Below are 46529 nucleotides of genomic sequence, written 5' to 3'. Positions count from 1 at the left end.
TGTCGAAAACTGCATAACTCTTTGTTTACCAAGGAGTTTTCCGTTTCGACTGCGCCGGAAGTGGGGCGAATTATAGACTTCCAGAATCTGCCGTCAACACCTATCTTCACATTTCTGTCATATAGGTCAAAAAAGCCCGAAAACACGAAGGCCGAGCCCCAAGGGGCTCGGCCTTCTGCCCTTCTACTTACAAGCTAGGGAATGCGAATTGCGACGCTTCATGGCTCGCACGCTGCGGCCAGCGCTGGGTAATGGCCTTGCGACGGGTATAGAAGCGCACGCCATCCGGGCCATACGCATGCAGATCGCCAAACAGCGAACGCTTCCAGCCACCGAAGCTGTGATAAGCCACCGGCACCGGCAACGGCACGTTGACGCCGACCATGCCGACTTCGATCTCATCACAGAACAACCGCGCCGCTTCCCCATCACGGGTGAAGATGCAGGTGCCGTTGCCATATTCGTGATCGTTGATCAGTTGCATCGCCTCTTCCAGGCTGTTGACCCGAACCACACACAACACTGGCCCGAAGATCTCTTCTTTATAGATGCGCATCTCTGGCGTGACGTTGTCGAACAGGCAGCCACCCAGGAAGAAACCTTCCTCATGACCGGCCACGCTCAATCCACGACCATCAACCACCAGGGACGCGCCCGAAGAAACGCCGTCTTCTATATAGCCACTGACTTTATCGCGAGCCTGACCGGAAACCAGTGGCCCCATGTCCAGCCCACAAGAAGTACCCGCACCGATTTTCAGCGCCTTGATTTGCGGTACCAACTTGGCCACCAACGCATCCGCCACCTGGTCGCCCACACACACGGCCACCGAGATCGCCATGCAACGCTCGCCGCAAGAACCGTAAGCCGCGCCCATCAGTGCGCTCACCGCGTTGTCCAGATCCGCATCCGGCATCAGCACCGCATGGTTCTTCGCGCCGCCCAGTGCCTGGACGCGTTTGCCGCGCTTGGTGCCTTCGGCGTAGATGTATTCGGCAATCGGCGTCGAGCCAACGAAGCTCAGCGCTTTGACTTCCGGCGCTTCGATCAGCGCGTCCACCGCCGCCTTGTCGCCATGCACCACACTCAGCACACCTTTAGGCAGGCCGGCTTCGATCAATAGTTGAGCGATCAACAGCGTCGAGCTTGGATCACGCTCGGACGGTTTGAGGATGAAGCAGTTACCGCAGACGATCGCCAGTGGATACATCCACAGCGGAACCATGGCCGGGAAGTTGAACGGAGTAATACCCGCCACCACGCCCAACGGCTGGAAGTCCGACCAGGCATCGATGTTCGGACCGACGTTACGGCTGTACTCGCCCTTGAGGATTTCCGGCGCTGCGCAGGCGAACTCAACGTTCTCGATTCCGCGCTTCAGTTCACCGGCAGCATCTTCCAGGGTCTTGCCATGCTCTTCACTGATCAACTGGGCGATACGCGCTTCGTTCTGCTCCAGCAGTTGCTTGAAGCGGAACATCACCTGAGCACGTTTGGCCGGCGGCGTGTTACGCCAGGCCGGGAACGCAGCCTTGGCCGAGTCGATGGCTTTCTGAATGGTTTCGCGGCTGGCCAAAGGCAGCTTGTGGATGGCCTGGCCGGTGGACGGGTTGAACACGTCGGCCGTGCGACCGTCTTCGGTCACCAGTTCGCCATTGATCAAATGCGGGATAAGGCTCATGCGGGGCTCCTGAAAATTTGTCCACGAGACGCCCTTCAAGGGGCGCCTCTATATAGAAGGGAAAATCAGTCGATTTTGTTCAGCACTTCGCCGACCGCGTCGAACAGACGATCAAGGTCTTGCGGCTTGCTGTTGAAGGTTGGGCCGAACTGCAGGGTGTCGCCGCCGAAGCGCACGTAGAACCCGGCTTTCCACAGAGCCATGCCCGCTTCGAACGGACGCACAATGGCGTCGCCATCACGCGGTGCGATCTGGATCGCGCCCGCCAGACCGTAGTTACGAATATCGATAATGTTTTTCGAGCCCTTCAGGCCGTGCAGCGCATTTTCGAAATGTGGCGCGACTTCAGCCACGTTCTGCACCAGGTTTTCCTTTTGCAGCAGGTCGAGTGCAGCCAGGCCAGCGGCGCAAGCCACCGGGTGCGCGGAGTAGGTGTAACCGTGCGGGAATTCCACCGCGTACTCTGGCGTCGCCTGGTTCATGAAGGTCTGGTAGATCTCGGAGCTGGCAATCACCGCACCCATCGGAATCGCGCCGTTGGTGACTTGCTTGGCGATGCACATCAGGTCCGGGGTCACACCGAAGCTGTCGGCGCCGAACATCGAACCGGTACGGCCGAAACCGGTGATCACTTCGTCGAACACCAGCAGGATGTTGTGTTGATCGCAGATCTCGCGCAGACGCTTCAGATAACCCTGCGGCGGAACCAGCACGCCAGCGGAACCGGCCATTGGCTCGACGAATACGGCGGCGATGTTCGAAGCGTCATGCAGCTCGATCAGCTTGAGCAGTTCATCGGCCAAGGCGATACCGCCCTCCGTCGGCATACCACGGGAATAGGCATTGCTCGCCAGCAAGGTGTGCGGCAGGTGATCGACGTCCATCATCGCCTGACCGAACATTTTGCGGTTGCCGTTCACGCCACCGAGGCTGGTGCCGGCGATGTTCACACCGTGATAGCCACGGGCACGACCGATCATTTTGGTCTTGGTGGCCTGGCCTTTCAGACGCCAGTAAGCACGCACCATCTTCACCGCCGTGTCAGCGCACTCGGAGCCCGAGTCAGTGAAGAACACGTGATTCAGATTGCCCGGCGTCAGATCGGTGATTTTCTCGGCCAGTTGAAACGACAACGGATGGCCGTACTGGAAGCCTGGCGAGTAATCGAGGGTGCCCAACTGTTTGGCAACCGCTTCCTGGATTTCCTTGCGAGTGTGCCCGGCGCCGCAGGTCCACAGACCCGACAGCGAATCGTAGACCTTGCGCCCTTTATCGTCCGTCAACCAACTGCCCTCAGCAGCAACGATCAGTCGTGGATCGCGCTGGAAATTACGGTTGGCGGTGTAGGGCATCCAGTGGGCATCGAGCTTGAGCTGGCTGGCCAAAGGAGATCGGGCGTTTTCGGGCAAGTTCATGGGCAAAACCTCGCAGGGCAATAAGCGGCATAGAGATCAAAAGCGTTCTTGCAGCTAAATTGCCACGAGGATAAAGTCGGTGAAATCCAACTCTTCTAACGTTCAGTCAGCCATCCACTAAACTTTGAGTAATTAAAGCATGAGCAGCCGTCGCCCCGATCCGCTGGCGCAAGTCAGTGACTTTGATATCCGCCTGCTTCGGATCTTTCGCAGTGTGGTGGAGTGCGGAGGCTTTTCTGCGGCAGAGTCGGTATTGGGGATCGGCCGCTCGGCCATCAGCCAGCAGATGAGCGATCTGGAACAGCGCCTCGGTCTGCGTTTATGCCAACGCGGTCGCGCCGGATTTTCCCTGACCGAGGAAGGTCGCGAGGTCTATCAATCGGCCTTGCAGCTATTAAGTGCGCTGGAAAGTTTTCGCACTGAGGTCAACGGCCTGCACCAACACTTGCGCGGCGAATTGACCATAGGCCTGACCGACAACCTGGTCACCCTGCCCCACATGCGCATCACCCATGCGCTGGCACAGCTGAAGGAACGCGGGCCGGACGTGCAGATTCAGATCCGCATGATCGCGCCAAATGAAGTTGAACAAGGGGTGCTCGACGGTCGATTGCATGTCGGCGTGGTGCCGCAGGCCAGCGCGCTGTCGGGGCTGGAATATCAGCCGCTTTATAGCGAACGCTCGCTGCTGTATTGCGCAGTCGGTCATCCGTTGTTTTATGTCGACGATAAACAACTGGATGACGAGCGCCTCAATAGCCAGGACGCCATCGCGCCGACTTTCCGTTTGCCCGCGGAAATCCAGGCCCATTACCAGGCGCTCAATTGCACCGCCAGTGCCTCGGACCGTGAGGGCATGGCCTTCCTGATCCTGACCGGACGCTTCATCGGCTACCTGCCGGACCATTACGCCAGCCTCTGGGTGCAGCAAGGTCGATTGCGGGCGCTGAAACCCAACGTGCGCTTTTATGACCTGAGCCTCGCATCGGTCACGCGCAAGGGCCGGCGCCCACATTTGGTGCTGGAAAGCTTCCTCGAAAGCCTGGCCGCGACACGTTGAAAGTGGCGAAAGCCTGCAGGAGCGAAGCTTGCTCGCGAAGGCTGTGTGTCAGCTGCATTAATGTCGACTGACACATCGCTTTTGCGAGCAAGCACTGCGCCTACAGGAATTGTGGTGTTCAGGTTTTATTGCGTCAGGACTTGTCTGGAGCTTGTGGGTGCGCTATCAACGCAGTGGCTACACCCATCCACTTGTCCGGAAGTGCCTATGACCTTTGAAGTCCCCGCTCACGGCGGCAAACCCGCCAGCCGCATTCGTCAGAAGAACGAAGAGACCATCATCAAAGCCGCCGAAGACGAATTTGCCCGTCACGGTTTCAAAGGCACCAGCATGAACACCATCGCCTTGAATGCCGGGTTGCCCAAGGCGAACCTGCATTATTACTTCACCAACAAACTCGGTTTGTACGTGGCGGTGTTGAGCAACATCCTTGAGTTATGGGATAGCACCTTTAATACCTTGACTGCCGAGGATGATCCGGCCGAAGCGCTGACGCGTTATATCCGCGCCAAAATGGAATTCTCCCGTCGCCAGCCGCAAGCCTCGCGGATCTTCGCCATGGAAGTGATCAGTGGCGGCGAATGCCTGACCGAGTATTTCAATCAGGACTATCGCGCCTGGTTCCAGGGCCGGGCGGCGGTGTTCCAGGCGTGGATCGACGCCGGCAAGATGGACCCGGTCGACCCGGTAAACCTGATCTTCCTGCTGTGGGGCAGTACCCAGCATTACGCCGACTTCGCCACCCAGATCTGCCGTGTCAGCGGCCGCACCAAGCTGACCAAGCAAGACATGGAAGACGCCGGCAACAACCTGATCCGCATCATCCTCAAGGGCTGCGGCCTCACGCCAGCTATCTAAGACACTTATGCCTTTTACCCTCAGCGGTTTTTGCGAATACCGCGAAGAGATTCGCAAAAGCCGTTTCATCACGTTCGCCACGTCGATCGCAAGCCCTGCCGACGCCCAGGCGTTCATCGATCAGCACAGCGACTTGAATGCCTCGCACAACTGCTGGGCCTGGAAGCTCGGCGACCAATACCGCAGCAATGATGATGGCGAACCGGGCGGCACCGCAGGACGACCGATTCTGGCGGCCATCGAAGCGCAGGATTGCGATCAGGTCGCAGTGCTGGTGATTCGCTGGTATGGCGGCATTCAATTGGGCACCGGCGGCCTCGCCCGGGCCTATGGCGGTGGCGCCAACAAGTGCCTGCAAGGCGCGGCGAAAGTCGAGCTGATCAGTCGGATGCCGGTGAGCTGTACCTGTGCCTTTGGTGAGTTGGCGCTGGTGAAACTGCGCGTCGCTGAATCGGGAGGTTTGGTGGTGGAAGAAACCTTCACCGCCAACGGCGTGGACCTGCAATTGGCGATCGGCAAAGAGCACATCACGACCCTGCAAACTCAGCTCGCCGACCTGAGTCGCGGGCGCATTGTGTTGCAGCACTGATCGCACCAACACCGTTCACCGCCCTTTTATCGAGCCTGTTCAGATGCCCACATCTGCTGTGCACCCGGCTGTGGATAACCTGAGCACATCCTGCTGTAACCCTTCTGTCATGCGGCTTTGCGGGCTTTGCTCATTTTTCGTCCAACTTTCCATACAAACCACTAATTTCACGAAAAAACAAACAGTTAGCGTCGGTTATCACCTTTAGAAGATAGCCGCACAGTGCTTATGCCCGTGCTTTCGGCTTGCGCACAAATACTGTGGAACAACCTGTGGATAACCCGTTCATGACTGGCTCTGCCCTATATCCGGCATAGGTTGCGGTGTGTTGCTCGTTTTTTGATCAATACCCGACGGGCAAAAGCAGAGCCTGATCAAGCACTTTGCCCCTAAGTAGTGCTTGATCGACGATCAAAAGATGGCGAGGCCGCGCCCTCAATGCCTTTGCCAGCAAGGATTTTCGGTTTTCCTGACTCAATGGCCAGGAAATTGCTTTATCCACAGGCATAACTCCTATCGACCCGAGCCTGTCATGCCCAACCCCGTGCCGATCCCCGATCAAACGCCTCGACTGCAACTGCGCAAAATCAGCAAACGTTACCCCGGCTGCCTGGCCAACGACGCCATCGACCTGAGCATTGCTCCCGGTGAAATCCACGCCCTGCTCGGCGAAAACGGTGCGGGCAAAAGTACGTTGATGAAGATCATCTATGGCGTCACACACGCCGATTCCGGGGAAATGATCTGGCAGGGCGGGCGCGTGAACATGCGCAATCCGGCGCAGGCTCGCGCACTGGGGATCGGCATGGTGTTCCAGCACTTCTCGCTGTTCGAAACCCTCAGCGTGGCGCAGAACATTGCCCTGGCAATGGGTGCGGCGTCCGGCACGCCGAAGCAGCTTGAGCCAAAAATTCGTGAAGTCTCCCGACGCTACGGCATGGCGCTGGAACCGGAGCGCCTTGTCCATAGCCTGTCGATCGGCGAGCGGCAACGGGTGGAAATCGTTCGTTGCTTGATGCAGGACATCCGCCTGCTGATTCTCGATGAGCCGACTTCCGTGCTTACGCCGCAGGAGGCTGACGACCTCTTCATCACCCTGCGCCGGCTCGCGGCCGAGGGTTGCAGCATTCTGTTCATCAGCCACAAGCTCGGTGAAGTGCGCGCGTTATGTCACAGCGCTACGGTGCTGCGCGGCGGTCGGGTGGCCGGGCATTGCGTGCCGTCCGAGTGTTCGGATCAGCAATTGGCGAGGTTGATGGTGGGGGAAGCCGCCGAGCTGATTACCGATTATCCGAAGGTGATCGGCGGTGACTCGTTTTTGAATGTGAGCGGATTGTCGTGGCACAACCCGGACCCGTTCGGCTGCTCCCTGACGGACATTGGCCTCGAAGTGCGCAGCGGCGAGATCGTCGGAATCGCCGGTGTTGCAGGCAATGGTCAGGATGAATTGCTGGCCCTGCTCAGCGGTGAAGAACGGTTGAGCCGAAACGATAACGGGACGATCCGTTTCGGCGGGCAGCCGGTCGCCGATTTGCGGCCCGATGCGCGACGCCACCTCGGCCTCGCGTTCGTTCCCGCCGAGCGTTTGGGCCACGGTGCGGTGCCCGAACTGAGCCTCGCCAACAACGCCCTGCTCACCGCGTTTCAACAAGGTTTGGTCAGCAACGGCCTCATTCAGCGCGCCAAGGTCGAAGCCTTGGCGGCAGAAATCATCCGCCGCTTTGGCGTGAAAACACCCGATACCCAAGCGCCGGCCCGCAGTCTGTCCGGTGGCAATTTGCAGAAATTCATCCTCGGCCGCGAGATCCTTCAGCAACCGAAATTGCTGGTGGCCGCGCACCCGACCTGGGGCGTGGACGTCGGCGCCGCCGCCACCATTCACCGAGCGTTGATTGCCTTGCGCGATGCCGGTGCGGCGATCCTGGTGATCAGCGAAGACCTCGACGAATTGTTCCAGATCAGCGACCGGCTCGGTGCCTTGTGCAGCGGACGCCTGTCGCCGCTCAGGGCCACGGTCGACACGCGCCTGATCGATGTCGGCGGCTGGATGGCCGGCCAGTTCGACGCCCCTCAAACACTCGCATCCGCAACGGTTTAACGGAGTTTCACATGCTGCTTTCTCTCGAACCCCGTGGCCAGCAATCGCGCCTGATGCTGTGGTGCTCGCCGTTGCTGGCCGCGGCCCTGACTTTGGGCTGCGGCTCGCTGTTGTTTATTGCGTTGGGTCATGACCCGCTGCTCACGCTGCACACCCTGCTGATTGCGCCGGTCAGCGACTTGTATGGTGTCTCCGAACTGTTGGTCAAAGCCTTGCCTATTTTGCTCTGCGCGCTGGGGCTGGCCGTGGCGTATCAGGCGCGGATCTGGAACATCGGCGCCGAAGGCCAATTGCTGCTCGGCGCCCTGGCCGGCAGTGCGCTGGCGGTGAATATCATCGATATGCAAAGTCGCTGGGCGCTGGTGCTGATCCTGCTGGTCGGCACGTTGGCCGGTGCCGCGTGGGGCGGGCTGACGGCGTGGTTGCGCACGCGTTTCAATGCCAACGAAATCCTCACCAGCATCATGCTCAATTACATCGCGCTGAACCTGCTGCTGTTCTGCGTGCATGGGCCGTTGAAGGACCCGGCCGGGTTCAACTTTCCGGAGTCGGCGATGTTCGGCGATGCCAGCCGTTTGCCGCTGTTGATGGAAGACGGTCGGGTTCACGCCGGGGTGTATTTCGCCCTGCTCGCGTTGGTGGCGGTCTGGGTTTTGCTGCAAAAAAGCTTTGTCGGTTTCCAGATAAAAGTGCTCGGGCTGGACAAGCGCGCGGCGGGTTTCGTCGGGTTTCGCGAGAAGCGGCTGATCTGGCTGGCGCTGTTGATCAGCGGCGGATTGGCAGGGCTGGCCGGAGTGAGCGAAGTCACCGGGCCGATCGGCCAACTGGTGCCGCAGGTCTCGCCGGGTTATGGCTATGCCGCTATCACGGTGGCGTTTCTAGGGCGGCTCAACCCCATCGGCATTCTGTTTTCCAGCCTGCTGATGGCGTTGCTGTACATCGGCGGCGAGAGCGCGCAGATGAGCATGAACCTGCCGCAAGCCATCACCCAGTTGTTCCAGGGAATGATGCTGTTTTTCCTGTTGGCCAGTGACGTGCTGATTCTTTACCGACCGCGTTTGAACCTGCGCTGGACTCGCCGCACACAAGCCACCGCTGCACACGCCGGAGCGCTGTGATGGATATCGACCTGCTGAGCAATATTTTCTACGCCATGGTCCGTTGCGGCACGCCGTTGCTGTTGGTGGCCCTGGGCGAATTGATCTGTGAGAAAAGCGGCGTCCTGAATCTGGGTCAGGAAGGCATGATGCTGTTTGGCGCAGTGATCGGTTTTATCGTCGCCCTGAACAGCGGCAACCTGTGGCTTGGCGTGTTGCTGGCGATGCTCGCCGGGATGCTGTTGTCGTCGCTGTTTGCGCTGGTGGCGCTGGTGTTCAATGCCAATCAGGTGGCCACCGGATTGGCGCTGACGATTTTCGGCGTGGGCCTGTCGACGTTTGTCGGCGCGGCGTGGGTCGGTAAACCACTGGCCGGTTTTGAGCCGGTGGCGATTCCTTACCTGAGTGAAATACCTTTGATCGGGCGAATGCTGTTCGCGCAGGATTTGCTGGTGTATCTGTCGTTCGCGTTGTTTGCGCTGGTAGCGTGGGTGATTCTGAAAAGTCGCGTCGGGCTGATCATACAAGCGGTCGGGGAAAGCCCGGAGGCGGCCAGTGCCATGGGCTTGCCGGTGTTGGGTGTGCGTGCACTGGCGGTGCTGTTTGGCGGCGCGATGGCCGGTTTGGCGGGGGCTTATTTGTCCCTGGCCTATACGCCGATGTGGGCGGAAAACATGAGTGCCGGCCGTGGCTGGATTGCCTTGGCGCTGGTGGTGTTTGCCAGTTGGCGAGTGTGGCGATTGCTGCTGGGGGCGTACCTGTTCGGGCTCGCGAGCATCCTGCACCTGGTGGCGCAGGGGTTGGGGCTGGCGATTCCGTCGAGCCTGTTGGCGATGTTGCCGTATGTCGCGACGATTGTGGTGTTGGTGCTGTTGTCGCGGGACGCGGTGCGCACACGGTTGTATGCGCCGGTGTCGTTGGGGCAGCCGTGGCAGGCGGGGCATTAAGGTTGACCCGGCCGGCCTCTTCGCGGGCAAGTCTCGCGCCTACAGGTTTTGCGCAATCGGTGAAATCGGCACTGGACCTGTAGGAGCGAGCGGCGCGGCGATCCGACTTGCCCGCGAAGGCTGTCGAACCGGCAACACTTGAGCCACGCCCCACGCCAATTCAAAGACCAGAAAAATCACCAACAGCGAACTGGCGCCATGGACCAAGGCATAAAGCTGCCAAGCCGAAAACAGAAACCGCCCCACCGCGTCATACCGCCCAAACACCTGCTGCGGATCACGAATCCGCAGCACCGCCCAGACACACACAATCGACCCCAGCAGATTCGCCATCAACATGTGCATCGGCTCGAACGGCGGCATATCGCCCGGCAAATCGAACGCCTGACTCACACTCAACAACACCCCGTGCAACGCGGCAAAACTCCACGGCGTGATAAACGCTGCCGTCACGATCAAGTCATACCAGGCGCTGCCCCGCACCACCCGGCGATATTGCGTTGAAGTCCACATCGGCCTTGCTCCATAAATTCAGGGAGCAACAAGGCTAAAGCCTGGAGTATGCTCCAAGGTCAAGCCCCTCTTGAGACGTCATGATGCGCATCGGTGAATTAGCCCAGGCCAGCGCCGTCAGCCGCGACACGCTGCGCTTCTACGAGCAGCGCGGACTGATCGCCGCACAACGCAGTGCCAACGGCTATCGCGACTACCCGCCAGACATGGTGCAACTGGTGTTGTACATCAAGACAGCTCAACGGTTGGGCTTTACCCTCGGCGAGATCGGCAACAGCGTTGCCACGATATGGCAATCGCCGGATCCTGACAGCGCCGTCACGCAGTTGCTGCAAGACAAACTCAAGCTGATTGAAACCCGTATGGACGAACTCGGTGCATTGCGCCACGAGTTGCAACAACGGCTCGGTCAGCGTTGTCCACTGAGCCCATGATCCTCATTTATCAAGGAAGCCACTCATGTCCAAGGCAAAAACCGCACTCATCATCGGTGCCTCCCGGGGCCTGGGCCTCGGCCTGGTGAAAACCCTGCTGGCCGACGGCTGGCAAGTCACCGCCACCGTGCGCAACCCGCAGAACGCCGAGGCGCTGCAGGCGTTGGGCAAGGTGCGGATCGAGAAGCTCGACATGGACGATCAGCAGGCGGTCATCGCCCTGAGCCAACAGCTCAAGGGTGAAGTGTTCGATTTGCTATTCGTGAATGCCGGGGTCAAGGGGCCGGACGTTCAGACGCCGGGCGGCGCGACGTTGGCCGAGGTCGGTCAATTGTTTTTCACCAACGCCGTGGCGCCGATCAACCTGGCACAACGTTTTGCCGGGCAGATTCGCCCGGAGACCGGCGTGCTGGCGTTCATGAGCTCGGTGCTGGGCAGCGTGACCATGCCGGACGCGCCGGAGCTGGCGTTGTACAAGGCCAGTAAAGCGGCGCTGAATTCCATGACCAACAGCTTCGTTACGCAACTGGGCGAGCAGAAACTCACCGTGCTGTCGTTGCATCCGGGTTGGGTGAAGACCGACATGGGCGGTGAAGGCGCCGATATCGACGTGGAAACCAGTACGCGCGGGTTGGTCGATCAGGTGAATGCGTACACCGGCAAGGGTGGACATCACTTCGTGAACTACAGAGGCGAAACCATTCCCTGGTAAACACCACCCTCGCGCCTACAGGATTTCATTCCACATAAGGTTTGCGTCGTCTGGTCGGGCAGGACTTGCCGGCCAGGCGGTTTTGTTTGAAACTCCGCACCTCGTCCCCGCGGCGACCCTGGATCAGCAGACAGGGTAATCACTGAGCTGGCTAACCTGAACCCCACTTTCAGAGGAGCCGGCTAACATGCCTGCGACCCGTACCTGGCTAAAAAATCCCCTCGCCATTTTCACTGCCAATGACCTCGATGCCCGTGGCGGCCTGGTGGTGCAAGACGGCGTGATCGTCGAAGTGCTCGCCGCTGGCCAGCAACCGTCCGCGCCCTGCGGACACGTCTTCGATGCCCGCGAGCATGTGATCCTGCCGGGACTGATCAACACCCATCACCACTTCTATCAAACCCTGACCCGCGCCTGGGCGCCGGTGGTCAATCAGCCGTTGTTCCCGTGGCTGAAAACCCTCTACCCGGTCTGGGCCCGCCTCACCCCTGAAAAACTCGCCCTCGCCACGAAAGTCGCGCTGGCTGAGTTGCTGCTGTCCGGCTGCACCACCGCCGCCGATCACCACTACCTGTTCCCGGAAGGCCTGGAAAACGCGATCGACGTGCAAGTCGAAAGCGTTCGCGAACTGGGCATGCGCGCCATGCTGACGCGCGGGTCCATGAGCCTGGGTGAAAAGGACGGCGGCCTGCCACCGCAGCAGACCGTGCAGGAAGGCGAAGTGATCCTCGCGGACAGCCAGCGCTTGATCGCCGAGTACCACGAGCGTGGTGATGGTGCGCAAATCCAGATCGCCCTGGCGCCGTGTTCGCCGTTTTCGGTGACACCGGAAATCATGTCCGCCAGCGCCGAACTGGCAAACAAACTCGACGTGCGTCTGCACACGCACCTGGCCGAAACCCTCGACGAAGAAGACTTCTGCCTGCAACGCTTCGGCCTGCGAACCGTGGATTATCTGGACAGCGTCGGCTGGCTCGGGCCACGCACCTGGCTCGCGCACGGCATCCACTTCAACCCGGACGAAATCGCCCGCCTCGGCGCCGCCGGCACCGGGATTTGCCATTGCCCGAGTTCGAACATGCGCCTGGCCTCCGGCATTTGCCCGACCCTGGACCTGACCGCTGCCGGTGCGTTGCTCGGCCTGGGCGTGGATGGATCGGCGTCCAACGATGCGTCGAACATGATGCTCGAAACCCGTCAGGCGCTTTACATTCAGCGGCTACGTTATGGCGCGCAGAAGATCACCCCGGAACTGGTTCTGGGGTGGGCAACCAAGGGTTCGGCGAGTTTGTTGGGGCGTTCCGATATCGGCGAACTGGCGGTGGGCAAGCAGGCGGATCTGGCGTTGTTCAAGCTCGATGAACTGCGCTTCTCCGGCAGTCATGATCCGGTGTCGGCGTTGCTGCTGTGCGGTGCCGATCGCGCGGATCGGGTGATGATTGGTGGCAAATGGCGGGTGATTGACGGGCAGGTTGAAGGGCTGGATCTCAAAGGCCTGATCGCCGATCACAGCCAGGCGGCCCGGCAGCTAATCGCCGGCGTCTGATACAACACAAATCAAACTGTAGGAGTGAGCCTGCTCGCGATAGCGGTGTGTCAGACACCCTCAATGTCGACTGACACACCGCTATCGCGAGCAGGCTCACTCCTACAGGGGATTTGTGGTGTGTTCAGAGGCCCAGCAGCGACAACATGATGAACGTCGCAAACAACACAAAATGGGTCATGCCTTCGATGGCATTGGTTTCGCCGTCGTTGAGGTTGATTGCGCTGACGATCAGGGTGAGGAAGATCATCACCGTCTGCACCGGGGTCATCGCCATCTGAAACGGCTGGCCAGTGTAGAGCGCCATCGCTTCCATCACCGGCACCGTCAGGATCACCGTCGACAATGACGCGCCCATGGCGATGTTGACCACCGATTGCATGCGGTTGGCCAAGGCCGCGCGCAATGCCGTCAGAATCTCCGGCGCCGCGGAAATGGCCGCCACCAGAATCGCCGTAATCACCGGCGGAGCACCCGTGCCTTCCAGGCCCAGGTCGAGGGTCTTGGACATCACTTCGGCCAAGGCGCCGATCACCACAACGCCGAACACCAACGTGCCGATACTCAGCGCCAGATTGACCGGTTCAGGTTCCTCCTCCGGGACTTTCCTGCGGCGTTTTTCCGGGTAGCTGTAGCTGAAGAAGTAACTGTGCGGCCCGACCTGCATACGCAGGAACAGGGTGTAGAGCACGACCATCGCGCCAATCGTGAACGCCGAATACAGCTTCCAGTTAGCTTCGGGAATGAACTCCGGCACCACCATGGAAACGCCCATTGCGGTGAGGATCATCACGCTGTAACTGCGGGCCGAGTCGTCGTTGTACGACTGCTCACCGTGCTTGATCCCACCCATCAACGCGGCCAGGCCGAGGATGCCGTTGATGTCGAGCATCACCGCCGAGTAAATCGTGTCGCGCACCAGGGTTGGCGAGGCTTCGTTACTCATCATGATCGCCAGGATCACCACTTCCACCAGCACCGCGGCCAGGGTCAGGATCATGGTGCCGTAAGGGTCGCCGACTTTTTCCGCGAGCAGTTCGGCGTGATGGGCGACACGCATGGAGGCGACGACGATGAAGGCAATCAGCACCAGGCCAGCGGTCAGCGCGATGGGCTGGCCGCTGTGCAGCATCCAGTGTTCCAGTGGATAAGCGACGAGCGCGGCAATCACGGCCAGCAACAGAAACTTTTCTTGCTTGAGGAGTGTGAGCATTGCGGGCCTTTTGTGCCGAGTGAAGCGATCAGGGTGATGAGCTACTGACTGCGGGGCGGCGCTAACGTTTCGTTACACCTTAGCGCACCAGTGGATGGCAGCAGGTTTGACACGTGCACTTTTATTGGCCTTGGGGGCTCTTCGCGGGCAAGCCTCGCTCCTACAGGTTGGCGTCGCTCTTGTAGGAGCGAGGCTTGCCCGCGAAGGCCATTACACGGTTTCGGCGTTTTTGTTGTCCTGTTGGTCAGCAATTTGCATTGCCTCTGCCCACCTCACAACAACATGGAGTTCGAATTCATGCACAAACGTCCGTTGAAGAAGCTGCTTTGCGCCGTTGCCGCGGCTATTGGTCTGAGCGCGAGCCTGACCGCCAGCGCCGCCGACCCGCTGAAAGTCGGCTTCGTCTATATCGGCCCGATTGGTGACCACGGCTGGACGTATCAGCATGAACAGGGGCGCAAGGCGCTGGCCGAGAAGTTCGGCAATCAGATCACCACCAACTATGTGGAGAACGTCGCCGAAGGTGCCGACGCCGAGCGAGTGATCCGCAACATGGCCAAGGACAACTACGACCTGATCTTCACCACGTCGTTCGGCTACATGAACCCGACCCTGAAAGTCGCCAAGCAGTTTCCCAAGGTGACCTTCGAACACGCCACCGGCTACAAGCAGGACAAGAACCTGGGCACCTACCTGGCGCGCACGTATGAAGGTCGCTACGTCGGCGGTTTCCTCGCGGCGAAGATGACCAAGACCAAGAAGATCGGCTACGTCGCGTCCTTCCCTATCCCTGAGGTGATCCGCGATATCAACGCTATTCAACTGGCCCTGAACAAATACAACCCAGGCACCGAGATCAAGGTGGTATGGGTCAACTCGTGGTTCGATCCGGGCAAGGAAGCCGACGCCGCCAACGCACTGATCGACCAGGGCGTCGACGTGGTGTTCCAGCACACCGACAGCCCGGCACCGATTCAGGCAGCCGAACGCCGCGGCGTGTATGCCGTGGGCTACGCTTCGGACATGGCGCACTTCGGGCCGAAAGCGGTGCTGACGTCGATCGTCAACGACTGGGGGCCGCATTACATTCAAGCGACCCAAAGCGTGCTCGACCACACCTGGAAATCGCAGGATTACTGGGGCGGTTTGAAAGAAGGCACAGTTGAACTGCCGATCAGCGACCTGGTGCCAGCGGCGGTGAAAACCGAGGCCGAGCAGATCATTGCGGACATCAAGAGCGGCGCCTTCCACCCGTTCACCGGGCCGATCAAGGATCAGGCCGGCACCGAAAAAATCCCGACGGGCGCGACGGCAAGCAATGCGGAACTGGCGTCGATGAACTACTACGTTGAAGGGATGAAGGCCGATATTCCGAAGTAGCTCCCCAACCCAACACAAAACCTTGTAGCAGTGAGCCTGCTCGCGATGGCGGAGTGTCAGACGCTATCAATGTCGACTGACACGCCGCGATCGCGAGCAGGCTCACTCCTACAATGAATTTTCAGCGTCCTTGAGAATTGCGCATGAACCAACTTCCGATCATCGACATCGCCCCGCTCTATAGCGAAGACCAACACGCTTGGAAGTCCGTTGCCGAAAAGATCGACCGCGCCTGCCGCGACTGGGGCTTTTTCTACATCAAGGGGCATCCGATCTCCGCGTCACGCATCCACGCTGTGCTCGACCATGCCCAACGCTTCTTCGCCTTGCCCACCGCCGAAAAGCTCAAGATCGACATCACCCAGACTCGCCACCATCGCGGCTACGGTGCCATCGCCACCGAGCAACTCGACCCGAGCAAACCCAGCGACCTGAAAGAAACCTTCGACATGGGCCTGCACCTGCCGGCCGACCACCCGCAAGTACTGGCGGAAAAACCGCTGCGCGGTCCCAACCGCCATCCCTCGATGCCCGGCTGGGAAGTGCTGATGGAACAGCATTACATCGACATGCAGGCCCTCGCCCAAACCCTGCTGCGTGCCATGACCCTGGCGCTGAACATCGAGCGCGACTTCTTCGACACGCGCTTCAATGAACCGGTCAGCGTGCTGCGGATGATCCATTATCCGCCGCGACATACCGCCAGCTCCGAGGAGCAGCAAGGCGCCGGCGCCCACACCGATTACGGCTGCATTACCCTGCTGTACCAGGACGCCGCCGGTGGCCTGCAAGTGCGCAACGTCAAAGGCGAATGGATCGATGCGCCGCCGATCGAAGGCACGTTCGTGGTCAACCTCGGCGACATGATGGCCCGCTGGAGCAATGACCGTTACCTGTCGACGCCGCACCGGGTGATCAGCCCGCTGGGCGTCGATCGTTACTCGATGCCATTCTTCGCCGAACCACACCCCGATACGCCCATTGAATGCCTGCCCGGTTGCCAGGACGAATCGCACCCGGCGAAGTACCCGGCCACTACCTGCGCTGAATTCCTTCTCTCGCGCTTCGCCGAGACCTACGCCTATCGACGGGAACAGGCCGTGGTGTGATGAACCGGCTGGTCAGGTTTTGCTAATTGTTTCTACGGGCATCTGTAGAATGCTCGCCATCTGCACCTGATGAGAAAAGACTATGTACGACTGGCTGAACGCCCTGCCCAAGGCAGAACTGCACCTGCACCTCGAGGGTTCGCTGGAGCCCGAGTTGCTGTTCGCCCTGGCCGAACGCAACAAGATCGCCCTGCCCTGGAGCGATGTAGAAACCCTGCGCAAGGCGTATGCCTTCAACAACCTGCAAGAGTTTCTCGACCTGTATTATCAGGGCGCCGACGTGTTGCGCACCTCGCAGGATTTCTACGACCTGACCTGGGCCTACCTGTTGCGTTGCAAGGCGCAGAACGTGATTCACACCGAACCGTTCTTCGACCCGCAAACCCACACCGACCGTGGCATCCCGTTTGAAGTGGTGCTCAACGGCATCGCGGCGGCGCTCAAGGATGGCGAGCAGCAACTGGGCATCACCAGCGGTTTGATCCTGAGCTTCCTGCGCCACCTGAGTGAAGACGAAGCGCAGAAAACCCTCGACCAGGCGCTGCCGTTTCGTGAAGCGTTTGTGGCCGTGGGCCTGGACAGCTCGGAGATGGGCCACCCGCCGAGCAAGTTCCAGCGTGTGTTTGATCGTGCCCGCCACGAAGGCTTCCTGACCGTCGCCCACGCCGGTGAAGAAGGCCCGCCTGAGTACATCTGGGAAGCCATCGACCTGCTGAAAATCCAGCGCATCGACCATGGCGTGCGCGCCATCGAAGACGAGCGTTTGATGCAGCGGATCATCGACGAGCAGATCCCGCTGACCGTGTGCCCGCTGTCCAACACCAAGCTCCGGGTGTTCGATCACATGTCCCAGCACAACATCCTCGACATGCTTGAGCGTGGCGTGAAAGTGACCGTGAACTCGGATGACCCGGCGTACTTTGGCGGGTATGTGACCGAGAACTTCCATGCGCTGTACACCGACCTGGGCATGACCCAGGATCAGGCCAAGCGTTTGGCGCAAAACAGCCTGGATGCGCGGTTGGTAAAACCATAAGCCTTAGCGCAGCCCCCCTGTGGGAGAGTCTTTGTTGCAGGCTCACTCCCACAGGCTCTGTGTTCAGCCAGCTAGCGATTCAGTCAATCAAACAGCTCTAAAGCGCCATTTCCAGCTCGGTTTCCTTGGCGAATCGATGGATCTCCCGCTGCCCCGCGGCCGTGATCTGCAAGGCGCGCGAATCATTGGGCAGGCTCAGCCAGCCGGACTGCATGAACAGCTGCAACAATGCAGCGCCCAGCGAACCGCCCATGTGCGGGCGTCTTTCGCTCCAGTCGGGACACGCACAGGCCACTCGACTGTTGCGATGAGCCAGGGCCTGGATGAACACCCCGCGCGAGGCCAGTTGTGTGGAACCCTTGTGGGTGATCATGACGCGCTGTTCGAACTGCTCGATCCAGCCGGCATCCAGCAACCGCTGGTAAAGATCGGCGGCCAGGGTGCCTCCCAAATGGTCGTCGCACAGTCGGGCCCGCAACAACGACGATGGCGCCGCCTGAGGTTTGGCAATGGGGCTGGTGCGTTTGAAGACGTCCGGGACGGGCTGCGGCGTGCTGGCCAGCGTCGCGCTGGCCAATGCTTCGATTGCCGCGCCCACTTCAGGCGCGGCCAGGCGGAAAAAGCGTTTGCGCCCACGGATTTCGACTTTCAACAGACCTCCGGCGGACAAACGCCCCAGGTGTGCACTGGCCGAAGACGGTGACAGGCCGGCCAATAGCGCCAGCTCTTCGGTCTGCCGCGCCGAGCCATCCATCAAGGCCCACATCATTGCGCTGCGCTTGGGGTCAGCCAGCAACGTGGCGATCTGGCTGATGCAAGGTGCATGTTCCATGTATTCACTCCCTGTTGAATCGTTTCGTCTGCTGCTCAGAGACATCTTGACCAGTAATGTGTCGTCGGCCAAGACGCGGAAACCGCCATAAGCCGGGCAAAGCCCCTTCTCCCCCATGCCATTGCTTCGCAGGTGCGCCGAAGGTCGGATGCTTGACCGTGAGGCCATCGCCATTGCGAGGTCGACGGTGCGTACATGAGGCGGGCGCTAGTATAAGCGGGTTAACCGCCGGTTCCTGCCCTTGGGAAAGCGCGGGTGGTGATAGTTCCTGACAGAAATTTCGCTATTTGCCTGCGACTAATGATCGATGCCCGATATTGTCGGAAATTGACTGCCTAAAAGAGCGCATCGGCTGGCAAGCATTTCCCGTAGAAGGTTCACCGGCTTACTCAATTGTGCGCGATGGGCGCACAGCAAATTCAGCGGTGCGCGCTCACAGAGCAACTCCGGCATCAGCACTTTCAACCGGCCGGCGAGCACATCGGCGGCGACATCGAGCCAGGACTTGTAAGCAATCCCGGCCCCCGCCACTGCCCACAGCCGCACGACATCGGCGTCGTCACTGAAGCGATCGCCGCTGACGGTCAGCCCGACTTCGCGCTTGCCGTCGTGGAAACTCCAGTGGTCATGGACCCGGCTACCGAGCATGAACAACAAACAATTGTGCTGCGCCAGTTGTTCCAGATGCCGCGGCTCGCCGTGCCTGGCCAGATAACTTGGCGCGGCGCAGAGCACTCGGCGGTTCTGCGCCGCGATGGGCAGTGCCACCAGGCTTGAGTCTTCCGGCTCGCCGTAACGCAGGGCAATGTCCACCGGTTGGCGGAACAGGTCGGCGATGCGGTCCCCCAGCAACAGGCGCACGGTCAGTTTAGGGTGCTCGCGCTGGAACTCGTCGAGCCACGGCAGCAACAGGTTGCGGCCAAAGTCCGACGGTGCCGACAACTGCAGAATCCCGCTGACCTGATCCTGACCGCTGGCCAGTAAGCGACGACCCTCGTCGAGATTGCTCAGGGCGGCCCGGGCATATTCCAGAAAGCCCTCACCTTCGGCGGTCAGACGCAAACTGCGGGTGGAGCGCGCCAACAAGCGCGCGCCGAGTTGCTGTTCGATGCGCTTCAACGCCGCACTGGCCACCGCCGCCGACATGTCCATCACCCGAGCCGCCGCCGACAGACTCCCCAGGTCCGCAGCCCGGACGAATAACTGCAAGTCATCGAAACGCAGCATTCTCAGCCCCGATTATCAAAAAAATATTGAAAGAGACTGCTCTTTTAGCGGGTTTTATCTTCCAGAGAAATAGCCAATCATCTGTCCCATCGAAATCAACCCGTTTGCGGAGCGACCATGTCCCAGCCTTTCACCGCCATTGCCACCCTCATTGCCAAACCCGGCCAGCAAGACGCCCTCGAACAACACCTGCGTGCGCTGGTGGAACCGACCCGCGCCGAGGCCGGTTGCGGCCAATACGATTTGCATCAGGACCTGGCCAATCCACTGGCGTTCTACATGATTGAACACTGGAGCAGCGACGAAGCCCTGCAAGCCCATGACGCCAGCGCCCATGTACAGAACTTCCGCGCCAAGGCCGGCGACTTTCTCGAGCACTTCGACCTCAAGCGCCTGCGCACCGTGGCTTGATCCCTTCATCTATTACTGTTCAGGAGCCGCACATGAAAGCCATCGCCTACTACACCTCGTTGCCGATCAGCGACGCCAATGCCCTGCAAGACATCGAACTGCCAGAACCGGTTGCCGGTCCGCGCGACCTGCTGGTGGAAGTCAAAGCCATCTCGGTGAACCCGGTCGACACCAAGGTCCGCCAGAACGTCCAGCCTGAAGGCGGCGCGGCGAAAGTGCTGGGTTGGGACGTGGCCGGTGTGGTCAAGGCTGTCGGCAGCGAAGTCACGCTGTTCAAGGCTGGCGACAAGGTGTTTTACGCGGGCTCTATCGCCCGTGCGGGGGGCAATAGCGAATTGCACGTGGTGGATGAACGTATCGTCGGCCATATGCCGAAAACCCTCGGTTTCGCCGAAGCCGCCGCACTGCCGCTGACCGCCATCACCGCCTGGGAATTGCTCTTCGAACGCCTGCAAGTGCGCGAAGGTAAAACCGATGAAGGCCAGAGCCTGCTGATCGTCGGCGCGGCGGGCGGCGTAGGGTCGATCCTCACGCAACTGGCCAGCCAACTCACCGGGCTGAAGGTCATCGGCACCGCTTCCCGTGCGCAAACCCAGAGCTGGGTACGCGAACTGGGCGCCGATCTGGTGATTGATCACAGCCAGCCGTTGAGTGAAGAACTCAAACGCGCAGGCGTGGACAATGTGACCCACGTCGCCAGCCTGACCCAGACCGATCATCACCTGGATCAACTGGTCGAGGCATTGGCGCCACAAGGCAAACTGGCGCTGATTGATGATCCGAAAGCGCTGGACGTGACCAAACTCAAGCGCAAGAGCCTGTCGCTGCACTGGGAATTCATGTACACCCGCTCGCTGTTCGAAACGGCGGACATGATCGAGCAGCACAACTTGCTCAACCGCGTGGCCGGGCTGATCGACACGGGGACGCTGAAAACCACGGTCGGCGAGCACTTCGGGACCATCAACGCGGCCAACCTGCGACGCGCCCATGAGCTGCTGGAAAGCGGCAAGGCCAAGGGCAAGATTGTGCTCGAAGGGTTCTGAAACAGATTGAGACAGGTGTCGTCCGGATGGACGACACCGTCAGTCCGAGAATTGACCCATGTCACAATTACGATCGTATTCGGGTCTACAATCGAAACCTCTGCGATGCAATCTTTTACGCAACATCTTTTAAGAGAGGAGAGTTCAGCAATGAAGATCCTGATTAAAGAAGTGGCTAAATCCCAGTGGCAGGTTCGTCTGGACCAACACGCTGTTACGTTCCGCAGCGAAGCTGAAGCGCTAGCCTTCACCAAGACCCTTGAAGCGCGATTGCTCGCGCCCCATCAAATTCCCGACCACCAACAACAGCGCGCCGCTGGCTGAGTCCGCCCTCAGACCTGGGTTTGCGCCAATGCCCGGGCATTTTGCAAACGCCGGGTGAGCATCGCCGCGCTCACCACCAGAATCCCGCACAGGCTGATGACCATGGCCATCGGCACGGCGCTGCCATCGTGTAAAACACCGACCAATGCAGCCGCTCCGGCGGCGACGCTGAATTGCAGGCACCCGAGCATCGCCGACGCACTGCCGGCGCGAGCGCCCTGCCCGTTCATGGCGCAGGCCGAGGCATTGGGGAGGATGCAACCGAGGCTGGCGATGCAGATAAACAGCGGAATCAGCAGCGGCCATAACTGTTCGGTGTGCAGCGCACTGACGGCGAGCAGCGTCAGGCCCGCCCCCAGGTAAATCCACACGGTACGCACCAGCAGAAATGCCGGGCCACGCTTGGCCAGCAGTCGTGCGTTGACCTGCGCCACCAGAATGAAACCCGCCGCGTTGGTCCCGAACAGCCAGCCGAAATGCTCGGCCGGGACCCCGTAGAGTTTGATGAAGACGAACGGCGAACCGGCGATGTAGGCAAACATCCCGGCAATGGCGATACCGCCAGTCAAGGCGTGGCCAAGGTAGACCGGATCCGACAACAGCCGACCGTACTGACGCAACGCCCCCGACAGCGGTTGACGCGGTACGTGGGCCGGCAGGCTTTCCGGCAACCCGATTGCCACGGCCAACCCTGCCAGCGCACTGAATCCGGTCAGCACCAGGAAGATCGACTGCCAGCCGGTGGTGTTGACCAGCAGTCCACCGAGCATGGGCGCGAGAATCGGTGCCAGGCCCATCACCAGCATCAATTGCGAAAAGACTTTCGCCGAGCCCACCGCATCGCATTTGTCACTGACCACCGCACGGGCGATCACCATCCCGGCGCAACCACCAAGGGCCTGGATGAATCGCGCGCCGATCAACCATTCCAGATTTGGCGCAAACGCGCAGGCCAGGGACGCCGCGGTGAACAACCCGACGCCTGTCAGCAACGGAATCCTTCGCCCGAAGCGATCCGCCACCGGTCCGTATGCCAGTTGACCCAGGGACAGGCCCAGGAAGTACGCGGCCAGGGTCAGCTGGACGTGTTTCTCATCGGTACCGAACGCGAGTGCCATCGCCGGGAACGCCGGCAGATAGAAATCGATTGCCAGCGGACCGAAAGCGCTCAGGGCGCCAAGAATCAAAATGGTACGGAAGTTCATCAGGCATCCAGTTGGGCATGGGTCGGCAGCCCGACAGTCTAGCCGCGCATGGACGCCTTGAACATTCCGATAGCTCGCTAACTATTAAATATCATTGGATAAATATAAAACCTGCAGGAGCGAGCCTGCTCGCGATAGCGCAGTGCCAGTCAACATCAACGCTGAATGACACACCGCTATCGCGAGCAGGCTCGCTCCTACAGGGGATTGTGCCTGGGCTTAAGCGAGTTTGGCGTCGTAGCCTTCTTCCGTGATCGCAGCGATCACTTGCTCGGTCGTCAGCGCGCTTTCCACACCGACTTCCCCGGCTGCCAGATCGACCCGCACGCTGGCCGCAGGATCCTTGGCTTGCAGCGCCTGGGTAATGGCTTTGACGCAGTGACCGCAGGACATGCCTTGAACGTTGAACACTTGCATGGTGTGGCTCCTTTTATGAGGTTGCGAGCAGTCTCGGGCTTGCCACCATGGCAAGGTCAAGTTCTGCCGAAATCTGCCGGGCTGGCAATCGGTGTCGCGCTCGGCCAAGCTGCGTGCATCAATGACTCGACTTCAGGAGATTCAGCCATGCGCTGGTCAGCTCTCAGCCTGTTTGGCTTCCTCAGCCTATTTGCCGCGACACCTTCGGTTCAAGCCGCCGGGGAGGACTATGGCGTACTGATCATTTCTCGCGAGCGCCTCGAAGTCGCGACCTCCTGCGAGATCGGCGTCTACATCCAGGACCAACTGTCGGCGCGGCTGTTCCAGGAACAAAGCACCTCGTTCAACCTGCCGCCGGGCACTGTGTCCCTGCGCCTCAAACTGTTGCCGGGCCAGGCACCGGGTTGCAACCCGGGCATGCTCGCACCGGGTTCGCAGAACATCACGCTCAAGGCCGGGGACGTGTTGAAGTTCCGGATTGCGATGACGCAGGAAGGGATGTACCTGAAGCCCACCGCTCTCGACTACTAATCGCCACACCGATCGTTCCCATGCTCTGCGGCGGGAAACACTTCAACGGACGCTCTGCGTTGGGCTTTTAAATGGGACGCGGAGCGTCCCGGCTGCATTTCCACACAGAGCGTGGGAACGATCAGGTCTTTTGATCTGAGACATGGCGCTTGACCTTGCCAGCATGGCAAGGTTGATCCTGTAGACATCTTCTACAGGGAGCGCGACCGATGTCCGAATCCACTACGTTCGATCTGCCGATTGCCGGCATGACCTGCGCCAGTTGCGCGGGGCGTGTCGAGCGTGCCTTGAGCAAAGTCATCGGCGCTTCTGCCGTCAGCGTCAACCTCGCCACCGAGCAGGCGCGGGTCCAGGCGCCCGGCGACAGCCTGCCGGCCTTGATCGACGCGGTGCAGCAGGCCGGCTACAGCGTGCCGCAGCAAAGTCTGGAGTTGAGCATCGACGGCATGACCTGCGCTTCCTGCGTCGGCCGCGTCGAACGGGCGCTGGCCAAAGTGCCCGGGGTGAAAAACGTCAGCGTCAACCTGGCGAACGAACGGGCGCATCTGGAACTGCTCGGACACATCGATCCGCAAACCTTGATCGCCGCGGTCACCAAAGCCGGTTACAGCGCCAGCGTCTGGGAAGTCGAACACCCGCAAACCGATCAGCAACAGCAGCGCCTGCACCGTGAGCGCTGGGCGTTGATCATGGCGATCGCCCTCGCCCTGCCGCTGGTGTTGCCAATGCTCCTGCAACCGTTTGGCGTGCACTGGATGCTCCCGGCCTGGGTGCAATTCGCGCTGGCCACGCCGGTGCAGTTCATTTTCGGCGCACGTTTTTATGTGGCCGCCTGGAAAGCCGTGCGCGCCGGGGCTGGCAACATGGATTTGCTGGTCGCCCTCGGTACCAGCGCCGGCTATGGCTTGAGTCTTTATGAATGGGCCACGGCGGCCGGGCGCATGCCTCATCTATATTTCGAAGCCTCGGCGGTGGTGATTGCCTTGGTGTTGCTGGGCAAATACCTGGAAAGCCGTGCCAAGCGCCAGACCGCCAGCGCCATCCGCGCCCTCGAAGCCTTGCGCCCGGAACGCGCCATTCAGGTGATCGACGGCCGCGAGCAGGACGTTGCCATCAGCGCCTTGCGCCTCAACGACCTCGTCATGGTCAAACCCGGCGAACGCTTCCCGGTGGACGGTGAAGTGGTCGAAGGCCAGAGCCACGCCGACGAAGCGCTGATCAGCGGCGAAAGCCTGCCGGTGCCCAAGCAACCCGGTGACAAGGTCACGGGCGGTGCCATCAATGGCGAAGGCCGGTTGCTGGTTCGTACTCAAGCGTTGGGGGCAGAAACCGTGCTGGCGCGGATCATCCGTCTGGTCGAAGACGCCCAGGCCGCCAAAGCGCCGATTCAGAAGCTGGTGGATAAAGTCAGTCAGGTATTTGTGCCTACCGTTCTGTTGATCGCGTTGGCGACGCTGATTGGCTGGTGGTTGTACGGCGCGCCGATTGAAACCGCGTTGATCAACGCCGTCGCCGTGCTGGTCATCGCTTGCCCTTGCGCACTCGGGCTGGCCACGCCGACCGCGATCATGGCCGGCACCGGCGTCGCGGCCCGCTATGGGATTCTGATCAAGGACGCCGAAGCGCTCGAACGCGCTCATGAAGTCAGCGCCGTAGTGTTCGACAAGACCGGCACGCTGACCTCGGGTTCGCCGCGAATCGCTCATCTGAGTGCCACTAACGGTGACGAAGCCGCCCTGCTGCAAATGGCCGGCGCCCTGCAACGCGGCAGTGAACACCCGCTGGCCAAGGCGGTTCTGGACGCCTGCGCCGAACGGGTTTTGACCGTGGCCGACGTCAGCGACAGTCAATCGCTGACCGGTCGCGGCATCGCCGGCACGCTCGACAGCCGTCGTTTGGCCTTGGGTAATCGCAGGCTGCTGGAAGAAAGCGGTTTGAGCGCAGGGGATCTGGCCGACTCCGCAACCGCGTGGGAAACCGAAGGCCGCACCCTCTCCTGGTTGATCGAACAAAGCCCCGAGCCAAAGGTACTGGGCCTGATCGCGTTCGGTGACACCCTCAAACCCGGCGCGCTGCACGCGGTGCAACAGCTCAGCGCACGCCACATCAGCAGCCACTTGCTGACCGGCGACAACCGCGGCAGTGCCAAAGTGGTTGCCGAAGCGCTGGGCATTACCAATGTCCACGCCGAAGTCTTGCCGGCAGACAAAGCCGCCACCGTCGCCGAACTGAAAAAAACCGGCGTGGTGGCGATGGTCGGCGACGGCATCAACGACGCCCCGGCCCTGGCGGCCGCCGACATCGGCATCGCCATGGGCGGTGGCACCGACGTTGCCATGCACGCGGCCGGCATCACCCTGATGCGCGGCGATCCGCGACTGGTGCCCGCCGCGCTGGAAATCAGCCGCAAGACCTACGCAAAGATCCGGCAAAACCTGTTCTGGGCGTTCGTCTATAACCTGATCGGCATTCCGCTGGCAGCGTTCGGCTTCCTCAACCCGGTGCTGGCCGGCGCGGCGATGGCGCTGTCCAGCGTCAGCGTGGTGAGCAATGCGTTACTGTTGAAAACCTGGAAACCCAAGGACCTGGAGGACAATCGATGAACATCGGCCAAGCAGCGCGGCACAGCGGCCTGAGCGCGAAGATGATTCGTTATTACGAGTCCATCGGCTTGCTGAAGGCCGCCCACCGCACCGACAGCGGCTACCGCATTTATGGCGACGATGACCTGCACACGCTGGCGTTCATCAAACGCTCCCGGGACTTGGGGTTTTCGCTGGAAGAAGTGGGAAAGTTGCTGACCCTCTGGCAGGACCGCCAACGGGCCAGCGCCGACGTGAAAGCCCTGGCCCGCCAGCACATCGACGAGCTGAACCAGAAGATCCGCGAGTTGGGTCAGTTGCGTGACACCCTGCAGGACCTGGTCGAACACTGTCAGGGCGACCGTCGCCCCGATTGTCCGATCCTCAAGAACCTGGAGTCGGGCTGCTGCGCGCCACCCGTTCGCCCCTGATCGCGAGCACCTTCACCACCAGCAACGTGGTCAGGGGAACGCCGTGGAACAGCAGCACCACGGCCCCCGGCGTCCACCACGAATAGAACGGCGCGGCGATCAACATGCCGACCCCGAAACCGGTCATTTGCAGCAGTGTCAGCAAGCTGAAGATCGGCAGGCGCAGGCTGTCCGGTTCACGTTGCAGACGCGACATCAGGCCGACCTCGGAGAAGCCGTCACCCAATCCGGCCGGTAACGAGAACAACAGCAAACCGTAGAGGGTCTGCTGCTGGAACATCAGGATAAAACCGCAGGACATCAGCAATACCCCGAAGAAAAATCGCCGCTCCAGGTGTGCATTGTCCGACCCTTTCAGGCGACTGGCGATTCGCGCGCCGATCAGCTTTCCGCACGCCCAGACGGCCAGCATCAGGCCCAGCGTGGTACTGGCCGACTCGGGCGTCAGTAGCCGGGAAATGATCGGAAAGCCGACGTTGTGCGCCGCGCTGCCCAAGGTGTCGGCCATGGTGACGGCGAGCATCGCGGCCACCACGGGCGTACTGCGCAAGCCTTGGCGCAAAGCGTGCCACTCACTACGAGGCTGGGTTGGTTCGGGATCGGGTGCTGGTCGGGAAAACCGCAACGGCAGGATGAACAACGCGGCCAGCAGATAAGTGACCACGTTCAATGCGAACACCGTTTCAAAGCCGAAGGCCGCCACCAACAGTCCTGCCACCAGGCTCCCACCGACCATGGCCGCCGACGAGGCCGAGGTGATCCAGGCGTTGGTCTTGAGCAAGTGCTCGCCTTCGATCAGGTGCGGCAACTGGCTGTTGAGGCCGATGGCGAACATTGAGTTGCCGAACCCCAGGCCGAACGCGATCAACGGTAAAAGCAGCGCTTGCTGGGCGACCGGCAGCACCAGCAACAGGCCCAACAACCCTGCGCGCAGCAAATCAAAGGCAATCAGCGGCATGCGCCCGGCCCAGCGGCGATAGAACGAGGTGCCGATCAAGCTGGCGAAAACCCCTCCGCCCACCCGGCTGGCGAGGAAAATGCCAACGCTCATGGCGCTGTTGCTGAGCAGGTAGACGTAAGTGGCCAGGGCGACCATGTTGAGAAAGGCGCCGAAGTCCGAGACCAGACGGGCCGCGATGATCAGCTGGGCATTGCGGGTGGAGGGGTTCACATTCAGTCCTTGAGTGTGGGAGTCGCAGGGAACAATCCACTGTAGGCGCGAGCAGGCTCACTCCCACAAATGATCTCCAGTGTTTAGGGATCAGCATTTACAAAAAACCCGGCCGAAGCCGGGTTTTCGTCAACCGATCACTGCATCCACGGTGGAGGCGGTTCTTCGGTTTTGCCCGGTGGCGCGTCATCTGCCGCGCGCACCGCCTGTTTACGCTCTTCATCCAGGCGTGCCGCCTCGATTTCGCGTATGACACCGCCGACGTCGGCCAATTCTTCCGGTTCGTCGAACTCGCCCGTCAACACGCTGGCCGGGTGCAAGGTGCCGGCTTCGTACAGCGCCCACATTTCCTTGGCGTATTTGGTCTTTTTCAACTCTGGCGCAAACCGGCCGAAGTAAGACGCCATGTTGCCCACGTCCCGCTCCAGCATGCTGAACGCGTGGTTGTTGCCCGCCGCGTCTACCGCTTGCGGCAAGTCGATGATCACCGGGCCCGTCGGAGTCAACAGCACGTTGAACTCGGACAGGTCACCGTGCACCAGACCGGTACACAGCATCAGCACGATCTGCGAAATCAGGAACGCGTGATATTCGCGCGCCTGGTCCGGCTCCAGCACCACGTCGTTCAGACGCGGCGCGGCATCGCCGTACTCGTCGGCCACCAGCTCCATGAGCAGTACGCCTTCGAGGAAGTCATACGGCTTGGGCACCCGAACACCGGCACCGGCCAGACGGAACAGCGCCGCCACTTCGGCGTTCTGCCAGGCGTCTTCGGTTTCTTTCTTGCCGAATTTCGAGCCTTTGGCCATCGCTCGAGCCTGGCGGCTGTTGCGCACCTTGCGGCCTTCCTGATATTCGGCCGCCTGACGGAAACTGCGTTTATTCGCCTCCTTGTAGACCTTCGCGCAACGTAGCTCGTTACCGCAGCGCACCACATAAACAGCTGCTTCTTTACCACTCATGAGTGGGCGCAGCACCTCGTCGACCAGACCGTCCTCGATCAGGGGTTCAATGCGTTTTGGAGTCTTCATCAGCTTTTATTGTGGGTCCTTTATTACCAAACACGCGAAAGTCATTCGTTATACGGCAATCCACTCGTTCGGGGGAGGGGTTGCCGACCTATGAACGTCGTGATGCACACAATGTGCCGAATTAATCGGCCAACTCCTTTCGGTCGTCATCGGCCGCCCGAGATCATAGCTGAGCCTGCACCACTGTGTGGCGAAGGGGTGCGAGGGCATTTGCGACAGAAGCTGACACCTTAATTCACACCCTTCGTAGGATATTTCTCACCAAGCCTCAATTTCCCATTAATTCAGCCGAAGTCCTCAGTGACAGAGTGATTTGTCCGACAATCGTTCCGACCACAAAAACGATGGCGCGCTCAGGGATCCGGGTTGATCAAATACGTTTACGGCTGCCAATAATCCGCGAGTCATCTGCACTGCGTGGGCCTACAAGAAAAATCTGGAGCGCGGATGAACATCAAACAGAAGTTGACCTGGGCGTTTGCAATCATCGCCTGCCTGCCCGTGGTGCTGGTCGCCACCCTCGTGGTGCTGAATCTGCGCAGTGACGCCAAGGCGAATTTCGTCGACGGCAGTGGTCGTGAAATTCGTCAGGTCAGCAACGCCATGCAATTGTTCTTCGACGGCATCAGCCAGAACGTCGACTACCTGGCCAGACAACCGCTGATCAAGAACTCCGACGACAGCCTCAAGACCTACATGAGCGCCAACGCCGAGAGCATTCCCCAAGGCGAGATGGACAAAAAGGTCTTCAGCCTCCTGCAGGACCTGGGCAACAGCCATCCGTCCTACGCCTATGCCATCCTCGGCACTGCGGCGGGCGGTTACGTGTCCTGGCCGGACGACGCGAAGCTGAACAATTACGACCCGCGCCAGCGCCCCTGGTACAAGGCGGCCCAGGCCAAGCCGGGCAAACCATTTCGCACCGAGGCCTATTACTGGGCCCAGGACGATGCGACCTACGTCAGCACCGTGCGCACCATCGACAACCAATTGGGCACCAACGGCGGCGTGGTCAGTATCGACGTGACGCTCAAGCAGCTCACCGAGATCGTCAAGCAGATCAAACTGGGTGAAACCGGCTACCTGATGCTGCTGGAAAACACCGGCACCGTGCTGGTCGATCCGAAACAACCGGAACACAACTTCAAAGCCCTGAGCAGCCTCGGCGAAGGTTATGCGCAACTGGCCAAGGCCGGCAAAGGCCTGGTGGAAGTCGAGTTGAACGGCGAACGCTACATGGCCAACGTCTGGCCGTCGGAGCAACTGGGCTGGACCTTTATCGGCCTGATCAAGCAAAACGATGTGATGAGCTCCGCGACTCAACTGACTTGGCTGATCGCAATCATCGCCGCCGTTCTGGCAGTGTTCTTCGCCATCATTGGCGCCAGTTTCGCCAGTGTCATCGTGCGACCGATCCGCAGCGTGGCCAGCGGCCTGGAAGGCATCGCCCAAGGTGAAGGCGACCTGACCAAAAACCTGGAAATCCGTGGCAGCGACGAAACCGCGCAACTGGCCAACTGGTTCAATCAGTTCCTGACGGCGATTCGTAACCTGATCCAAAGCATCGGCGGTGCCGCGACCAAGATTCTCGCCACCTCGAAGAGCTCGACTCAGGTTTCCAGCGACATGGCTGAAGCCGCCGGGCGCCAGCGTGAGGCGGTGGACATGGTGTCCACGGCGTTCCATGAAATGGTCGCCACCGCCAACGAAGTCGCGCGCTCATGCAGCCAGGCGGCAGAATCCGCCGACAGTGGCCAGCGCCAGGCGCGTCAAGGTCAGCAACAGATTGATGCGGCCGTGACCAGCGTTGATCGCCTGAGCCAGGAAATCGAACAGTCGGCGCAGTCGATGCAACAGCTCGAACGCGACAGCAACGACATCCAGTCGATCCTGGGGACCATTCGCTCGATTGCCGAACAGACCAACCTGCTGGCCCTGAACGCCGCCATCGAGGCTGCGCGGGCCGGTGAGCAAGGTCGCGGGTTTGCAGTGGTGGCGGATGAAGTCCGGGCACTGGCCAAACGCACGGCGGATTCCACGGCGGAAATCGATGGCTTGCTGGGCAACCTGGCCAAGCGCACCAGCCAAGTGACTCAACAGATGCATGCGAGCCTGGAAGTGTCGCAACAATCGGTGACCCGCATCGGTGAAGCGCGCAGCAGTTTCGGGCTGATTCGTGAGTCGGTGGATGTGATTCGCGACATGAACACGCAGATCGCCACGGCGGCGGAAGAACAGCATCAGGTGGCCGAAGACATCAACCGGCACATCAGCCAGATCCATGGCGACGCGCAGTTGGTGGCAGAACTGGCGAACTCGGCGCGCCTGGACTCGCAGAGCCTGGCCGGGCTGTCGAATGAACTGGACGGGTTGGTTCGTCGCTTCAGGACCTGAGGTCGCTGATCTAACGGGTCGAAAACCGATACCTGTGGCGAGGGAGCTTGCTCCCGCTCGGCCGCGAAGCGGTCGCAAACCGGTAAACACGGAATACCTGATACAGCGTGTTTACTGAATTGGGACCGCTTCGCGCTCCAGCGGGAGCAAGCTCCCTCGCCACAATTACTGTTTGAACAATTCACCGGGTGTGAAGCCGAACAACCCCTTGAACGCCGCAATAAACGCCGACGTCGAGTCATACCCACAAGACAGCGCGGCATGGGTCACGCTGTCGCCCTCCTCCAGCAAACTCAGCGACGACAGCAACCGCACTCGCTGTCGCCACCCGCGAAAGCTCAGCCCGGTTTCGCGCTGGAACAAGCGCATCAGCGTCTTCTCCGAGGTGCCCAGGCGTTGCGCCCATTCCTGCAACGTCACACTGAGCTCCGGACGTTCGATCAGCTCATTGCACAACCCGAGCAGCCGTTCATGACGCGGCAACGGCAGGGAAAACCCCACCTCCGGCAGATTTGCCAACTGATCCAGCAGCACATTCACCAGCCGCGTTTCCTGGCTGTCGCCCTGCGGATACTCCACCGGCAGCAAGCAAAAACGCTTGATCAGCTCCCGGGCCAGCGGCGTGACTTCCAGCACCCGACAACGCCCGTCGGCCCACTCACAGTCCTCGCGGCGCACGTAAAGGCTGCGCATTTCGGCACGCATCGAGGTCACCACCTGGTGTTCGAGGTCCGCCGGAATCCAGATCCCCCACTGCGGCGGCGCAAAGAAACTGCCCTCAGCCGTGTGCACGCCGAGAACGCCGCTGATGGCGTAGGAAAACTGCACCCAATCGTGGCGATGAGGTGGCGTCCACGACCCGGCATTCAGACTTTCCGCCCGAGCGAACAGCGGACGCGGTAGCGCCTTCAGCGTCGGAATGGCCCGTTCGAGGGAAAGTTGTCCGTTAGCCGGCATTGATTGGCCTTATGTCGCAAGACGGCAGATAGGGCCGACGTTAGGCTAAGTCATCAATTCTTACAAATGTATTCGGTGGCCGTTATGCATGCCTTCAAACACCTCAAACGCGTGGTCACCGACTGGTTCTTGTGCGGCATGCTGATCGCCACGCTGCTGGCGTATTTCTTCCCGGTCTTCGGCGCCACGGGTGGCGGGATGCACGCGGAATATGTGATCAACATCGGCGTGTTCCTCGTGTTCTTCCTGCACGGGGTCAACCTCTCCAGCGAGCAGATCAGCCATGGCCTGAAGAACTGGAAGCTGCACGTGATGGTCCAGGGTTTCACCTTCATGGTGTTCCCGTTGATCTGGTTGCTGAGCGACAAGCTGCTGGGGTCGCACGTGCCTTCGCTGCTGATGCTTGGCTTCTTCTACCTCTGCGCCCTGCCGTCGACCATTTCGTCGTCTGTGGCCCTGACTGGCAGCGCGGGCGGCAACGTGCCGGCGGCGATTCTCAACGCGAGCCTGTCCAGCGTGCTGGGGATTTTCCTGACGCCGTTGCTGGTGAGCCTGGTAGTCGGCAGCGGTGCTGGCGGCATCGATCTGGGGTCGACGCTGCTCGACCTCTGCGCCATGTTGCTGTTGCCGCTGGTGCTCGGCCAACTGTTGCGGCCGATGTTCGGCAAGTTCTTCGCACGCCACAAGCGCTACACCAACATCGTCGACAAGCTGGTGATTCTGTTGCTGGTGTACTCGGCGTTCTGCAACTCGATGGTCTCGGGGATGTGGCAACAACAGGGCAACGGCGTAATTCTCAGCGCACTGATCGGCAGCGTGATGCTGCTGGCGGTCATCCTGTGGATGACTACCCGCACCGCTCGCGCACTGAAATTCAGCCCGGCGGATGAGATCGCTGCGGTGTTCTGCGCCAGCAAAAAATCCCTCGCGGCCGGTGCGCCGATGGCGGCGCTGATCTTCGGCGCCAACCCTGGCCTGGGCTTGATTCTGCTGCCGATCATGATTTATCACCCGTTGCAGTTGATCGTCTGCTCGGTGATGGCCGAGAGCTACGCCAACCGCAACCGTGAACGCATCGCGCAGCAGAACGCCGAACTGATCAGCGCTCGATAATCGCCGTCACCCCTTGGCCGCCAGCGGCGCAGATCGAGATCAGGCCTCGGCCCTTGCCCGCCGCGTCGAGCAACTTCGCCAGGTTGGCGACGATGCGCCCGCCGGTCGCGGCAAACGGATGCCCGGCCGCCAGTGAACTGCCTTTGACGTTGAGGCGGCTGCGGTCGATGGAGCCCAGCGGCGCATCGAGGCCGAGACGGGTTTTGCAATACTCCGGATCTTCCCAGGCCTTCAACGTGCAGAGCACCTGCGCGGCGAAGGCTTCGTGGATTTCGTAGTAATCGAAGTCCTGCAAGGTCAGGCCATTGCGCGCCAGCAAACGGGGCACCGCGTACACCGGCGCCATCAACAGCCCTTCGGCGCCGTTGACGAAATCCACTGCCGCGGCCTCGCCGTCACGCAAATAGGCGAGGATCGGCAAGCCCCGTTCCTTCGCCCATTCTTCACTGCCCAACAGTACCAGCGACGCGCCATCGGTGAGCGGCGTGGAGTTGCCCGCCGTCATCGTGCCCTTGGCGCTTTTCTCGAAGGCCGGTTTCAGCGAGGCGAGTTTTTCCAGGGTCAGGTCCGGGCGCAGGTTGTTGTCGCGGGTCAGGCCGAGGAACGGTGTCATCAGGTCGTTGTGCCAGCCTTCGGCGTAGGACGCGGCCAGGTTCCGATGGCTCTCCAGCGCCAGCTGATCCTGTTCTTCGCGGGGGATGCTCCAGGTCTGGGCCATCAACTCGCAGTGCTGGCCCATGGACAAACCGGTGCGCGGTTCGCCGTTGCGCGGGAACTCCGGTATCAAGTCCCGGGGACGCAGCTGCAGAAAGGTTTTCAGTTTGTCGCCGGTGGTCTTGGCGCGATTGGCTTGCAGCAGCACCCGGCGCAAACCTTCACTGACGCCGATCGGCGCATCCGAGGTGGTATCGACGCCACCGGCAATGCCGCACTCGATCTGTCCCAAAGCAATCTTGTTCGCCACCAGCAACGCCGCTTCAAGGCCTGTGCCGCACGCCTGCTGAATGTCATAGGCCGGGGTGCCGGGGGACAACCGTGAACCGAGCACACACTCGCGCGTCAGGTTCATGTCCCGGGACAACTTGAGGACCGCCCCCGCGACCACTTCGCCGATCCGCAGGCCATGCAGGTTGTAGCGTTCGATCAGGCCTTCGAGCGCTGCGGTGAGCATCGCCTGGTTACTGGCGGTGGCGTAAGGCCCGTTGGAGCGGGCGAAGGGGATTCGGTTACCGCCAATAATCGCGACGCGGCGCAGCTGGGTCATGAAAAGCTCCTGTCAAAAAATCAGATGTAAACACCGGCCCTGCAGGAGCGAAGCTTGCTCGCGAAGGCGCCGGCACATTCAATATCTCCTCTGAATGAAACATCGTCTTCGCGAGCAAGCTTCGCTCCTACACTGTTCAAGCGTAGGCCTTATATCGTGGATCGAACGACTGATTGCCATTCGTGGTCCACACTTTGAACCCCAGCTGCCGGAGTGCGTTCCATGTCTGACCGTTATATCGACTTCGCCAATTCCTCCATCGGCCATCGTCTGGTCGGGGCCATGGGACTGCCGTCTCCGGTACGCCTGGAGCGGTGGCAAGCAGGCCGACTGCGGCCTGTCGAGGGGGCGCTGTTGATTGGCGGCGGCCCGCTGACAGAGAAAGTCAGCGCTTTTGCCAATCGCCTGACCGATGCGATCTACAGCTACGGCACTGACCCCTCGCTGGCCACCGCGTGGATTCCCGGCCACGGCCCCAAGCTCAAAGCCGTGGTGTTCGACGCCAGTAACCTGGTGCAGACCGATCAGCTCAAACAGTTGCGCGAGTTCTTCCAGCCGCTGATCAAGAACCTTGATCACAGCGCGCACCTGGTGATTCTGGGGCGTGCGCCAGAGACGTTGACCGACCCGTTCGCCGCCAGCGCACAGCGTGCGTTGGAAGGTTTCAGTCGCTCGCTGGCCAAGGAATTGCGCAGCGGCGGCACCTTGCAGCTGATCTATGTCGGTGACGGCGCCGAGGATCAACTCGAAGGGCCGCTACGGTTTTTCCTCTCGCCCAAAAGTGCGTTTGTGTCAGGCCAGGTGGTTCGTTTGAAGGCTTGCAATACGCAGGTGTCGGACTGGACTCGCCCACTGGCCGGGCGCAAGGCGCTGGTCACGGGTGCCGCGCGCGGCATTGGCGCTTCCATCGCCGAAACCCTGGCCCGTGACGGTGCCGAGGTCATCCTGCTTGACGTACCTGTGGCCAAAACCGACCTCGATGCACTCGCTGCGCGCCTCGGCGGGCGCAGCATCACCCTGGACATCTGCGCCGAAGACGCCGCCGCGCAGCTGATCGAATTGCTGCCCGACGGCGTCGACATCGTGGTCCACAATGCCGGCATCACCCGCGACAAAACCCTGGCCAACATGACCCCCGAATTCTGGGACGCGGTGCTCGCCGTCAACCTCAACGCGCCGCAAGTGCTGACCAAGGCCCTGCTCGACAGCGGCGCCTTGCATGACAACGGGCGGGTGATTCTGTTGGCGTCCATCAGCGGCATCGCCGGCAATCGCGGGCAGACCAATTACGCGGCGAGCAAGGCCGGGCTGATCGGTCTGGCCCAGGCCTGGGCGCCGCTGCTGAGTCAACGCGGCATCAGCATCAATGCGGTGGCGCCGGGGTTCATCGAAACCCAGATGACCGCGCACCTGCCGTTCGGCATCCGTGAAGCCGGGCGACGTATGAGTTCTTTGGGCCAGGGCGGCCTGCCACAAGACGTTGCCGAAGCCGTCGCGTGGCTCGCTCAGCCGGGGACCGGCGCGTTCACCGGGCAAGCGTTGCGAGTCTGCGGCCAAAGCGTCCTGGGGGCATGAACATGATCACCGATTGGCACACCCTCAACCGCGAACCGAGCCTGACGGGGCTGTACGTGAAGGCGGCAACACGGCGCAAAATCACCGGCACCACGCTGCCCGACACGGGATTGCGCTGCTGGCTCGAGGTCGATCCGAAACGCCTGGCGGCGTATCGCAAGGTCTGTGGTTTTGCCGATAACGGTTTGCTGCCGCCGACCTATCCACACATCCTGGCGTTTGCCTTGCAGATGCAATTGCTCACGGCCAAGGACTTTCCGTTCCCGCTGCTGGGGCTGATTCACCTGAGCAATCGCATTCGTGTATTGCGCCCCATGGGTGGGGTCAACCGCGTTCGGGTCAGCGTGCAGGTGCAGAACCTGCAACCCCATGCCAAGGGTGCGACGTTCGATCTGGTGACGTCGCTTGACGATCAGTTGGGGCCGTTGTGGGAAGCTGAAAGCCAGATGCTGTGCCGCGGGGTCAAGCTCGAAGGCGAACCGGTCGAGGACGTGTTGGCATCAACCCTGGAGATGACGCAAGTGGCTCGCTGGAATGCGCCGGCGGACATCGGCCGGCAGTACGCAAAAGTATCCGGGGACTACAACCCGATTCACCTGAGTGCCGCGAGCGCCAAGCTGTTTGGTTTTCCGACGGCCATTGCTCATGGGTTGTGGAACAAGGCCCGGACATTGGCAGCGTTGAGTGAGCATCTGCCCACGGCGAATGTCGAGATGGCGGTGCAGTTCAGGAAACCGGTGCGGTTGCCGAGTGAGGTGACATTGCTGGCCAGCGCGGCGGGGTCCAGTGGGGACTTTCAGCTGCTGGGGGCGGGGGATCTTGAACATATGGTGGGACATTGGCGGCCGATTGCCTGAACCGGTTGATCATCTGTGAAATCGCCGTTGCGAGCAGGTTCGCGCCTGCAGGGGACCGCGTTTGCGAGTCGTCCGAGGCAATGAGCCTGCTCGCGAAAAGGGCTGGCTCAGTGATTGAAGTGCGCGCTTGGCTGCGGAAACAGGTTATTGAGCGTCTCCAGCAACCGCACGTGATAGATCGGCTTGCGGAACAGGTCGAGCACCTGCAAGCGCAGCATGTCGCTGACATCCTCCATGTCTGCATGGCCGGATGTCACGATCACGGGTAAATGCTGGCGGGAGGTGTGCTCGCGCAGGCGTTTGATCAGCGACATACCGCTTTCCTCCGGCATGCGCAGATCGGTGATCACCAGGGCGATATCGGGATGGCGGGTCAAATGATTCAGAGCGAGTTTGACCGAGGTTGCGGTAAAGCAATTGAAGCCCTCGCCCTCAAGCAGCTCCGCCAGTTCCAGCAACGCATCCTCCTCGTCATCGACCAGAAGGAGTTGTTGGCGTGGGAATGCGAGAGCGTTCATAGGGTTTTCCTGCGATGGACTAAGCGCTGACGTTAAAACCACTCAGGCCCGTTGGCAAACGGCATCGATCAAGAAGCCGCCGGCAGTACCTCCTTGATACTGTCAAAGATTATGGTAATCGAACCCGAGATCGGCTCCATGAAAGCTGCCAGTGCGACCGCCGCCATCCCCGCGATAATGGCGTACTCAATACCCGAAGCCCCTTCGGTGTCTTTCGCCAGGTTGATGTAGAAGACGACTTCAGACTTCAGCCGCTGAACAAACTGAGTGAGGGACATGACGTTTTCTCCTTGGAGGGTGCCGGGTGTTGCATGGCCGCAACATGATTCCCCTGTGCCAGCATCAGCATTGTCGGCATTCCGCTTACCAACAACTGTAAGAACGAATTAATACTTAAGTATTAACCGGCCAATCGACGCCAAAAAACCAGGTTTGGCACGATAGCCTCTTACTTTCGTTAGATATTTTCCAAGGAGTAATGGCATTTTGATCTACCTGCGCTAACGTCAAATAGCGAAATAGTTAGAAGGTCAAAGCTGCCTGATTGCGAAGTTATCTCGTTGGACCTTACGAGTCATCAAGCAGCAGGAAAGGGAGAGCCGTGATGAACAGCCGAGTCACCATGGGTCTGGCCGGTTTTTTTCTGGTGGGTGCCATCATTGCCGGTTATTGGGGGCTGACACTGAGTCGACAACCGGCCCCCGACCCCGTCACACCGCCGAACGCTGTCGCCACCGCACCTGTTCCGGCACCTGCGCCGGTAGACGATCCCACCCGTCAACCCGTTGTCGTGCTGCTGCGCGATGTGGCGCCCTTCGTTCAAATCACCGCCGCCGACGTGACCCTGGAAAAACTGCGCACCGCCCCGGCCGGCAGTCTGACCAGACTCGATCAGGCCATTGGTCGCACGCCGTGGCGCGCACTGACCGCAGGCAACTGGCTCAACGCTGAAAGCTTCGAAGCCGGCAGTGCATTGTCGCGAATGATCCGGCCCGATGAACGTGCGCTCGCCGTCGCGGTGGATGAAGTGATCAATGCCGGCGGGCAACTGAGCCCTGGCGATTATGTCGACGTGATGCTGTTTCTGCGTGCTGACGCCAACAACGTTCAGCCGTCGGCTCAGGTCGTCATCCCCGCGTTGCGGGTGCTCGGCGTCGGCGAACAACTGGGACTGACCAACGATGGGCGCCCGGCCAAACCGGTGCGCAGCAACGAAGAACAACTCAAGCAGGACCCACAGCGCACCAACGCCCGTTCGGTGGTGCTCGCCGTGCCCGAGTCGCTGCTGAGCCGGCTGATGCTGGCGACCCAGGCCGGGGTGCTGCGCCTGGCCGTGCGCAGTGCCGAAGAGAAACGCCTGGCGCAATATTGGGCCGGCGAAAACGATTCAAACGCCCACCTTGCCCGGGCTGATCGCGACCTGGTGCAGTTCAGCCAACTGGCCCTCGTCGGCACACCCAAAGCACTCACCCTCGGCAGCACGGCACCGCGCAAATCAGGCGTGGAAGTCATTCGCGGCAACCAAATCTCCCAACAAACCCCCTGAGTCGAGCAAGGACGCCTTTAAATGCGCAGACGTTCCATGTCCATGTTCCAAGGCCTGCTCTGTGTCTCCTTGCTGGGCGCTCAACCGCTCGGCATGACATTCGCCGCCGCGGGCAATTGCTCTGCATTAGGGCCCCTGCCGGCGGTGCTGGAAGTCGGTGAAGGGTTGCAGCAGGAACTGCAATCGCCGGTAGCGATCACGCGACTGGCCGTGGGCGATCCGAAAATCGCCGACGTGCGCGTCAACGGCAATCAGGCGTTTCTGCTCACCGGCATGGCGCCGGGCGCCACCAGCCTGATGGTCTGGACCGCCTGCGCCAGCACACCGCGCCAAAGCATGGTGTTCGTTCAGGGCCGGGCCACAGCAGCGATGACCGGCGCGGCGTCGATGCCTTCCGAAGACCCGATGCTGGCGTCGCAAGTGCAGACCGATATTCGCTTCGTCGAGGTCAGCCGGACCAAACTGAAAGAGGCCAGCACCTCGATCTACGGTAAAAACTCGAACTTCCTGTTCGGCTCACCCGGCACCGTGCCCAATACGGCAGTCACACCGCGTGTGCTGCCGCTGCGCAACATCGATCCACGCATTGCCGTGCCGAGCATTCCGCTGGCCAACGACATGTACAACATCGTCGCCGGCGGCGGTAATTTCCTCGCCATCATCAACGCCATGGAAGGCAGCGGCTTCGCCTACACCCTGGCGCGGCCGAGCCTGGTGGCGATCAGCGGACAGAGCGCGAGCTTTCTGGCCGGCGGTGAAATCCCGATTCCGGTGCCCAGCGCCAACAGCAACAGCTACTCGATCGAATACAAGGAATTCGGCATTCGCCTGACACTCACGCCGACCGTCGTCAGCAACCAACGCATCGCCCTGAAAGTGGCGCCGGAAGTCAGTGAGCTGGATTACAACAACGGCGTCACCATCGGCGGCACCACAGTCCCGGCGCTCACCATCCGCCGCACTGACACCAGCATCTCCCTGGCCGATGGCGAAAGTTTCGTCATCAGCGGTTTGATCAGCACGCAAAACGCCTCGCAGGTCGACAAATTTCCCGGTCTTGGCGACATCCCGATACTCGGTGCGTTTTTCCGCAGTTCATCGATCAAGCGCGAGGAGCGCGAACTGCTGATGATCGTCACGCCGCACTTGGTGCAGCCGTTGGCGGCCAACGCGAAATTACCGTCGCTGCCCGGTGAACAACTGCGCAACTACGACCCCGGTTTCTATCGCATGTACTTCCTCGAAAACGGCAACTTCGATAAACGCAGCGGGTTATCGCAATGAGCCAGAACCTGAGCCAGACCTTCCTGGCGATCACCCGCAACCCCACCGACCTTGAATGGCTGCAAGGCGCCCTCGCCCCGTTGGGCCAGGTCGTCAGTGCCGGTGGCGGCAGCCTCGACGAACTGCTGACGCTGGTCGACGTGACCTTCGCCAGCCTGGTGTTCGTGGGGCTGGATCGCGAACATGTGGTGGCGCAGAGCACCTTGATCGAGGGTGCACTTGAAGCCAAACCGATGCTGGCCATCGTCGCGCTGGGCGACGGCATGGACAACCAGCTCGTGCTCAACGCGATGCGGGCCGGCGCCCGGGATTTCGTCGCGTATGGCTCGCGCTCCAGCGAAGTCGCGGGGCTGGTGCGGCGTCTCAGTAAACGCCTGCCACCGGTGGCTCCGAATACCCACCTGGGTGGCCTGACCGTGCTATATGGCGTGCAAAGCAGTGCCGACGGCGCGCTGCTCGCCAACCATATGGCGCAGGTGGTGCAAAAGAGCGGACAGCAAACCTTGCTGCTCGACCTCGGCCTGCCACGCGGCGACAGCCTGGCCCTGCTCGGCCTGGAGAGCTCGTTTCACTTCGGCGATGCCCTGCGCCATTTGCGGCGGCTGGACGCAACGCTGATCGACAGTGCGTTCACCAGCGACGGTGACGGACTGCGGATTCTGGCGTACGCCAGTCATGACGAACCGCTGGAACACACCAGCGCCGCCGAGCTGTACATGCTGCTCAGCGCCCTGCGCCAACACTTCCAGCACATTGTGGTGAACCTCACCGGCCAGCCGGACAGCGAGGCACTGCGCACATTTATCAGCCATTGCGACAAGCTGCTCTGGTACACCGATCAGAACGTGCTCGACTGTCGCCGCAACCTCGCGCTGCTGAATCTGTGGCGGGAGAAAGGCATGAAGCTTGACCACGCCAGATTGCTCATCGACCGCTACTTGCGCCACGTCGCGCCGGATTCGGAAACCCTGGGTAAAAGTTTCGGCATGGAGATCATCGCCACCCTCGCCTACAGCCCGGAAGTGCGGCTCAACGCCAAGAACCAGGGCGTCAGCCTGTTCGAACTGGCCCCTCGCGAAGGCCTGAGCCAAGGCCTGCGGGCCCTCGGTGAATGTCTGGCCAAGCGCTCCGAAGCCTTGGCCAAACCCAGGACCGGTTGGTTCAACCGGCTTCGAGGTGCGCAATGAGCAGTGAAAAACTGTTCGGTGCGCCGCAACGCGCTTCGAGCGCCAACGCCGACCATGAAGGCCTGAAACTGGTGTTGCACCGTTTCATCATCGACGCCATCGAAGAGTCCGGAAAAAACCTGCTGGAGGGTTCGCGCCAGGTACTTTCGCAATTCGTCACCGACAAAGTGGCCGAGTACATCGCGCGACTGCACCTGGCAATTTCCCGTTATGAAATGGAGCGACTGGCCGAAGAACTGGTCGACGAACTCACCGGTTTCGGTCCGCTTGAAGTGCTGCTGCGCGATCCGGCGGTGACCGAGATCCTGGTCAACGGCCCGCACCGGGTATTCATCGAGCGCGACGGTGTGCTGCATCAAAGTGACTTGCGCTTCATTGATGCGCACCACGTCGAACGCGTCATGCAACGGATTCTCGCACCACTGGGTCGGCGGCTCGATGAGTCTTCGCCGATGGTCGATGCTCGCCTGCCGGATGGCAGCCGGGTCAACGCGATCATTCCACCGATCGCCCTCGACGGCCCCTGCCTGTCAATTCGTAAATTTCGCAAGGACATGCTCAAGAGCAACGATCTGGTGACGATGCAAACCATCGATCAGCCGATCTTCGATTTCCTCCAGGAAGCCGTGGGCAAGCGCTGCAACGTCTTGATCAGCGGCGGCACCGGCACCGGTAAAACCACGCTGTTGAATATTCTCAGCCAGTTGATCAACCCACACGAGCGGCTGGTCACCATCGAAGACGTCGCCGAATTGCAACTCGGCCACCCGCATGTCGTGCGCCTGGAAACCCGTCCTCCCAATGCCGAGGGCCACGGTGAAGTGAAGTCCAGCGACTTGATCCGCAACGCCCTGCGGATGCGCCCGGACCGGATCATCCTCGGCGAAATTCGCGGTGTCGAAGTGCTCGACGTGCTCACCGCCATGAACACCGGCCACGACGGTTCGATGAGCACCGTGCACGCCAACAACGCCCAGGATGCGCTGCTGCGCCTGGAAACCCTGGTCGGTCTGACCGGTCGCGTCATTGCAGAAAAGACCTTGCGGCAAATGATCTGCGCGGCACTGGACGTGATCATCCAGTTGACGCGCATGCCCGATGGTCGACGCTGCGTCAGCGAAGTGGTGGAGGTGGTGGGCGTCCGGGACGATGTCTACGTCACCAATACGCTGTTCCGCCTCGACCGGCGCAGCGGATTCGGGTTTCTGCGCGAGGCCGTCAACCCGGCCGGCGATAAACTGCGCCGCGAGTCGGCGCTCCCGCCATCACCGTACTGAGGCTCACGGCATGCTCAAACCGGCGTTGCTCATCCTCGTTTGCCTGATCATGCTCGGCGTGTCGATTCGCCTGCTGCTCAAAGGCTTGCGCCAGACTGGCACCGAGCGCGTGCTCAATCGCCTGGCCCAGGGGCAACCGCAGTTGGTGGTGGAAAAAACCTCTTGGGCAGGCCTGGAACGGGCGTTCCTGCGCGCGGGCCTTGGGCGCCCGAACGAACAGCTGGGACGCTGGATGCTGCTGTGGGCGTTCGGTACGTTGATCGGCTTCGCCGCCGGTGGCTGGATCGGGCTCGTGGTGTGTTTGCTGGTACCGCCACTCGCGTTCCGGTTGTTCATAAGCTGGCGCTATCAGCGCCGGCTCAAGCGCATGATCGAACAACTGCCGACGTTGCTCGATCACACCGTGCGCAGCCTGAAGTCCGGTCGCACTCTGGCCGACGCGGTGCTGGGCGCTATCCATGCCGCCGACAATCCCCTCAAAGAGGCCATGGGCCGGGTACAACGCAACGTGCAGTTGGGCGTCAGCCTGCCGGATGCCGCGTCGGACTTCGCCGAGCTGTATGAGAAGGATGAACTGCGCCTGTTTGCCCTCGGCCTGAAGGTCAATCACCGCTACGGCGGCAATGCCAGCGAATTGTTGGAGAACCTGATCAAGATGATCCGTGAACGCGAACAGGCCGCCCGCCAGCTCAGCGCCATGACTGGTGAAACCCGCGTGACGGCCTGGGTGCTAGGCAGTTTGCCGCTGGGCCTGGCCACCTATTTCCTGGCCGCCAACCCCGCTTACCTGCTTGCAATGTGGCACGACAGCTCAGGGCAAATGATGCTCGCGAGTGCGTTTGGCTTGCAGGCGGTGGGCAGCCTGGCGCTTTGGCGCATGTTGCGCAGCGTATGAAAATACCGCTGCTGATCAGTGCCCTGCTGTTTATGGCGGCTGCGTTGTTGCTGCTCGGCAGCCTGCTGGACCAGCGCCGGCGTGCGCGTCAGGTGGCTCAACGGCTGGACGGCAAAGCCGTTGACCACGACCGCGTGGGTCATTGGCTACAAGCGCTGGGCAACAGCCGCATCGGTCAGCGTTCGGTCAATCTGGACAACGAAACCCAAACCCTGCTCAACCGCTTGGGTTGGCGCAGCGCCCGCCGCCGCTCACAGTTCGCGGCGTTCCAGGTGGGAGTGCCGGTGCTGGCGCTGGCCTTGGCATTGCTGATTCAAAGCGTGTTCTACCCCAGCGTGCAAAACCACTGGATCGCCCCGCTCTTCGCCACGGCCATCGGTTACCTGCTGCCCAAACGCCTGCTCGCCGCCGCGTCTCAACGCCGGCAAAAACAGTTGGCCCTGGAGATATCGACCTTCATTCCGCTGCTGCGCATCCTGTTTGAATCGGGCATGGCCGTCGAGCAATCGCTGCGCGTGCTGAGCCAGGAAGGCAAGCAACTGATGCCCGCATTGACCCACGAACTGCGCCTGGTTCTGGCCCGTGTCGATTCCGGCCTGGAGTTGGGCGAAGAGCTGAGCAAGGCCAGCCGCTTGTTGGCGGTCGACGAATTCACGGACACCTGCGTGATCCTTCAACAGCTGATCCACCAGGGTGGTGGTGCGATGAAATCGCTACTGGCGCTCAAGCAACTGTTCGATGACCGGCGCCTCACGCGCTTGCAGGAATACATCTCCAAGATGTCCGCCAAAATGTCCGTCGTGATGATGCTGTTTCTCTTCCCGGCGTTATTGATCGTCCTGGCCGGCCCGGGCTTCACCGCCCTGGCCCGGGCCATTGGCTCATAGAGGGATCGCGATGAAAGCAATGATTGCCGGTTTGAGTTTGCTCCTGTTGAGCGGTTGCGCCACTGACGGCCAGGCGCCATGGAACGCCCTGACCCAAAGCGCCAGTTGCAGCAAGTTGGGCTCCGATGAACAGCTGAAATTGAACCTAGCCGATGACATGGCCAACGACGGCAAACTGCACGCGAGCCTCGCCAACCTGCAAAGCCTGCCCGACAACGTCGCCGACGTGCGCTTGCGCCGGGCCAAGGTAAACCGGCTGCTGGGTCGCAGCGAAGCCGAGCCACTTTACCGCAGCCTGCTCGGCACCTGCCTCGCCGCCGCTGCCGAACACGGCCTCGGCCAGCTCGCGGCAGCCAGGGGCGACAACGGCCAGGCCCAGGCCCACCTGCAACGCGCCGCCCGACTGGCGCCAACCGATGAAAAAATCCGCAACGATCTCGGCGTGGTCTACCTCAACCAACGGCGCGTCGACGATGCACGCTTCGAATTCCTGACGGCCATGGAGCTCAAGCAAAGTGATCGACTGGCGGCGTTGAACATGGTGACGCTGCTGATCTACCAGGACGACTGGAGCCGCGCCGCCGAACTCGTCAGCCGCGTCGGCCTGAGCCCCGCCCAGGTCACCGAAGCCCAGGAACGCGCACAAAAACTCAAGGCCCCGACCAAGGTGATTCCGACACCCGCAAACCAGGTCGCCGCCGTCGCGACGTCGGGCCTTCAATAGGAGCAGACAGATGAAACCGATCCTCCTTTACCTCGCCCTGCTGGCCCTGCCACTCACCGCCAACGCCCTCGACGGCCCCGCCTCACCACAACAACAGGAAACCGAAGGCTGGTTGAAATTGCAGATCAGCCACCAGGCCGCCTCACACACCCCACAGACCTCAACCGCGACCGAACGAGAGCTGAGCATGCAGCGTTGGCTGAAGAGCTATCAGCATGAGATTCCGATGTTTTTCGATCAGGAGGAAGGGGGGACAGTGAACGGTGGGGCGGGGGGGTAGCGTCAGGCTTTCTTGCATCGAATTCATCGCCTTCGCGAGCGGTGCAGCGATCCGACGCGCCCGCGAAGAACGATGACGCGGTCTAACCGGTACATCGCTTGCGGCACATCCACATTATCCAGCGCTCGATTCACCGCCAACTCAGCCAGCATGATGACCTGCTGGATCGCCACGCCAAGGACTCGCAAGCGTGGGCCAACAGGCTTTCGTTATCGATATCGGGGGCGACGATGAACATAGTGCTGACCTTGCGGATGACGGGGGCCTTGAGGGCAGACGGATTGAGGTAGTGATCCAGCGCGCGGCCGGCGGCTTCGTTGAGCTTTTTGGGATTGAGCGGATCGTAGGGGGAAACGTCGTTGGCTTCCGGGGGATTGGGTGTGGCTTTGAACATGGTGAAACGCCCTGATTAATGGAGCCGTCACAAAGCGCACAAGCCGGCGGATTCTGGCGTAGTCGTAGGCAAAGGAGCAAGAAACTGTAGCTTTCAGGAAGTAACGCTAAACACTATTAAACACAGCCCTCAAATCCACACACATTCCCCCTGTGGGAGCGAGCCTGCTCGCGATTGCGGTCCGGCATCTGGCATTCACGTCGTCTGACACTCCGCCATCGCTGGCAGGCCAGCTCCCACAGGGTTTGGTGTACATCTGCAAAAAAATGGTCGGCTGTCAGGCCGACATCGCGAGCAGGCTCACTCCTACAATTGAACTAGGTACATCAGCAAATGTTGGGCGGCTGTCAGGCCGCCTTCGCGGGCAAGCCTCGCTCCTACAAGAATTCAGCGTACAGCTTTTGATTCTCACCACTCATCAGGCCGAGCGTTAGCTCGCCTGCAGCTCTTGATCTTGATCCACCCGCCCCTTTCGGGAGGC

44 protein-coding genes and 2 pseudogenes are annotated in these 46529 nt (G+C 60.9%); 31 read left to right on the top strand and 15 right to left on the bottom strand.

The window, feature by feature from the left end; genetic code table 11:
* Positions 1–187: 187 nt before the first annotated feature.
* Both FHL16_RS30585 and FHL16_RS30580 read right to left on the bottom strand, forming a co-directional pair.
* On the bottom strand, positions 188–1681 hold the full coding sequence (locus FHL16_RS30585; RefSeq protein ID WP_010463762.1) for a CoA-acylating methylmalonate-semialdehyde dehydrogenase: 1494 nt from the start codon (positions 1679–1681) through the stop codon (positions 188–190).
* Positions 1682–1746: 65 nt separating this feature from the next.
* Positions 1747–3096, bottom strand: a complete 1350-nt coding sequence (locus tag FHL16_RS30580; RefSeq protein ID WP_010463764.1) for an aspartate aminotransferase family protein — start codon at positions 3094–3096, stop codon at positions 1747–1749.
* A gap of 139 nt (positions 3097–3235) precedes the next feature.
* On the opposite strand from FHL16_RS30580, the gene FHL16_RS30575 reads away from it, so the two are divergent.
* The 6 genes from FHL16_RS30575 to FHL16_RS30550 all read left to right on the top strand — a co-directional run bounded on the left by FHL16_RS30575 (position 3236) and on the right by FHL16_RS30550 (position 9745).
* The gene (locus FHL16_RS30575; RefSeq protein ID WP_010463766.1) at positions 3236–4156 is read left to right on the top strand and encodes a LysR family transcriptional regulator; all 921 of its coding nucleotides are present in this window, start codon (positions 3236–3238) and stop codon (positions 4154–4156) included.
* A gap of 207 nt (positions 4157–4363) precedes the next feature.
* On the top strand, positions 4364–5014 hold the full coding sequence (locus FHL16_RS30570; protein ID WP_010463768.1) for a TetR/AcrR family transcriptional regulator: 651 nt from the start codon (positions 4364–4366) through the stop codon (positions 5012–5014).
* 7 nt (positions 5015–5021) lie between these two features.
* Positions 5022–5603 carry an IMPACT family protein gene (locus FHL16_RS30565; RefSeq protein ID WP_077750224.1) on the top strand — a complete coding sequence of 194 codons (582 nt, stop codon included), beginning with the start codon at positions 5022–5024 and terminating at the stop codon, positions 5601–5603.
* Between the two features lie 532 nt (positions 5604–6135).
* Entirely contained in the window at positions 6136–7701 is a 1566-nt protein-coding gene (locus FHL16_RS30560; RefSeq protein ID WP_077750223.1) for an ABC transporter ATP-binding protein, read from the top strand.
* An 11-nt stretch (positions 7702–7712) separates the two neighbouring features.
* The gene (locus FHL16_RS30555; RefSeq protein ID WP_077750222.1) at positions 7713–8819 is read left to right on the top strand and encodes an ABC transporter permease; all 1107 of its coding nucleotides are present in this window, start codon (positions 7713–7715) and stop codon (positions 8817–8819) included.
* Complete coding sequence (locus FHL16_RS30550; RefSeq protein ID WP_077750221.1) at positions 8819–9745, top strand: ABC transporter permease; 927 nt, start codon at positions 8819–8821, stop codon at positions 9743–9745. The genes FHL16_RS30555 and FHL16_RS30550 overlap by 1 nt, the downstream gene beginning before the upstream one ends.
* Positions 9746–9784: 39 nt before the next feature.
* Here the strand turns inward: FHL16_RS30550 and FHL16_RS30545 are convergent, their stop codons facing one another.
* Complete coding sequence (locus FHL16_RS30545) at positions 9785–10258, bottom strand: hypothetical protein (protein WP_077750220.1); 474 nt, start codon at positions 10256–10258, stop codon at positions 9785–9787.
* Between the two features lie 83 nt (positions 10259–10341).
* Here FHL16_RS30545 and FHL16_RS30540 point away from each other — a divergent pair, with 83 nt between their 5' ends.
* The 3 genes from FHL16_RS30540 (at position 10342) to FHL16_RS30530 (ending at position 12950) form a co-directional block, all read left to right on the top strand.
* Complete coding sequence (locus FHL16_RS30540; protein ID WP_077750226.1) at positions 10342–10692, top strand: MerR family transcriptional regulator; 351 nt, start codon at positions 10342–10344, stop codon at positions 10690–10692.
* 25 nt (positions 10693–10717) lie between these two features.
* Positions 10718–11404, top strand: a complete 687-nt coding sequence (locus FHL16_RS30535; RefSeq protein ID WP_010463780.1) for an SDR family oxidoreductase — start codon at positions 10718–10720, stop codon at positions 11402–11404.
* Positions 11405–11591: 187 nt separating this feature from the next.
* A complete protein-coding gene (locus tag FHL16_RS30530) occupies positions 11592–12950 on the top strand; it encodes an 8-oxoguanine deaminase (RefSeq protein ID WP_077750219.1) in 1359 nt (452 codons plus the stop codon).
* A 124-nt stretch (positions 12951–13074) separates the two neighbouring features.
* On the opposite strand, the gene FHL16_RS30525 is transcribed toward FHL16_RS30530, so the two are convergent.
* On the bottom strand, positions 13075–14163 hold the full coding sequence (locus tag FHL16_RS30525) for a calcium:proton antiporter (protein ID WP_010463784.1): 1089 nt from the start codon (positions 14161–14163) through the stop codon (positions 13075–13077).
* Positions 14164–14460: 297 nt separating this feature from the next.
* On the opposite strand from FHL16_RS30525, the gene FHL16_RS30520 reads away from it, so the two are divergent.
* From FHL16_RS30520 to FHL16_RS30505, 3 genes are all read left to right on the top strand, one after another.
* On the top strand, positions 14461–15543 hold the full coding sequence (locus tag FHL16_RS30520; RefSeq protein WP_010463786.1) for a BMP family ABC transporter substrate-binding protein: 1083 nt from the start codon (positions 14461–14463) through the stop codon (positions 15541–15543).
* 143 nt (positions 15544–15686) lie between these two features.
* Positions 15687–16652 carry an isopenicillin N synthase family dioxygenase gene (locus FHL16_RS30510; protein ID WP_077750218.1) on the top strand — a complete coding sequence of 322 codons (966 nt, stop codon included), beginning with the start codon at positions 15687–15689 and terminating at the stop codon, positions 16650–16652.
* An 82-nt stretch (positions 16653–16734) separates the two neighbouring features.
* Complete coding sequence (locus FHL16_RS30505) at positions 16735–17688, top strand: adenosine deaminase (RefSeq protein WP_010463790.1); 954 nt, start codon at positions 16735–16737, stop codon at positions 17686–17688.
* A gap of 97 nt (positions 17689–17785) precedes the next feature.
* Here FHL16_RS30505 and FHL16_RS30500 read toward each other — a convergent pair whose 3' ends face one another.
* Together FHL16_RS30500 and FHL16_RS30495 are read right to left on the bottom strand one after the other, a co-directional pair.
* A complete protein-coding gene (locus FHL16_RS30500; RefSeq protein WP_010463793.1) occupies positions 17786–18520 on the bottom strand; it encodes an ArsR/SmtB family transcription factor in 735 nt (244 codons plus the stop codon).
* Between the two features lie 297 nt (positions 18521–18817).
* On the bottom strand, positions 18818–19747 hold the full coding sequence (locus tag FHL16_RS30495; RefSeq protein ID WP_010463794.1) for a LysR family transcriptional regulator: 930 nt from the start codon (positions 19745–19747) through the stop codon (positions 18818–18820).
* A 117-nt stretch (positions 19748–19864) separates the two neighbouring features.
* On the opposite strand from FHL16_RS30495, the gene FHL16_RS30490 reads away from it, so the two are divergent.
* The 3 genes from FHL16_RS30490 to FHL16_RS34165 all read left to right on the top strand — a co-directional run bounded on the left by FHL16_RS30490 (position 19865) and on the right by FHL16_RS34165 (position 21528).
* Entirely contained in the window at positions 19865–20158 is a 294-nt protein-coding gene (locus FHL16_RS30490; protein WP_010463795.1) for a putative quinol monooxygenase, read from the top strand.
* 32 nt (positions 20159–20190) lie between these two features.
* On the top strand, positions 20191–21204 hold the full coding sequence (locus FHL16_RS30485) for a zinc-binding alcohol dehydrogenase family protein (RefSeq protein WP_077750217.1): 1014 nt from the start codon (positions 20191–20193) through the stop codon (positions 21202–21204).
* Between the two features lie 150 nt (positions 21205–21354).
* Entirely contained in the window at positions 21355–21528 is a 174-nt protein-coding gene (locus FHL16_RS34165) for a hypothetical protein (RefSeq protein ID WP_167362270.1), read from the top strand.
* A gap of 8 nt (positions 21529–21536) precedes the next feature.
* Here the strand turns inward: FHL16_RS34165 and FHL16_RS30480 are convergent, their stop codons facing one another.
* Both FHL16_RS30480 and FHL16_RS30470 read right to left on the bottom strand, forming a co-directional pair.
* Complete coding sequence (locus FHL16_RS30480) at positions 21537–22733, bottom strand: multidrug effflux MFS transporter (RefSeq protein WP_077750216.1); 1197 nt, start codon at positions 22731–22733, stop codon at positions 21537–21539.
* A 219-nt stretch (positions 22734–22952) separates the two neighbouring features.
* Entirely contained in the window at positions 22953–23150 is a 198-nt protein-coding gene (locus FHL16_RS30470; RefSeq protein WP_010463804.1) for a cation transporter, read from the bottom strand.
* A 147-nt stretch (positions 23151–23297) separates the two neighbouring features.
* On the opposite strand from FHL16_RS30470, the gene FHL16_RS30465 reads away from it, so the two are divergent.
* The 3 genes from FHL16_RS30465 to cueR all read left to right on the top strand — a co-directional run bounded on the left by FHL16_RS30465 (position 23298) and on the right by cueR (position 26694).
* Positions 23298–23681 (top strand): hypothetical protein, encoded by a 384-nt coding sequence (locus FHL16_RS30465; RefSeq protein WP_010463805.1) that lies wholly within the window; start codon positions 23298–23300, stop codon positions 23679–23681.
* Between the two features lie 209 nt (positions 23682–23890).
* Complete coding sequence (locus tag FHL16_RS30460; RefSeq protein WP_077750215.1) at positions 23891–26284, top strand: heavy metal translocating P-type ATPase; 2394 nt, start codon at positions 23891–23893, stop codon at positions 26282–26284.
* On the top strand, positions 26281–26694 hold the full coding sequence (gene cueR / locus FHL16_RS30455) for a Cu(I)-responsive transcriptional regulator (RefSeq protein ID WP_077750214.1): 414 nt from the start codon (positions 26281–26283) through the stop codon (positions 26692–26694). Before FHL16_RS30460 ends, cueR begins: the two co-directional genes overlap by 4 nt.
* On the opposite strand, the gene FHL16_RS30450 is transcribed toward cueR, so the two are convergent.
* Together FHL16_RS30450 and FHL16_RS30445 are read right to left on the bottom strand one after the other, a co-directional pair.
* Positions 26648–27865, bottom strand: coding sequence for an MFS transporter (locus FHL16_RS30450; RefSeq protein WP_077750213.1), 1218 nt, complete (start codon positions 27863–27865; stop codon positions 26648–26650). The genes cueR and FHL16_RS30450 overlap by 47 nt on opposite strands.
* Before the next feature lie 137 nt (positions 27866–28002).
* The gene (locus tag FHL16_RS30445; RefSeq protein WP_010463815.1) at positions 28003–28896 is read right to left on the bottom strand and encodes a PA4780 family RIO1-like protein kinase; all 894 of its coding nucleotides are present in this window, start codon (positions 28894–28896) and stop codon (positions 28003–28005) included.
* Positions 28897–29343: 447 nt separating this feature from the next.
* On the opposite strand from FHL16_RS30445, the pseudogene FHL16_RS35135 reads away from it, so the two are divergent.
* Together FHL16_RS35135 and FHL16_RS35130 are read left to right on the top strand one after the other, a co-directional pair.
* Positions 29344–30432 (top strand): annotated as a pseudogene (locus FHL16_RS35135) (cache domain-containing protein); the annotation flags it as partial.
* A 90-nt stretch (positions 30433–30522) separates the two neighbouring features.
* Positions 30523–31290: a methyl-accepting chemotaxis protein gene (locus tag FHL16_RS35130; protein WP_370655161.1), complete on the top strand. Its 768-nt coding sequence runs from the start codon at positions 30523–30525 to the stop codon at positions 31288–31290.
* A gap of 165 nt (positions 31291–31455) precedes the next feature.
* Here the strand turns inward: FHL16_RS35130 and FHL16_RS30435 are convergent, their stop codons facing one another.
* A complete protein-coding gene (locus FHL16_RS30435) occupies positions 31456–32247 on the bottom strand; it encodes an AraC family transcriptional regulator (RefSeq protein WP_077750211.1) in 792 nt (263 codons plus the stop codon).
* Positions 32248–32331: 84 nt separating this feature from the next.
* On the opposite strand from FHL16_RS30435, the gene FHL16_RS30430 reads away from it, so the two are divergent.
* Complete coding sequence (locus FHL16_RS30430; protein ID WP_077750210.1) at positions 32332–33360, top strand: bile acid:sodium symporter family protein; 1029 nt, start codon at positions 32332–32334, stop codon at positions 33358–33360.
* On the opposite strand, the gene FHL16_RS30425 is transcribed toward FHL16_RS30430, so the two are convergent.
* Positions 33347–34624, bottom strand: coding sequence for an acetyl-CoA C-acetyltransferase (locus tag FHL16_RS30425; RefSeq protein ID WP_077750209.1), 1278 nt, complete (start codon positions 34622–34624; stop codon positions 33347–33349). The genes FHL16_RS30430 and FHL16_RS30425 overlap by 14 nt on opposite strands.
* Positions 34625–34846: 222 nt before the next feature.
* Between FHL16_RS30425 and FHL16_RS30420 the strand changes: the two genes are divergently transcribed.
* On the top strand, positions 34847–36199 hold the full coding sequence (locus tag FHL16_RS30420; protein ID WP_077750208.1) for a 3-oxoacyl-ACP reductase: 1353 nt from the start codon (positions 34847–34849) through the stop codon (positions 36197–36199).
* A gap of 2 nt (positions 36200–36201) precedes the next feature.
* Positions 36202–37056, top strand: coding sequence for a MaoC family dehydratase (locus FHL16_RS30415; protein ID WP_077750225.1), 855 nt, complete (start codon positions 36202–36204; stop codon positions 37054–37056).
* A 107-nt stretch (positions 37057–37163) separates the two neighbouring features.
* Here the strand turns inward: FHL16_RS30415 and FHL16_RS30410 are convergent, their stop codons facing one another.
* Both FHL16_RS30410 and FHL16_RS30405 read right to left on the bottom strand, forming a co-directional pair.
* Positions 37164–37574, bottom strand: coding sequence for a response regulator (locus FHL16_RS30410; protein WP_010463827.1), 411 nt, complete (start codon positions 37572–37574; stop codon positions 37164–37166).
* A gap of 68 nt (positions 37575–37642) precedes the next feature.
* Positions 37643–37852, bottom strand: coding sequence for a Flp family type IVb pilin (locus FHL16_RS30405; protein ID WP_077750207.1), 210 nt, complete (start codon positions 37850–37852; stop codon positions 37643–37645).
* Between the two features lie 326 nt (positions 37853–38178).
* On the opposite strand from FHL16_RS30405, the gene cpaB reads away from it, so the two are divergent.
* The 8 genes from cpaB to FHL16_RS30365 are packed head-to-tail and all read left to right on the top strand — an operon-like array spanning position 38179 to position 45654.
* The gene (gene cpaB, locus FHL16_RS30400) at positions 38179–39120 is read left to right on the top strand and encodes a Flp pilus assembly protein CpaB (protein ID WP_077750206.1); all 942 of its coding nucleotides are present in this window, start codon (positions 38179–38181) and stop codon (positions 39118–39120) included.
* A 21-nt stretch (positions 39121–39141) separates the two neighbouring features.
* Positions 39142–40404, top strand: coding sequence for a type II and III secretion system protein family protein (locus FHL16_RS30395; RefSeq protein WP_010463830.1), 1263 nt, complete (start codon positions 39142–39144; stop codon positions 40402–40404).
* On the top strand, positions 40401–41591 hold the full coding sequence (locus tag FHL16_RS30390; RefSeq protein WP_010463831.1) for an AAA family ATPase: 1191 nt from the start codon (positions 40401–40403) through the stop codon (positions 41589–41591). The genes FHL16_RS30395 and FHL16_RS30390 overlap by 4 nt, the downstream gene beginning before the upstream one ends.
* On the top strand, positions 41588–42868 hold the full coding sequence (locus FHL16_RS30385; RefSeq protein ID WP_010463832.1) for a CpaF family protein: 1281 nt from the start codon (positions 41588–41590) through the stop codon (positions 42866–42868). The genes FHL16_RS30390 and FHL16_RS30385 overlap by 4 nt, the downstream gene beginning before the upstream one ends.
* 10 nt (positions 42869–42878) lie before the next feature.
* Positions 42879–43763 (top strand): type II secretion system F family protein, encoded by an 885-nt coding sequence (locus tag FHL16_RS30380; protein WP_010463833.1) that lies wholly within the window; start codon positions 42879–42881, stop codon positions 43761–43763.
* Positions 43760–44650 carry a type II secretion system F family protein gene (locus FHL16_RS30375; RefSeq protein ID WP_077750205.1) on the top strand — a complete coding sequence of 297 codons (891 nt, stop codon included), beginning with the start codon at positions 43760–43762 and terminating at the stop codon, positions 44648–44650. Before FHL16_RS30380 ends, FHL16_RS30375 begins: the two co-directional genes overlap by 4 nt.
* 10 nt (positions 44651–44660) lie before the next feature.
* Complete coding sequence (locus FHL16_RS30370; protein ID WP_077750204.1) at positions 44661–45374, top strand: tetratricopeptide repeat protein; 714 nt, start codon at positions 44661–44663, stop codon at positions 45372–45374.
* Positions 45375–45384: 10 nt separating this feature from the next.
* The gene (locus tag FHL16_RS30365) at positions 45385–45654 is read left to right on the top strand and encodes a DUF3613 domain-containing protein (protein ID WP_010463836.1); all 270 of its coding nucleotides are present in this window, start codon (positions 45385–45387) and stop codon (positions 45652–45654) included.
* Between the two features lie 98 nt (positions 45655–45752).
* Here the strand turns inward: FHL16_RS30365 and FHL16_RS30360 are convergent.
* Positions 45753–46048: pseudogene (locus tag FHL16_RS30360) on the bottom strand (DUF6124 family protein); the annotation flags it as partial.
* Positions 46049–46529: the final 481 nt, after the last annotated feature.

Origin of the sequence: Pseudomonas sp. FSL W5-0299, from assembly GCF_005930655.1 — a bacterium.
Classification (GTDB): domain Bacteria; phylum Pseudomonadota; class Gammaproteobacteria; order Pseudomonadales; family Pseudomonadaceae; genus Aquipseudomonas; species Aquipseudomonas mandelii.
Note: the sequence above shows the minus strand (reverse complement) of the source record. Positions and strands in the feature narration are given on the sequence as shown.

Bases quoted from the DNA above. Each gene is read 5' to 3' on its own strand.
- FHL16_RS30585 (WP_010463762.1), bottom strand. From the start codon at position 1,681: ATGAGCCTTATCCCGCATTTGATCAATGGCGAACTGGTGACCGAAGAC.
- FHL16_RS30580 (WP_010463764.1), bottom strand. From the start codon at position 3,096: ATGAACTTGCCCGAAAACGCCCGATCTCCTTTGGCCAGCCAGCTCAAG.
- FHL16_RS30575 (WP_010463766.1), top strand. From the start codon at position 3,236: ATGAGCAGCCGTCGCCCCGATCCGCTGGCGCAAGTCAGTGACTTTGAT.
- FHL16_RS30570 (WP_010463768.1), top strand. From the start codon at position 4,364: ATGACCTTTGAAGTCCCCGCTCACGGCGGCAAACCCGCCAGCCGCATT.
- FHL16_RS30565 (WP_077750224.1), top strand. From the start codon at position 5,022: ATGCCTTTTACCCTCAGCGGTTTTTGCGAATACCGCGAAGAGATTCGC.
- FHL16_RS30560 (WP_077750223.1), top strand. From the start codon at position 6,136: ATGCCCAACCCCGTGCCGATCCCCGATCAAACGCCTCGACTGCAACTG.
- FHL16_RS30555 (WP_077750222.1), top strand. From the start codon at position 7,713: ATGCTGCTTTCTCTCGAACCCCGTGGCCAGCAATCGCGCCTGATGCTG.
- FHL16_RS30550 (WP_077750221.1), top strand. From the start codon at position 8,819: ATGGATATCGACCTGCTGAGCAATATTTTCTACGCCATGGTCCGTTGC.
- FHL16_RS30545 (WP_077750220.1), bottom strand. From the start codon at position 10,258: ATGTGGACTTCAACGCAATATCGCCGGGTGGTGCGGGGCAGCGCCTGG.
- FHL16_RS30540 (WP_077750226.1), top strand. From the start codon at position 10,342: ATGCGCATCGGTGAATTAGCCCAGGCCAGCGCCGTCAGCCGCGACACG.
- FHL16_RS30535 (WP_010463780.1), top strand. From the start codon at position 10,718: ATGTCCAAGGCAAAAACCGCACTCATCATCGGTGCCTCCCGGGGCCTG.
- FHL16_RS30530 (WP_077750219.1), top strand. From the start codon at position 11,592: ATGCCTGCGACCCGTACCTGGCTAAAAAATCCCCTCGCCATTTTCACT.
- FHL16_RS30525 (WP_010463784.1), bottom strand. From the start codon at position 14,163: ATGCTCACACTCCTCAAGCAAGAAAAGTTTCTGTTGCTGGCCGTGATT.
- FHL16_RS30520 (WP_010463786.1), top strand. From the start codon at position 14,461: ATGCACAAACGTCCGTTGAAGAAGCTGCTTTGCGCCGTTGCCGCGGCT.
- FHL16_RS30510 (WP_077750218.1), top strand. From the start codon at position 15,687: ATGAACCAACTTCCGATCATCGACATCGCCCCGCTCTATAGCGAAGAC.
- FHL16_RS30505 (WP_010463790.1), top strand. From the start codon at position 16,735: ATGTACGACTGGCTGAACGCCCTGCCCAAGGCAGAACTGCACCTGCAC.
- FHL16_RS30500 (WP_010463793.1), bottom strand. From the start codon at position 18,520: ATGGAACATGCACCTTGCATCAGCCAGATCGCCACGTTGCTGGCTGAC.
- FHL16_RS30495 (WP_010463794.1), bottom strand. From the start codon at position 19,747: ATGCTGCGTTTCGATGACTTGCAGTTATTCGTCCGGGCTGCGGACCTG.
- FHL16_RS30490 (WP_010463795.1), top strand. From the start codon at position 19,865: ATGTCCCAGCCTTTCACCGCCATTGCCACCCTCATTGCCAAACCCGGC.
- FHL16_RS30485 (WP_077750217.1), top strand. From the start codon at position 20,191: ATGAAAGCCATCGCCTACTACACCTCGTTGCCGATCAGCGACGCCAAT.
- FHL16_RS34165 (WP_167362270.1), top strand. From the start codon at position 21,355: ATGAAGATCCTGATTAAAGAAGTGGCTAAATCCCAGTGGCAGGTTCGT.
- FHL16_RS30480 (WP_077750216.1), bottom strand. From the start codon at position 22,733: ATGAACTTCCGTACCATTTTGATTCTTGGCGCCCTGAGCGCTTTCGGT.
- FHL16_RS30470 (WP_010463804.1), bottom strand. From the start codon at position 23,150: ATGCAAGTGTTCAACGTTCAAGGCATGTCCTGCGGTCACTGCGTCAAA.
- FHL16_RS30465 (WP_010463805.1), top strand. From the start codon at position 23,298: ATGCGCTGGTCAGCTCTCAGCCTGTTTGGCTTCCTCAGCCTATTTGCC.
- FHL16_RS30460 (WP_077750215.1), top strand. From the start codon at position 23,891: ATGTCCGAATCCACTACGTTCGATCTGCCGATTGCCGGCATGACCTGC.
- cueR (WP_077750214.1), top strand. From the start codon at position 26,281: ATGAACATCGGCCAAGCAGCGCGGCACAGCGGCCTGAGCGCGAAGATG.
- FHL16_RS30445 (WP_010463815.1), bottom strand. From the start codon at position 28,896: ATGAAGACTCCAAAACGCATTGAACCCCTGATCGAGGACGGTCTGGTC.
- FHL16_RS35130 (WP_370655161.1), top strand. From the start codon at position 30,523: ATGGCTGAAGCCGCCGGGCGCCAGCGTGAGGCGGTGGACATGGTGTCC.
- FHL16_RS30435 (WP_077750211.1), bottom strand. From the start codon at position 32,247: ATGCCGGCTAACGGACAACTTTCCCTCGAACGGGCCATTCCGACGCTG.
- FHL16_RS30430 (WP_077750210.1), top strand. From the start codon at position 32,332: ATGCATGCCTTCAAACACCTCAAACGCGTGGTCACCGACTGGTTCTTG.
- FHL16_RS30425 (WP_077750209.1), bottom strand. From the start codon at position 34,624: ATGACCCAGCTGCGCCGCGTCGCGATTATTGGCGGTAACCGAATCCCC.
- FHL16_RS30420 (WP_077750208.1), top strand. From the start codon at position 34,847: ATGTCTGACCGTTATATCGACTTCGCCAATTCCTCCATCGGCCATCGT.
- FHL16_RS30415 (WP_077750225.1), top strand. From the start codon at position 36,202: ATGATCACCGATTGGCACACCCTCAACCGCGAACCGAGCCTGACGGGG.
- FHL16_RS30410 (WP_010463827.1), bottom strand. From the start codon at position 37,574: ATGAACGCTCTCGCATTCCCACGCCAACAACTCCTTCTGGTCGATGAC.
- FHL16_RS30405 (WP_077750207.1), bottom strand. From the start codon at position 37,852: ATGTCCCTCACTCAGTTTGTTCAGCGGCTGAAGTCTGAAGTCGTCTTC.
- cpaB (WP_077750206.1), top strand. From the start codon at position 38,179: ATGAACAGCCGAGTCACCATGGGTCTGGCCGGTTTTTTTCTGGTGGGT.
- FHL16_RS30395 (WP_010463830.1), top strand. From the start codon at position 39,142: ATGCGCAGACGTTCCATGTCCATGTTCCAAGGCCTGCTCTGTGTCTCC.
- FHL16_RS30390 (WP_010463831.1), top strand. From the start codon at position 40,401: ATGAGCCAGAACCTGAGCCAGACCTTCCTGGCGATCACCCGCAACCCC.
- FHL16_RS30385 (WP_010463832.1), top strand. From the start codon at position 41,588: ATGAGCAGTGAAAAACTGTTCGGTGCGCCGCAACGCGCTTCGAGCGCC.
- FHL16_RS30380 (WP_010463833.1), top strand. From the start codon at position 42,879: ATGCTCAAACCGGCGTTGCTCATCCTCGTTTGCCTGATCATGCTCGGC.
- FHL16_RS30375 (WP_077750205.1), top strand. From the start codon at position 43,760: ATGAAAATACCGCTGCTGATCAGTGCCCTGCTGTTTATGGCGGCTGCG.
- FHL16_RS30370 (WP_077750204.1), top strand. From the start codon at position 44,661: ATGAAAGCAATGATTGCCGGTTTGAGTTTGCTCCTGTTGAGCGGTTGC.
- FHL16_RS30365 (WP_010463836.1), top strand. From the start codon at position 45,385: ATGAAACCGATCCTCCTTTACCTCGCCCTGCTGGCCCTGCCACTCACC.